General features: G+C 42.9%; 43 protein-coding genes. 29 read left to right on the top strand and 14 right to left on the bottom strand.

Annotated elements, in window-relative coordinates:
• Positions 1-175: 175 nt before the first annotated feature.
• Together ravA and viaA are read left to right on the top strand one after the other, a co-directional pair.
• Positions 176-1,666: an ATPase RavA gene (ravA, locus tag Xedl_RS13410; protein WP_074024342.1), complete on the top strand. Its 1,491-nt coding sequence runs from the start codon at positions 176-178 to the stop codon at positions 1,664-1,666.
• Between the two features lie 4 nt (positions 1,667-1,670).
• Entirely contained in the window at positions 1,671-3,128 is a 1,458-nt protein-coding gene (gene viaA, locus Xedl_RS13405; protein ID WP_074024341.1) for an ATPase RavA stimulator ViaA, read from the top strand.
• Positions 3,129-3,131: 3 nt separating this feature from the next.
• Here viaA and asnA read toward each other — a convergent pair whose 3' ends face one another.
• Complete coding sequence (gene asnA / locus Xedl_RS13400) at positions 3,132-4,124, bottom strand: aspartate--ammonia ligase (RefSeq protein ID WP_074024340.1); 993 nt, start codon at positions 4,122-4,124, stop codon at positions 3,132-3,134.
• Between the two features lie 165 nt (positions 4,125-4,289).
• On the opposite strand from asnA, the gene asnC reads away from it, so the two are divergent.
• From asnC to asd, 22 genes are all read left to right on the top strand, one after another.
• Positions 4,290-4,751, top strand: coding sequence for a transcriptional regulator AsnC (gene asnC, locus Xedl_RS13395; RefSeq protein ID WP_074024345.1), 462 nt, complete (start codon positions 4,290-4,292; stop codon positions 4,749-4,751).
• A gap of 91 nt (positions 4,752-4,842) precedes the next feature.
• Complete coding sequence (gene mioC, locus Xedl_RS13390) at positions 4,843-5,283, top strand: FMN-binding protein MioC (protein ID WP_074024339.1); 441 nt, start codon at positions 4,843-4,845, stop codon at positions 5,281-5,283.
• Between the two features lie 375 nt (positions 5,284-5,658).
• Complete coding sequence (gene mnmG / locus Xedl_RS13385) at positions 5,659-7,548, top strand: tRNA uridine-5-carboxymethylaminomethyl(34) synthesis enzyme MnmG (RefSeq protein WP_074024338.1); 1,890 nt, start codon at positions 5,659-5,661, stop codon at positions 7,546-7,548.
• Between the two features lie 11 nt (positions 7,549-7,559).
• A complete protein-coding gene (gene rsmG, locus Xedl_RS13380) occupies positions 7,560-8,180 on the top strand; it encodes a 16S rRNA (guanine(527)-N(7))-methyltransferase RsmG (protein WP_074024337.1) in 621 nt (206 codons plus the stop codon).
• A gap of 611 nt (positions 8,181-8,791) precedes the next feature.
• The gene (atpI, locus tag Xedl_RS13375) at positions 8,792-9,169 is read left to right on the top strand and encodes a F0F1 ATP synthase subunit I (RefSeq protein ID WP_074024336.1); all 378 of its coding nucleotides are present in this window, start codon (positions 8,792-8,794) and stop codon (positions 9,167-9,169) included.
• A gap of 31 nt (positions 9,170-9,200) precedes the next feature.
• Entirely contained in the window at positions 9,201-10,025 is an 825-nt protein-coding gene (gene atpB / locus Xedl_RS13370; protein WP_074024335.1) for a F0F1 ATP synthase subunit A, read from the top strand.
• A gap of 51 nt (positions 10,026-10,076) precedes the next feature.
• Entirely contained in the window at positions 10,077-10,316 is a 240-nt protein-coding gene (atpE, locus tag Xedl_RS13365) for a F0F1 ATP synthase subunit C (protein WP_045967711.1), read from the top strand.
• A 58-nt stretch (positions 10,317-10,374) separates the two neighbouring features.
• Entirely contained in the window at positions 10,375-10,845 is a 471-nt protein-coding gene (gene atpF, locus Xedl_RS13360; protein WP_047770880.1) for a F0F1 ATP synthase subunit B, read from the top strand.
• 12 nt (positions 10,846-10,857) lie between these two features.
• Entirely contained in the window at positions 10,858-11,391 is a 534-nt protein-coding gene (atpH, locus tag Xedl_RS13355; RefSeq protein WP_074024334.1) for a F0F1 ATP synthase subunit delta, read from the top strand.
• Between the two features lie 14 nt (positions 11,392-11,405).
• Positions 11,406-12,947: a F0F1 ATP synthase subunit alpha gene (gene atpA, locus Xedl_RS13350; RefSeq protein WP_074018969.1), complete on the top strand. Its 1,542-nt coding sequence runs from the start codon at positions 11,406-11,408 to the stop codon at positions 12,945-12,947.
• A 72-nt stretch (positions 12,948-13,019) separates the two neighbouring features.
• Positions 13,020-13,883 (top strand): F0F1 ATP synthase subunit gamma, encoded by an 864-nt coding sequence (gene atpG, locus Xedl_RS13345; RefSeq protein WP_074019112.1) that lies wholly within the window; start codon positions 13,020-13,022, stop codon positions 13,881-13,883.
• Positions 13,884-13,917: 34 nt separating this feature from the next.
• A complete protein-coding gene (atpD, locus tag Xedl_RS13340) occupies positions 13,918-15,300 on the top strand; it encodes a F0F1 ATP synthase subunit beta (RefSeq protein WP_074024333.1) in 1,383 nt (460 codons plus the stop codon).
• 21 nt (positions 15,301-15,321) lie between these two features.
• Complete coding sequence (locus Xedl_RS13335) at positions 15,322-15,744, top strand: F0F1 ATP synthase subunit epsilon (protein WP_045967700.1); 423 nt, start codon at positions 15,322-15,324, stop codon at positions 15,742-15,744.
• Positions 15,745-15,884: 140 nt separating this feature from the next.
• Positions 15,885-17,285, top strand: a complete 1,401-nt coding sequence (gene glmU, locus Xedl_RS13330) for a bifunctional UDP-N-acetylglucosamine diphosphorylase/glucosamine-1-phosphate N-acetyltransferase GlmU (protein ID WP_074024344.1) — start codon at positions 15,885-15,887, stop codon at positions 17,283-17,285.
• A gap of 140 nt (positions 17,286-17,425) precedes the next feature.
• A complete protein-coding gene (gene glmS, locus Xedl_RS13325; protein WP_074024332.1) occupies positions 17,426-19,255 on the top strand; it encodes a glutamine--fructose-6-phosphate transaminase (isomerizing) in 1,830 nt (609 codons plus the stop codon).
• 327 nt (positions 19,256-19,582) lie between these two features.
• Positions 19,583-21,964, top strand: a complete 2,382-nt coding sequence (locus Xedl_RS13320) for a type I restriction-modification system subunit M (RefSeq protein ID WP_074018973.1) — start codon at positions 19,583-19,585, stop codon at positions 21,962-21,964.
• 10 nt (positions 21,965-21,974) lie between these two features.
• Positions 21,975-23,246: a restriction endonuclease subunit S gene (locus Xedl_RS13315; protein ID WP_208605056.1), complete on the top strand. Its 1,272-nt coding sequence runs from the start codon at positions 21,975-21,977 to the stop codon at positions 23,244-23,246.
• A 227-nt stretch (positions 23,247-23,473) separates the two neighbouring features.
• Positions 23,474-26,518 (top strand): type I restriction endonuclease subunit R, encoded by a 3,045-nt coding sequence (locus Xedl_RS13310; RefSeq protein WP_074024331.1) that lies wholly within the window; start codon positions 23,474-23,476, stop codon positions 26,516-26,518.
• 269 nt (positions 26,519-26,787) lie between these two features.
• Positions 26,788-27,093 carry a type II toxin-antitoxin system TacA family antitoxin gene (locus Xedl_RS13305; RefSeq protein ID WP_074024330.1) on the top strand — a complete coding sequence of 102 codons (306 nt, stop codon included), beginning with the start codon at positions 26,788-26,790 and terminating at the stop codon, positions 27,091-27,093.
• Positions 27,074-27,616: a GNAT family N-acetyltransferase gene (locus Xedl_RS13300; RefSeq protein WP_074024329.1), complete on the top strand. Its 543-nt coding sequence runs from the start codon at positions 27,074-27,076 to the stop codon at positions 27,614-27,616. Before Xedl_RS13305 ends, Xedl_RS13300 begins: the two co-directional genes overlap by 20 nt.
• A 150-nt stretch (positions 27,617-27,766) precedes the next feature.
• On the top strand, positions 27,767-29,215 hold the full coding sequence (locus Xedl_RS13295; RefSeq protein WP_074024328.1) for a flavin-containing monooxygenase: 1,449 nt from the start codon (positions 27,767-27,769) through the stop codon (positions 29,213-29,215).
• A 188-nt stretch (positions 29,216-29,403) separates the two neighbouring features.
• Positions 29,404-30,525, top strand: a complete 1,122-nt coding sequence (gene asd, locus Xedl_RS13290) for an aspartate-semialdehyde dehydrogenase (protein WP_074024327.1) — start codon at positions 29,404-29,406, stop codon at positions 30,523-30,525.
• 76 nt (positions 30,526-30,601) lie between these two features.
• Here asd and gyrB read toward each other — a convergent pair whose 3' ends face one another.
• From gyrB to dnaA, 4 genes are read right to left on the bottom strand one after another with little or no spacing between them, the layout of a single operon-like run.
• Positions 30,602-33,016, bottom strand: a complete 2,415-nt coding sequence (gene gyrB, locus Xedl_RS13285) for a DNA topoisomerase (ATP-hydrolyzing) subunit B (protein WP_074024326.1) — start codon at positions 33,014-33,016, stop codon at positions 30,602-30,604.
• A gap of 18 nt (positions 33,017-33,034) precedes the next feature.
• Positions 33,035-34,126, bottom strand: coding sequence for a DNA replication/repair protein RecF (recF, locus tag Xedl_RS13280; protein ID WP_074024325.1), 1,092 nt, complete (start codon positions 34,124-34,126; stop codon positions 33,035-33,037).
• 17 nt (positions 34,127-34,143) lie between these two features.
• Positions 34,144-35,244, bottom strand: coding sequence for a DNA polymerase III subunit beta (gene dnaN / locus Xedl_RS13275; RefSeq protein ID WP_074024324.1), 1,101 nt, complete (start codon positions 35,242-35,244; stop codon positions 34,144-34,146).
• 4 nt (positions 35,245-35,248) lie between these two features.
• Positions 35,249-36,637: a chromosomal replication initiator protein DnaA gene (dnaA, locus tag Xedl_RS13270; RefSeq protein WP_074024323.1), complete on the bottom strand. Its 1,389-nt coding sequence runs from the start codon at positions 36,635-36,637 to the stop codon at positions 35,249-35,251.
• A 732-nt stretch (positions 36,638-37,369) separates the two neighbouring features.
• Here dnaA and rpmH point away from each other — a divergent pair.
• The 5 genes from rpmH (at position 37,370) to mnmE (ending at position 41,190) form a co-directional block, all read left to right on the top strand.
• Positions 37,370-37,510: a 50S ribosomal protein L34 gene (gene rpmH, locus Xedl_RS13265; protein WP_000831330.1), complete on the top strand. Its 141-nt coding sequence runs from the start codon at positions 37,370-37,372 to the stop codon at positions 37,508-37,510.
• 17 nt (positions 37,511-37,527) lie between these two features.
• Entirely contained in the window at positions 37,528-37,887 is a 360-nt protein-coding gene (gene rnpA, locus Xedl_RS13260; RefSeq protein WP_074024322.1) for a ribonuclease P protein component, read from the top strand.
• Positions 37,851-38,111: a membrane protein insertion efficiency factor YidD gene (yidD, locus tag Xedl_RS13255; RefSeq protein ID WP_047771132.1), complete on the top strand. Its 261-nt coding sequence runs from the start codon at positions 37,851-37,853 to the stop codon at positions 38,109-38,111. Before rnpA ends, yidD begins: the two co-directional genes overlap by 37 nt.
• Before the next feature lie 2 nt (positions 38,112-38,113).
• Entirely contained in the window at positions 38,114-39,730 is a 1,617-nt protein-coding gene (yidC, locus tag Xedl_RS13250; protein WP_074024321.1) for a membrane protein insertase YidC, read from the top strand.
• Positions 39,731-39,825: 95 nt separating this feature from the next.
• Complete coding sequence (mnmE, locus tag Xedl_RS13245) at positions 39,826-41,190, top strand: tRNA uridine-5-carboxymethylaminomethyl(34) synthesis GTPase MnmE (protein WP_074024320.1); 1,365 nt, start codon at positions 39,826-39,828, stop codon at positions 41,188-41,190.
• A gap of 104 nt (positions 41,191-41,294) precedes the next feature.
• On the opposite strand, the gene Xedl_RS13240 is transcribed toward mnmE, so the two are convergent.
• The 9 genes from Xedl_RS13240 to Xedl_RS13200 form a co-directional block, all read right to left on the bottom strand.
• Positions 41,295-42,383: a saccharopine dehydrogenase family protein gene (locus tag Xedl_RS13240; RefSeq protein ID WP_074024319.1), complete on the bottom strand. Its 1,089-nt coding sequence runs from the start codon at positions 42,381-42,383 to the stop codon at positions 41,295-41,297.
• 189 nt (positions 42,384-42,572) lie between these two features.
• Complete coding sequence (locus tag Xedl_RS13235) at positions 42,573-43,139, bottom strand: NAD(P)H-dependent oxidoreductase (protein ID WP_074024318.1); 567 nt, start codon at positions 43,137-43,139, stop codon at positions 42,573-42,575.
• Positions 43,140-43,243: 104 nt separating this feature from the next.
• Positions 43,244-43,987 (bottom strand): SDR family NAD(P)-dependent oxidoreductase, encoded by a 744-nt coding sequence (locus tag Xedl_RS13230; RefSeq protein ID WP_074024317.1) that lies wholly within the window; start codon positions 43,985-43,987, stop codon positions 43,244-43,246.
• 13 nt (positions 43,988-44,000) lie between these two features.
• The gene (locus Xedl_RS13225) at positions 44,001-44,765 is read right to left on the bottom strand and encodes an SDR family NAD(P)-dependent oxidoreductase (protein WP_074024316.1); all 765 of its coding nucleotides are present in this window, start codon (positions 44,763-44,765) and stop codon (positions 44,001-44,003) included.
• Positions 44,762-47,605: an aminotransferase class III-fold pyridoxal phosphate-dependent enzyme gene (locus Xedl_RS13220; protein ID WP_074024315.1), complete on the bottom strand. Its 2,844-nt coding sequence runs from the start codon at positions 47,603-47,605 to the stop codon at positions 44,762-44,764. Before Xedl_RS13220 ends, Xedl_RS13225 begins: the two co-directional genes overlap by 4 nt.
• Positions 47,606-47,619: 14 nt before the next feature.
• Positions 47,620-48,384, bottom strand: a complete 765-nt coding sequence (locus Xedl_RS13215) for a hypothetical protein (protein ID WP_074024314.1) — start codon at positions 48,382-48,384, stop codon at positions 47,620-47,622.
• Positions 48,374-49,672, bottom strand: coding sequence for a beta-ketoacyl-[acyl-carrier-protein] synthase family protein (locus Xedl_RS13210; RefSeq protein ID WP_074024313.1), 1,299 nt, complete (start codon positions 49,670-49,672; stop codon positions 48,374-48,376). The genes Xedl_RS13215 and Xedl_RS13210 overlap by 11 nt, the downstream gene beginning before the upstream one ends.
• Complete coding sequence (locus Xedl_RS13205) at positions 49,672-50,754, bottom strand: hypothetical protein (RefSeq protein ID WP_074024312.1); 1,083 nt, start codon at positions 50,752-50,754, stop codon at positions 49,672-49,674. Before Xedl_RS13205 ends, Xedl_RS13210 begins: the two co-directional genes overlap by 1 nt.
• 3 nt (positions 50,755-50,757) lie before the next feature.
• A complete protein-coding gene (locus Xedl_RS13200; RefSeq protein ID WP_074024311.1) occupies positions 50,758-51,894 on the bottom strand; it encodes a beta-ketoacyl synthase N-terminal-like domain-containing protein in 1,137 nt (378 codons plus the stop codon).
• Positions 51,895-52,007: the final 113 nt, after the last annotated feature.

Below are 52,007 nucleotides of genomic sequence, written 5' to 3'. Positions count from 1 at the left end.
TAGCTTATTCCATTGGAGATCTGTTAACATAGTTCGCGGCATGATGGTGAGGTCTGGTTGTTTTTTGGCGAAAGTAATTATACCAAATCATCATGCTGTTTAATAATCCCTCACAAAACATCAACACGCCCTATAAATAAAGGGAGGTAACTATTCGAACCTTGGTGTAAATAATATGCAATTGGTCGAGAAAATATCCCGATTAGGTCAGTATTTAGAAAGCGGTCTATATGAAAGACAGCAAGTTATTCGCCTGTGCCTGCTGGCCGCCTTATGTGGAGAGAGCATTTTTCTTCTTGGACCGCCAGGAATAGCCAAAAGCCTTATCGCGCGTCGGCTCAAGTTTGCATTTCAAAACGCACGCGCTTTTGAATATCTGATGACCCGTTTTTCCACCCCAGAAGAGATCTTCGGCCCCCTTTCCATCCAGGCACTCAAAGATGAAGGGCGTTATCAGCGCCTTACCGAAGGTTATTTACCCGCAGCAGAAATCGTTTTCTTGGATGAAATTTGGAAAGCAGGCCCTGCTATTTTGAATACGTTACTTACCGCGATCAATGAAAAGAAATTCAGAAATGGCAGCCAAGAGGAACAGCTACCAATGCGTTTACTGGTTACAGCATCCAACGAACTCCCAGACAATGATAGCAGTCTGGAAGCGCTCTACGATCGCATGTTAATCCGACTCTGGCTAGACAAGATTCAGGAAAAGAAAAATTTTCGTGCCTTACTGACTGACCGAAACAACGAAAATAGCAATCCTGTGCCTGCCCATATTCAAATCACCGATGACGAATTTCATCAATGGCAAGACAAGATTAACCATGTATTCCTGCCAGATCATATCTTCGAACTGATTTATCAATTACGCCAACAAATAAATGCCACAGAGAGTACGGCTGATGTCTCAGATCGCCGTTGGAAAAAATCTATTCGTTTACTACAAGCCAGCGCCTTTTTCAGTGGCAGAAGTGAGATATCTCCGTTAGATGTGGTGCTATTAAAAGATTGCCTATGGCATAACTTGAACACCTTAAAACTGTTATCTCAATTCTTACATGCTTTATTAACAGAGCAGGCTTATCTGCAACGTTTCCTTATGCAAAAAATGGAGAAGTTATACCAGCAATGGGTACAGTCCAACCAAGACGAAAATGACCATCATCCCCTGCAATTAGTCTCCAAATCCTCTCTGTTTGGCCGCAAGCCCCTTTATTCATTGCCCGAAGATATTGCAGATGAAAAACTGACTCTGTTTTTACATCCTTCATTACATATGCATGATATTGAAGTCAATTTCATCGAAATAGATAAAAAATCCCTGGAAAATACCCTAAAAAATAATACTGGAGAACTCCCTGCCTGCTTAAATGGCATAGGTTTCCCGCAGACCATCACAGCAGAAATCAACGAAAAAAATCAGCTTACCATACTGGATATTAGCCGTAATAGCGCTGTTCTCTGCCTATCTTCCCCCTCAAAAAGCACGAATACAGAGTGGCGTGAAAAGCTGGCATCTATCAGCGATGAAATTCAACAACAACGCTATCTGTTTAAGCAGCATCAACCCTGTTTATTTACCGAAGCACATTGGCTTGCCAGCATTGAACAGAGTTTCCTGCAATTAACCGAAAAACAGAAACAATTGAAATCAAAAATGGGATAGCAACATGTTAACACTAGCCACACTCGATCTCTTACTTTCTATCAACGAAAGCGAGCTGATCGAAGAGATCATTTTGGCACTGTTAGGTACTCCTCAGTTAGTTGTTTTCTTTGGGAAGTTTCCAAGGCTTAAAAACGCATTACTAAAAGATCTCCCTTCATGGCAACAAATATTACAGCAGAAAATAAAACAGACGCTTATTCCTGCTTCATTGGCCGAAGAGTTTCAGTTATACCAACACATACAATCAATTGACACGGCCGATTTCTATCAACAGTTACCTAATATCGTAGAGAAACTTCAACAACTCGAATCTCCCTTTGCCAAAGAAGCCGATACACTACTCAAAGTATTCTCTGAATCCACCTCTTCAGAACAAATATTGTTTATCCAACGCTGGCGGCGCAGCTTGATCCTGCAAACGACGGCATTTAATAAGACACTATTAGAACAAGAAAAAGAGCAACTACTTGCAGAGATCCAAAAACGATTGACCCTAAGTGGTAACCTTGATCCCATATTTGATCACAATGATCACGCGGCAGGTAGATTATGGGATATGAGTAAAGGACAACTTCACCTGACTACGCAAAATATACGACTATTGACTCTCTATGCTGACTTTCTCAAACAGCAACCTGAGCTGGAAAAACTGGCACAATTACTTGGCCGCAGTCGGGCAGCGCAATCAATTCCTAAAGAAAATCCAATCCTGAAACCATTCACCCGATTCGAAAGAATACCAGATACTATACCTGAGCAAATTAGTGGGATTAGACAAAGTGATGACATCTTAAGGTTATTACCCACTGAGCTAGCTATGCTGGGTATTGAAGAGTTGCAATACGAATTTTATCGGCGGCTGGTGGAGAAAAAATTACTGTCCTATCACTTACAAGGAGACGACTGGCAAACAAAAACCACACTCAAACCCATCACACATCACCACAATAAAAAACAGCCTCAGGGGCCATTTATTATTTGTGTTGATACTTCAGGATCAATGGGGGGGTTTAATGAGCAGTGTGCCAAAGCATTCTGTCTGGCTTTGATGCGTATCGCACTAGCGGATAATCGTCACTGTCATATCATGTTGTTTTCGACCCAACTCGTTCATTATGACTTAACATCGCCGGATGGGCTAACTCAAGCAATGCATTTTCTGGGGCAAACATTTAGGGGAGGAACCGATCTGGCATCTTGTTTAGATGCAACCGTTAAAAAAATGAAAGAAAACACTTGGGAAGATGCTGATGCTGTTGTTATTTCAGATTTCATTGCCCAACGCTTGCCAGGCTCCCTAATCCATCAGATAAAAAATCTGCAACAGCATCAACAACACCGCTTCCATGCGATCTCCCTTTCCCACTATGGAAAACCCGGTATTATGCAAATATTCAACCATATCTGGCATTTTGATACCGGGCTTACAAGCCGTTTACGAAGAAGGTGGCGAAATTAAAACTTAGAGTACACCTTCAACTGATTCAATAATTTCAGGTGACCAAACACCGCACTGAACCTGACCGATATGTGCCATTTGTAGCAACAACATCACCAAACGGGATTGACCGATACCACCACCGATAGATTGTGGCATATCACCTTTGATCAACGCCTGGTGCCAATCATATTGCAGGCGATCTTCGTCACCAGTTAGTGCAAGCTGACGTTTCAGAGCCTCTGCATCAACACGGATACCCATTGACGAAATTTCAAAAGCATCCTGTAAAACTGGGTTCCAGACAATAATGTCACCGTTCAGGCCAGAGAAACCATCACAGTTTTGTGTAGTCCAATCGTCATAATCCGGCGCGCGTACATCATGAGCCTGATCATCAGACAGCTTACCACCAATGCCCATCAGGAAAATTGCACCAAACTCTTTAGCAGCCTCACGCTCACGACCTTTAGCATCCAGATCAGGGTAACGTTTCAGCAGCTCTTCACTGTGGATAAAGTGAATTTGATCTGGCAGGAACGGTGCCAGACCAAATTCCTTACTTACCGCTTGTTGTGTTTCTTTTATTGCTTCGTAGATTTTACCTACTGTCTGTTTTAAATAGTCGAGTGAACGCTGACCTTCACCCATCACTTTCTCCCAATCCCACTGATCAACAAAGACAGAGTGGATAGGTGTCAAGCGATCTTCATCAGGACGCAGAGCTTTCATGTGAGTATACAACCCTTGTTCAGCCTGAAAACCAAAGCGACCTAATGTTTTACGTTTCCATTTCGCCAGAGAATGAACCACTTCAAAGGTGGCGTCCGGTAAAGTTTTCACTTTCACCTGAACCGCTTTTTCATGGCCAGATAAATTGTCCTGAGTACCATCACCAAGACGACTTAAGATCGGTCCTTGAACTTCGATCAAACCAAGTTGTTTCTCTAACAGACGGGAAAAGTATGATTTCACAAAACTAATCTGCTGTTGTTTCTCAATAAAGGATGTTTTCATGATGCAGCTCTCAAAATTTTTAGTGGCCCTGTGTCCTGTTGGTATAGATTAAGCAACAAAATGAGGTACAAATTCAATATCTGATAATAAAAATATTGCATAATGTTTATAAATGATAATTTATACACTATAAAAATGAATATTATTCAAAAACAGGGGTTAAAAATGGCAGAAATTTATCAGATCGATAATTTAGACCGTGACATACTTCACGCTTTAATGGAGAACGCACGTACACCTTACGCTGAATTAGCCAAAAAATTTGCAGTCAGCCCAGGGACGATTCATGTCCGCGTGGAAAAAATGAAGCAATCAGGGATCATTACGGGGACTCGGGTGGATATCAGTGCCAAGCAACTGGGGTTCGATGTATGCTGCTTTATCGGCATCATCTTGAAAAGCGCCAAAGACTATCCGGCAGCATTGAAGAAACTCGATATGCTTGATGAAGTCGTTGAAGTTTATTACACCACTGGGCACTACAGCATTTTCATTAAAGTCATGTGCCGATCCATAGAAACCCTTCAGGACGTACTTATCAACAAGATCCAGACTATCGACGAAATCCAGTCAACAGAAACGTTGATCTCCCTGCAAAACCCGATAATGAGGACAATAAAACCTTAAAACAAAAAACCCGTTAACCACATTATCCACAGGTAGATCCCAATAGATTCACTGCGTACAATAGTTGTTCTTTAATTTAGCAAGGATCATGATGAGCACAATAACCTTAATCAGTGGCAGCACAATGGGTAGCGCCGAATATGTCGCAGAACATATAGCTGAGATCTTAGAAAATAACGGCTTTTCAACAGAGATGCTTCATGGCCCCTCATTGGAAGATCTTCCACTTGAAGGATTATGGCTTGTGGTTACTTCAACGCATGGCGCTGGGGACTTACCTGATAATCTCCAATCTCTGGCAGATGAGATCACACAACAGCAACCGGATCTCAGCAATATCACATTTGGTGCAGTCGGTATCGGCAGCTCCGAATATGACACATTCTGTGGCGCGATAAGATCACTGGAACGCTTATTAGAAGATCACGGAGCAAAACGGATCGGCGATCGATTGGAAATTGACATTCTGCAACATGAAATTCCTGAAGATCCAGCCGAAGAATGGGTTAAAGAGTGGGCAAAGTTACTCTGATCCGATTAAAAATATAACGATCAACTGTGGATAACTTATCTGAAAAGCAGGGGTTAACCCGTAGTTATCCATTTAACAACTCAGTTCAAATTGAATGGCTGTGAATAACTAGGCTTTTAGATCCCAGCTTATACTGAGTTGGATCACGGATCATTCACAGCAAATGATCCTTTACAGCATCATGATCTTTATATGGAAAATCCACTTATCCACAGATGATCGCGATCCTAATAAAAGATCCAATAAAGAGATCTTTAAATAAAAAGATCTTATTTTAAAGAATGATGATCTCTTGCCTCTTGGTCTGAGGTCCAAACTTGAGTAGAATTCTCTCCCCAATGCATATGAAGCATTCTCACTATTGAAGGTTCGCACATGTTTTATCCAGAGCACTTTGACGTCATCATTATCGGTGGGGGTCATGCCGGTACTGAAGCGGCGATGGCCTCCGCACGTATGGGGCGTCAAACCTTACTACTGACTCACAATATTGATACTTTGGGCCAGATGTCATGTAATCCAGCCATTGGTGGGATCGGTAAAGGGCATCTGGTAAAAGAGATCGATGCACTTGGCGGCCTAATGGCGAAAGCTACGGATCAAGCCGGTATTCAGTTTAGAACACTCAATGCCAGCAAAGGTCCGGCTGTTCGGGCAACACGAGCACAAGCGGATCGAGTACTTTACCGACAAGCTGTAAGAACAGCGCTGGAAAATCAACCTAACTTAATGATCTTCCAGCAACCCGTTGAAGATCTCATTGTTGAAAACGACACGGTTACCGGTGTTGTTACTCGTATGGGTTTGAAATTCAAGGCTAAATCTGTAGTTCTGACCGTAGGAACTTTCCTTGATGGAAAAATTCACATCGGATTGGAAAATTACAGTGGAGGACGAGCGGGGGATCCGCCTGCGATCTCATTGTCTCACCGTTTGCGTGAACTGCCTTTGCGCGTAGCTCGCCTGAAAACAGGGACACCACCTCGCATTGATGCACGAACCATTGATTTTAGCCAGCTTGAACAACAACTTGGCGATAATCCGACACCTGTATTTTCATTCATGGGTAATGTCGATCAACATCCACGGCAGATCCCGTGCTATATCACACATACCAATGAAAAAACCCATGAAGTGATCCGCAATAACTTGGATCGCAGTCCAATGTACGCAGGGATCATCGAAGGGATCGGTCCTCGTTACTGTCCTTCCATCGAAGACAAAGTCATGCGTTTTGCGGATCGTAACGCTCACCAGATCTTCCTGGAACCAGAAGGGCTGACCAGTAACGAAATCTATCCAAACGGCATTTCGACCAGTCTGCCATTTGACGTTCAGATGCAAATTGTTCATTCCATGAAAGGTATGGAGAATGCCCGCATCATTCGCCCTGGTTACGCGATCGAATATGACTTCTTTGATCCACGTGATTTAAAACAAACACTGGAAAGTAAATTTATTCACGGTTTATTCTTTGCTGGTCAGATCAACGGCACCACAGGATATGAAGAAGCGGCTGCACAAGGATTACTGGCTGGTCTCAATGCTGCACGCTATGCCAATGGTGAAGAAGGTTGGTTCCCACGCCGTGATCAGGCTTATATTGGCGTATTGGTCGATGATCTGTGCACACTCGGCACGAAAGAGCCTTACCGCATGTTCACCTCCCGCGCTGAATATCGTTTGATGCTGCGTGAAGACAATGCGGATCTTCGACTGACTGAACAAGGCCGCAAACTTGGCTTGGTTGATGATCTCCGTTGGGAACATTACTGCCGCAAATTTGAAATGATCGAACAGGAACGCCAGCGCTTGCGCAATATCTGGGTTCATCCTCACTCTGATAACTTAGAGGATATCAACCAGATGTTGAAAACACCGCTATCAAAAGAAGCCAATGGTGAAGATTTGCTGCGCCGCCCTGAGATGAATTATGAATTGCTAACGTCATTACCCCGTTTCTCTCCTGGACTGACTGAGCCTCAAGCGGCGGATCAGGTTGAAATTCAAGTGAAATATGAAGGCTACATCGCCCGTCAGCAAGAAGAGATCGAAAAACAGTTACGTCATGAAAATACCGCACTGCCTGTTGATTTGGATTATCAACAAGTGAGTGGGCTTTCCAATGAAGTTATTGCAAAACTAAATGACCATAAACCCAGTTCAATTGGCCAGGCTTCACGGATTTCAGGCATCACTCCGGCAGCAATTTCTATTTTGCTGGTATGGCTGAAAAAACAAGGTCTATTGCGTCGTAGCGCCTAAGGGGACGAATTTTGCTTAACAAATTGGAATCACTACTGGCGAAAACTGAACTTCAGTTAACACTGGAACAAAAACAACAGCTTATTGCCTATGTTGACATGCTGAATAAATGGAACAAGGCTTACAACCTGACATCTGTCCGTGATCCGGAACAGATGCTGGTTCGGCATATTATGGATAGCATCGTTGTTAATCCATTCCTGCATGGAACGCGTTTTATTGATGTGGGAACAGGGCCTGGCTTGCCAGGCATCCCACTGGCAATTGTACGCCCAGATTCTCATTTCACTTTATTGGATAGTTTGGGAAAACGGGTTTGCTTTTTGCGTCAGGTTCAACATGAACTAGGCTTGAACAATATTGAACCGGTACAAAGTCGGGTTGAAGAATTTATTCCTGAGCCTCCCTTTGATGGCGTGATTAGCCGTGCGTTTGCTTCGTTGCAAGACATGTTGTCATGGTGCAGTCATCTTCCTAAACCACTTGAAGGGCGTTTTTATGCCTTGAAAGGCGTATTGCCAGCAGAAGAATTATCTCAATTGCCAACAGGGGTGGTGCTCGACACCGTCATTCCTCTCCAGGTTGCAGAGTTAGACGAACAGCGTCATCTGGTAATACTTAAGTCAAACTAACTTTGCTATTTGTCAAAAAAAATCTAAATAATGAGTAACGTCAACTACATTTAAAATGTAACGGGCGTTACTCATTATTCTCTGCTATGGATTCAACTTTATTTACTGATTATTTACAGAAAACCAACAATATTTTTATATTGATAGCGTTTCTCTTTTTAAAGATTGCCATCGATTTTCTTTATAAATAAATTTTAGAGAAAGTGAGTAAAATAATCATTTAACCTTTTTTATCGATATACCAGATAAAACTTCATAGGTGTAATATTAATAGATTGATTTCTGTTGAAAAAAATAAAAGATTTTTATCACATAATTAATGATAAATATAATTAATGGGTTTTGTTTAATGTGATGTATATCACGTTTAATTTAAAGGCAATACCATTAGTCATTGCAGAATATTAAATGGTATTTGTGAGCGATCTAGCACCAAAGTTAGAAATTTAAATAATTATTCACTTTTTCGCTACTTATGGATTGAATTCATTTTAGCTGCCCGTATAATTTGCACGTTTTTGTCACTTGACACTCTTAAGCAAAGCCAGTTTTATACAACATTCAGCAGAGCCTGATATGTGATGGTGTACTACAGGGAGAAAACAAAAGTCATGTCTGTATCCCTTTACAGCGGTAGAATGGCACTGAAACTGTTATTTTTGCAGTTAATGACTTTTGTTATTCTCAGTGTAGCTTTTTGTACCAAAAGTATAGAGTGGGGCGCTTCTGCTTTTGCTGGTGGGCTAGCATGTTGGTTACCAAATACCATTTTTATGTTGCTTAGCCGCTTCCAAAAGGTAAAAGAAGAAGGGGTTCCAGTACGGATTGCATGGTTTTTCGCGATTAGCGAAGGGGTGAAGGTTATCATTACGATAACCGTGCTGATAGTCGCTTTAGGAGTGTTCAAGGCGGCATTTGCACCACTTGGTGTGGCCTATTTAGCGGTGCTGATTGTGCAGATCATCGCACCTGCCGTAATGAACGGTTAGCGTTTTTAACAACAAAAGGGTAAAAAGCATCATGTCTGCATCAGGAGAAGTTTCAACTTCGGAGTACATAAGTCATCACCTGAAGCATCTTCAGTTGGACTTACGTACCTTTGAGTTGGTCAATCCCCACGCTAGTGGTTATGAGGCGACGTTCTGGACATTGAATATCGACTCGCTTTTTTTCTCCATCGTATTAGGGATGTTGTTTCTATTTGTATTCAGAAGAGTCGCGGTTCGCGCTACTGAGGGTGTTCCGAGCAAATTTCAGACTGCAATAGAAATGGTAATCGGCTTCGTTGATAACACTGTGCGTGATATGTATCACGGCAAGAGCAAAGTGATAGCTCCTCTGGCTTTGACTGTGTTCGTCTGGGTGTTACTCATGAACGCATTGGACTTGCTGCCAATCGATTTGATTCCTTTAATCGGTGAACACTTCTTCGGCTTGCCTGCGCTGCGTATTGTTCCAACCGCAGATGTCAGTGTCACTTTGTCGATGGCTCTCGGTGTCTTTGTTCTCATTCTGTTCTACAGCATTAAGATAAAAGGAATTCGTGGTTTTGCGAAGGAGCTGACATTGCAGCCTTTCAATCATCCACTCTTTATTCCAATTAACTTAATCTTGGAAGGGGTCAGTTTGCTGTCTAAACCTATATCACTCGGTCTGCGACTGTTTGGTAATATGTATGCGGGCGAATTGATCTTTATTCTTATTGCGGCTCTTCTACCGTGGGGAGCACAGTGGTTACTCAGCTTGCCTTGGGCGATTTTCCACATACTGATTATTACGTTACAAGCCTTTATTTTCATGGTTCTGACGATTGTTTATCTGTCGATGGCATCTGAAGAGCATTAATTTTTATCAATCAATAATTGTGTTTTAACTTGAAACAAACTGGAGACTGTCATGGATATAAACATGGATCTGCTGTACATAGCTGCCGCTATTCTGATGGGTTTGGCGGCTATTGGTGCTGCGATCGGTATCGGCATCCTCGGGGGTAAATTCCTGGAAGGCGCTGCTCGCCAACCTGATCTGATTCCTCTGCTGCGTACGCAGTTCTTTATCGTCATGGGTCTGGTTGACGCCATCCCGATGATTGCTGTGGGCTTGGGCTTGTTTATGATGTTCGCTGTTGGCGGTTAATAAAATAGCAGAACTTAAAATTACGCCAATTCATTAATTGAAATAGAGGTATTGTGTCGTGAATATTAACGCAACAATCCTCGGCCAGGCCTTAGCGTTTGTCCTGTTTGTTTTGTTCTGCATGAAGTACGTATGGCCACCAATTATGGCGGCCATTGAAAAACGTCAGAAAGAGATTGCTGACGGTTTGGCTTCAGCAGAGCGTGCCAAAAAGAACCTGGACTTAGCGCAAGCCAATGCGACCGACCAACTGAAAAAAGCGAAAGCTGATGCACAAGTTATCATTGAGCAGGCTAATAAACAAAAAGCCCAAATTATTGATGATGCTAAAGCAGAAGCAGAGCTGGAACGTAACAGAATTGTAGCGCAAGCTCATGCTGAAATTGAAGCTGAACGCAAGCGCGCTCGTGAAGAGTTACGTAAACAGGTTGCGATGCTGGCGATCGCAGGTGCCGAGAAAATCATCGAACGTTCCGTGGATGAAGCTGCTAACAGCGACATCGTTGATAAACTGGTCGCTGAACTGTAAGGAGGGAGGGGCATGTCTGAATTCGCTACGGTAGCTCGCCCCTACGCCAAAGCAGCTTTTGACTTTGCTGTAGAACACCAGTCGCTTGAACACTGGCAGAATATGCTGGCGTTCATTGCTGAGGTTACTCGCAATGAGCAGGTTGATGAGCTGCTTTCCGGTTCATTAGCACCGGAAACGTTAGCCAAAACCTTTATCACCCTTTGTGGTGAGCAGGTTGATGAGCATGCTCAGAACTTTATTCGTGTAATGGCAGAAAATGGTCGCTTACTGGTACTGCCAGAAGTCTTCCAGCAATTTATCCAATTGCGTGCGTCACTTGAATCGACTATCAATGTTGAAGTGGCTTCTGCGTCCGAACTGAATGAGCAGCAGCAGGCTAAAATTTCTGCGGCGATGGAAAAACGTCTGTCACGCAAAGTGAAGCTGAATTGCAAAATTGACAAGTCTGTTATTGCCGGTGTCATTATCCGTGCAGGTGACATGGTAATAGATGGCAGTATTCGTGGCCGTCTGGATCGTTTAACAGACGTCTTGCAGTCTTAAGGGGACTGGAGCATATGCAACTGAATTCCACCGAAATCAGCGAACTGATCAAACAGCGTATTGCTCAGTTCAATGTCGTGAGCGAAGCTCACAATGAAGGTACGATTGTTTCCGTTAACGACGGGATTATTCGTATCCACGGTTTAGCCGATGTCATGCAGGGTGAAATGCTTTCTCTGCCTGGCAACCGTTACGCAATTGCACTGAACCTGGAGCGCGACTCTGTAGGTGCGGTTGTGATGGGGCCGTATGCTGACTTGGCCGAAGGCATGAAAGTCAAATGTACTGGCCGTATTTTGGAAGTGCCTGTTGGTCGTGGCCTGCTGGGTCGTGTTGTTAACACACTGGGTGAGCCAATTGATGGCAAAGGCGCTATTGAGAATGATGGTTTCTCACCGGTAGAAGTTATCGCACCAGGTGTTATCGATCGTCAATCCGTTGACCAGCCTGTCCAGACAGGTTACAAATCCGTTGATGCCATGATCCCAATTGGCCGTGGTCAGCGTGAGCTGGTCATCGGTGACCGTCAGACCGGTAAAACTGCTCTGGCTATTGATGCGATCATCAACCAGCGTAATTCTGGTATTAAATGTGTCTATGTTGCGATTGGTCAGAAAGCGTCTACCATTGCTAACGTAGTTCGTAAGCTGGAAGAACACGACGCACTGGAAAACACTATCGTTGTTGTGGCATCCGCTTCTGAATCTGCGGCTCTGCAATATCTGGCACCCTACTCTGGTTGTGCGATGGGTGAATACTTCCGTGATCGTGGTGAAGATGCACTGATTGTTTACGATGACTTGTCTAAACAGGCTGTCGCATACCGTCAGATTTCCCTGTTGCTGCGTCGTCCACCTGGACGTGAAGCATACCCTGGTGACGTTTTCTACCTGCACTCCCGTTTGCTGGAGCGTGCAGCGCGTGTTAACGCTGAATACGTTGAAAAATTCACTAATGGTGAAGTGAAAGGTAAAACAGGTTCTCTGACTGCACTGCCAATCATTGAAACTCAGGCGGGTGACGTTTCTGCGTTCGTACCAACAAACGTTATCTCCATCACTGATGGTCAGATCTTCCTTGAATCGTCTCTGTTCAACTCAGGTATCCGTCCAGCGGTTAACCCAGGGATTTCCGTATCCCGTGTCGGTGGTGCTGCTCAGACTAAGATCATCAAGAAACTGTCTGGTGGTATTCGTACCGCTCTGGCTCAGTACCGCGAACTGGCTGCATTCTCCCAGTTTGCTTCTGATCTGGATGATGCAACGCGTAAGCAGTTGGATCATGGTCAGAAAGTCACTGAGTTGCTGAAACAGAAACAGTATCAGCCGATGTCTATTGCACAGCAGGCTCTGTCTCTGTTTGCTGCTGAGCGTGGTTATTTGGAAGATATCGAAATCGCAAAAGTGGTCAGTTTCGAAGCTGCACTGTTGGCGTATGCTAACCGTGAACATGCTGATCTTCTGAAAGAGATTGACCAGTCTGGTGATTACAATGGAGAGATCGAAGCGAAGCTGAAAGCTCTGTTGGAATCCTTCAAGGCGACTCAGTCCTGGTAACACTATTCGGCCCTGTTTGATTCTATTTAATGAAAAAACATGGGCCGTCTGGTTGAATTCGGAGAAGCAGAAATGGCCGGCGCAAAAGAGATACGTACCAAAATCGCCAGTGTGCAGAACACGCAAAAAATCACTAAAGCGATGGAGATGGTCGCCGCGTCCAAAATGCGTAAAACGCAGGATCGCATGGCGGCCAGCCGTCCTTATGCAGAAACCATTCGCAATGTGATTGGACACCTTGCGTTAGGTAATCTGGAATACAAACATCCATACCTTGAAGAGCGCGAAGTCAAGCGTGTTGGGTACGTGGTTGTTTCGACTGATCGTGGTTTATGTGGCGGTTTGAACATTAACGTGTTCAAAAAATTGCTGATAGAAATGAAAGACTGGTCTGATAAAAACGTCCAAGTTGATTTGGCGCTTATTGGATCAAAAGCGGTTTCCTTCTTTTCTTCTGTTGGTGGCAACATCGTTGCTCAAGTAACAGGGATGGGAGATAACCCGTCATTATCCGAACTGATCGGGCCAGTCCACGTCATGATGCAAGCATATGACGAAGGACGTCTGGATAAACTGTATATAGTGACAAACAAGTTCATGAATACAATGTCTCAGGTTCCGACGATCACTCAGTTATTGCCTCTGCCAGCCGGAGACGATGAAACACTGAAGAAGAAGTCTTGGGACTATTTGTATGAACCTGATCCTAAGGCGCTGTTGGATACCCTGCTGCGCCGCTATATAGAAGCGCAAGTTTATCAAGGCGTCGTTGAAAACCTGGCTAGTGAACAGGCCGCACGAATGGTAGCGATGAAAGCCGCGACCGATAACGGTGGCAACCTGATCAAAGAGTTGCAGTTGGTTTACAACAAGGCTCGTCAGGCCAGCATCACTCAGGAACTCACCGAAATCGTTTCGGGTGCTTCTGCGGTTTAACAGCTAGGTTTACGAATTACGTAGAGGATTCAAGATGGCTACTGGAAAGATTATCCAGGTAATCGGCGCCGTGGTGGACGTCGAATTCCCTCAGGACAGCGTACCAAAAGTATACGATGCCCTTGAGGTTAAAAACGGTGAAGAAAAACTGGTGCTGGAAGTTCAGCAACAGTTAGGTGGTGGTATCGTTCGTTGTATCGCAATGGGTACTTCCGATGGCCTGCGCCGTAATTTGGACGTGACTGATTTAGGACACCCAATCGAAGTACCAGTGGGTAAAGCAACACTGGGCCGTATCATGAACGTATTGGGCGATCCAATTGACATGAAAGGTGAGATCGGCGAAGAAGAGCGCTGGTCAATTCACCGTACAGCACCAAGCTATGAAGAGTTATCTAACTCTCAGGAACTGCTGGAAACCGGTATCAAGGTGATGGACTTGATCTGCCCATTCGCTAAGGGTGGTAAAGTTGGTCTGTTTGGTGGTGCGGGTGTAGGTAAAACCGTTAACATGATGGAGCTGATTCGTAACATTGCGATCGAGCACTCAGGTTACTCTGTATTTGCCGGTGTTGGTGAGCGTACCCGTGAAGGTAACGACTTCTATCATGAAATGACCGATTCAAACGTACTAGACAAAGTTTCTCTGGTATACGGTCAGATGAATGAGCCACCAGGAAACCGTCTGCGTGTTGCATTGACCGGTTTGACAATGGCGGAAAAATTCCGTGATGAAGGCCGTGACGTTCTGTTGTTCGTTGATAACATTTACCGTTATACCCTGGCAGGGACAGAAGTATCTGCACTGTTGGGTCGTATGCCATCTGCGGTAGGTTATCAGCCAACGTTGGCGGAAGAGATGGGTGCCCTGCAAGAGCGTATCACCTCAACCAGAACAGGTTCCATCACTTCCGTACAGGCGGTTTACGTTCCTGCGGATGACTTGACTGACCCATCACCTGCGACAACTTTTGCTCACTTGGATGCAACCGTCGTATTGAGCCGCCAGATTGCATCTCTGGGTATTTACCCAGCGGTTGACCCTCTGGATTCAACCAGCCGTCAGCTTGACCCACTGGTTGTTGGTCAGGAGCATTATGACGTGGCTCGTGGTGTTCAGTCTATCCTGCAACGTTATCAGGAACTGAAAGACATCATTGCCATTCTGGGTATGGACGAACTGTCTGAAGACGACAAGCTGGTTGTGGCACGTGCCCGTAAGATCCAGCGCTTCCTGTCTCAGCCATTCTTCGTTGCAGAAGTCTTCACCGGCTCACCAGGTAAATTCGTTTCTCTGAAAGACACTATCCGTGGCTTCAAAGGCATCCTGAACGGTGATTATGACCACCTGCCAGAGCAGGCGTTCTACATGGTTGGTACCATCGAAGAAGCTGTGGAAAAAGCGAAAACGCTTTAATACGGCTGACGGGAGGTTGATATGGCTGCAATGACGTTCTCCCTGAACGTAGTCAGTGCTGAAAAACAGATGTTTGAAGGGCTGGTACAGAAAATTCAGGTGACAGGTAGTGAAGGTGAGCTGGGGATCTATCCTCAACACACACCACTGCTTACTGCCATAAAACCGGGCATGATACGTATTGTTAAGCAGTTTGGTGAAGAAGAATTTATCTACCTGTCAGGTGGTATTCTTGAAGTTCAGCCAAACGGCGTTATCGTACTGGCCGATACAGCGATCCGTGGTAAGGATTTGGACGAAGCTAAAGTGCTTGAAGCCAAGCGCAAGGCAGAAGAACACATCCGTAATTCTCACGGCGATGTTGATTATGCTCAGGCATCTGCTGAATTGTCGAAAGCGATCGCGAAACTTCGCGTTATCGAGCTGACAAAAAAAATGATGTAATGTACCAAAGGGTATAGGCAGTTAGATAAAAAGCCAGTTGGTGAAAACTAACTGGCTTTTTTGCATTGCGAAATATGTGGCAATTTATTTCGCAAACAGGTTTACTTTCATACTTAAAAATTGGGATTGTCAGGTTTCTTATGTCTGTGATTGCAAATAATGACAACGTAAATAGTGTCGGTACAAAAAGTGTCGTGATCCTTGCCGCTGGCAAGGGAACTCGCATGTATTCCGCGCTTCCTAAAGTTCTGCACTTGCTAGCCGGTAAGCCGATGGTTCAGCATGTTATTGATACCGCAATGGAGTTAGGTGCCCAAAATATTCACTTGGTTTATGGGCATGGTGGTGATTTGATGAAACAAGCACTTCCCAACCAGGATCTCAATTGGGTACTGCAAGCTGAACAGCTTGGCACGGGTCATGCCATGCAGCAAGCGGCTCCGCATTTTTCGGATAATGAAGATATTCTGATCCTTTACGGTGATGTGCCCTTGATTGGCAAAGATACTTTGGCGCGTTTGATTGAAGCCAAGCCAGAGGGTGGAATTGGTTTATTAACAGCAATTCTGGATAATCCAACAGGTTATGGTCGTATCATTCGTGAAGATGGTGAAGTGACGGGCATTATCGAACAGAAAGATGCAACGGAAGCACAGCGCAAAATTAACGAGATTAATACCGGTATTTTGGTCGCAAATGGCGGTGATTTGAAACGTTGGTTATCCCGGTTGGAAAACAATAACGCACAGGGAGAATATTACCTGACGGATGTTATTGCGCTTGCACACAAAGAAGGCCGTCAAATCAAGGCCGTACACCCAAGCCGTTTAAGTGAGATGGAAGGGGTCAACAATCGCCTGCAACTTTCTGCCTTAGAGCGTATTTACCAATCTGAACAAGCAGAAAAATTACTGCTGGCGGGCGTCATGTTGTTAGATCCTGCTCGTTTTGATCTGCGCGGAACATTAGAACATGGTCGAGATGTGGTGATTGATACCAATGTGATTATTAAAGGTCATGTCACACTGGGAAATAATGTTCAGATTGGCTCTGGTTGTATCCTGAAAAATTGTGTTATTGGTGATGGGGCAGTCATTGACCCCTACACTATCATTGAAGATTCTGAAATTGCGGCTGAATGCACTATTGGGCCTTTTGCCCGTTTACGCCCTGGCTCCAAATTGGCGGAAAAAGCTCACGTTGGCAATTTCGTTGAAATGAAAAAATCCTCGCTTGGCAAAGGTTCCAAGGCTGGTCACCTGACTTATCTTGGTGATTCTGAAATTGGCAATAATGTAAATATTGGTGCGGGAACCATTACTTGTAACTATGATGGCGCCAATAAATTTAAGACCATCATTGGTGATGATGTTTTTGTTGGTTCTGACACCCAACTTGTTGCGCCAGTTATGGTAGCGAAAGGCGCGACGATTGGTGCCGGAACCACAGTAACAAAAGACATTGCTGAGAACGAATTGGTTATCAGTCGCGTAAAGCAAACTCATATTAAAAACTGGCAGCGTCCAGTGAAGAAAAAATAATTAAGATATATCCATAATAAAAATCCCCATCTCTACAAAGCTCGGGGACGGCAAAGTCGAAACGCGATTTGCCGTAGGACAATCAGGTTGTGCGACATAAAAAGGGCGTTGTTTAGCCCTGTTTTTGGGAATAAAACAAAATGTGTGGAATTGTTGGTGCAGTAGCACAACGGGATATTGCAGAAATACTGATCGAAGGTCTTCGTCGCCTGGAATATCGTGGTTATGACTCTGCGGGTATAGCTGTCGTTGACAGTGAAAACCGTATGACCCGCCTGCGTGAAGTGGGTAAAGTGCAGATGCTGGCTGATGAAGCAGACAAACAGCCGGTTATTGGCGGCACGGGGATCGCTCATACTCGTTGGGCGACTCACGGTGAACCAAGTGAACGTAATGCTCATCCTCATGTTTCTGAACACATTGCGGTTGTGCATAACGGCATTATTGAAAACCACGAAGAACTGCGCGAAGAATTGAAAGCGCGTGGTTATATCTTCTCTTCTGATACAGATACAGAAACGATCGCTCATCTTGTTCACTGGGAACAGAAACAAAGTGGTTCACTGTTGGAAGTGGTGCAGCGTGTGATTCCAAAATTGCGTGGCGCTTATGGCACTGTAATTATGGATAGCCGTCATCCTGATGTGCTGATCGCTGCGCGTTCTGGCAGCCCATTAGTAATTGGCCTTGGTGTAGGGGAAAATTTCCTTGCATCTGACCAATTAGCGTTACTACCGGTGACTCGTCGCTTTATCTATCTGGAAGAGGGAGATATCGCAGAAATCACTCGCCGTACCGTTCGCATCTTTGATATACAGGGCGAAGCAGTTGAACGTGAACAAATTGAATCCAACGTTCAGTACGATGCAGGTGATAAAGGTGTATACCGTCACTACATGCAGAAAGAGATTTACGAACAGCCAATGGCGATCAAAAGCACATTGGAAGGCCGTTTGAGCAATGGTCAGGTAAATCTGTCAGAACTGAGCGTTAATGCTGCGCAATTGCTGTCTCAAGTTGAGCATATTCAAATCGTTGCTTGCGGTACTTCCTACAATGCAGGAATGGTTTCGCGCTACTGGTTCGAATCACTGGCAGGTATTCCATGTGATGTTGAAATCGCGTCTGAATTTCGTTACCGCAAGCCGGCGCGCCGTAAAGGAAGCCTGCTAATCACGCTGTCCCAATCTGGCGAAACGGCTGATACCTTGGCAGCCCTGCGTTTATCCAAAGAACTGGGTTATCTGACTTCGTTGACCATCTGTAACGTCGCCGGTTCCTCTTTGGTACGTGAATCTGAATTTGCCCTGATGACCAAAGCAGGGGCTGAAATCGGCGTGGCATCCACTAAAGCCTTTACCACCCAGCTAACTGTATTGCTGATGCTGGTGGCTTACATGGGACGCCTGAAAGGCGCGGATACTGCATTGGAACAAGATATTGTCCATGCCCTACATGCCCTGCCAAGCCGCATTGAAAGCATGTTATCCAAAGACAAGCTGATTGAAGCATTGGCAGAAGATTTCTCTGAAAAACATCATGCCTTGTTCCTTGGCCGTGGTGATCAATACCCGATCGCGGTTGAAGGTGCACTGAAACTGAAAGAGATCTCCTATATTCACGCAGAAGCCTACGCTGCTGGTGAATTGAAACATGGTCCATTGGCATTGATCGACGCGGATATGCCAGTGATCATCGTTGCACCGAACAATGAACTGCTGGAAAAATTAAAATCCAATATCGAAGAAGTTCGTGCCCGTGGCGGTTTGTTGTATGTCTTCGCCGATCAGGATGCGGGTTTCACCAACAGCGAAAACATGAAGATCATCTCCCTGCCACACGTAGAAGAGCTGATCGCACCGATCTTTTATACCGTGCCACTGCAATTACTGTCTTACCACGTTGCATTGATCAAAGGCACAGACGTGGATCAGCCGAGGAACTTGGCGAAGTCGGTGACGGTGGAGTGATGGTGTTGTAGTTAACTATCAGAGATCTGTCTTATAAAGGCAGATCTCACCACATTTGGATAATTTGCAAGTAATGAATTTATCATTTTTTTCTGCAAACAGATCATAGTTATTTTCAAGTATGATGTCTGAACTAAACTCAATATATCCTCAAAAAACTCACAGTTTCGATTGTTGCTATGTGACTTGACAATCAAAGTTTCTACTGCATAACTAAGCAAGATTTTATTTCTTTATGTGATTTTTTCATTCATTAATCACATGATTTGTTATTAATTTTAAAAGAATAATGTGACCACTGAGGTTGTCACACTAAACGGAAAAGATATGAACCACAGCGTACACAATAAACTAGTTTCTTTTATTTGGAACATTGCTGATGATTGCCTGCGTGACGTGTATGTACGCGGTAAGTATCGTGATGTGATCCTGCCTATGGTGGTGTTGCGCCGTTTGGATACCTTGCTGGAGCCGACCAAAGAAGCGGTACTTGAAGAAGTTAGGTTCCAGAAAGAAGAGATGAATTCCATTGAGCTGGATGATGATCCGTTAATAAAAGCTAGCGGCTATGTGTTTTACAACACCTCCAAATGGACACTAAAAACATTGCTCAATACCGCAACTAACAACCAGCAAATCTTGCTTGAAAACTTTAATGAGTACTTGTTGGGGTTTAGTAACAACGTTAAAGAGATTATTGAGTGTTTTAATCTGAAGTCGCAAATCCGCCATATGGCTTCTAAGCAAGTACTCCTAGACGTAGTTGAAAAGTTTGTATCAGATTATATAAACCTAACCCCAAAAGAGACCACCGATCCAGATGGCAATAAACTACCAGCTCTTACCAACTTGGGAATGGGGTATGTCTTTGAGGAACTTATCCGTAAATTCAATGAAGAAAACAATGAAGAGGCTGGTGAGCATTTCACACCGCGCGAAGTGATTGAATTGATGGTTCACTTACTTTTTGATCCAGTAGAAGGCTCGTTACCACTCACCATGACCGTGTATGATCCCGCTTGTGGTAGTGGCGGTATGCTTACGGAATCGCAAAACTTTATTAAAGAAAAGTATCCAAAAGATAACCGCGACATTTACCTGTATGGTAAGGAAATTAACGACGAAACGTATGCCATCTGTAAATCCGATATGATCATTAAGAATAATAATCCGGAAAATATCAGGGTTGGCTCGACTTTATCTACTGACGAATTTTACTCAAATTGTTTCGATTTTATGCTGTCTAATCCTCCTTATGGCAAAAGCTGGGCGTCCGAACAGAAGCACATTAAAAATGGCACTGAAGTGATTGATCCACGCTTCAAGGTCAAATTAAAGGATTTTTGGGGAGTTGAATCTGACTATGATGCGACGCCTCGCTCAAGTGATGGTCAGTTACTGTTTCTGATGGAAATGGTCAGCAAAACGAAGTCACCAAAAATTAGCCCGTGGGGAAGTCGTATAGCTTCTGTTCACAATGGTTCTAGCTTATTTACCGGTGATGCGGGTGGTGGCGAGAGCAATATCCGTCGCTACATCATAGAAAACGATATGCTGGAGGCGATTGTTCAGCTACCAAATAACTTTTTTTATAACACGGGTATTACTACTTATATTTGGATACTGAGCAATAATAAATCAAAAAATCGTCGTGGCAAGGTTCAACTGATCGATGCCAGCCTTTTATATCGTAAATTGCGTAAGAACCTTGGCAATAAGAATTGTGAGTTTGCTCCTGAACATATTGAAGAAATAACCAGTACTTATCTATCCTGTGCCACTGTTGAGCGTCAATTGGATGCTAACGGTGATCCAGTTGGCATTGCTAGCCAAGTATTTCGTAACGATGATTTTGGTTACTACAAAGTCATCATTGAGCGCCCTGATCGCCGTAAAGCAAAATTCACTCATGATGCTATCAATCCACTTCGTTTTGACAAACAGTTAAGTGATGTTATGTCACACTTATATGCTGAGCATGGTGACAAGGTGTATGAGAAAGGTTTCCTGAAATCGATTGAAAAAGAGATTATATCTTGGTGTGAAGAAAATGACATCAGTTTGAATACTAAAGCGAAAGTCAAGCTTTTGGATATTAATCACTGGTTGTCACTCAAATCTGTGTATGAAACAGCTAAGCAATTAATGGCAGCAATTGGGACAAGTGAATTTGATGATTTCAACGTTTTTAAATCACAAGTGGAACAGGAGTTGAAAACACACCAAATTAAGCTCTCGGCTACCGAGAAAAACGCGATCCTGAACGCGGTGAGCTGGTATGATGAAACAGCGGCTAAGGTCATCAAAAAGGTAGTCAAATTAACGGGTGATAAACTTGATGAGCTTTTGGAATGCTACGAATGTGAAGTTTCAGATCTGCCTGATTTTGGTTTTTATCCTACAGACAAAAAAGGTGAATATGTCACCTATGAGACGAGTTCTGATTTGCGTGATAGCGAGTCCATACCGCTGAACCAAAGCATCTACGAATATTTTCAGAAAGAAGTGAAACCTTATGTCGATGAGGCATGGATCAACTTGGATTCAGTAAAAATCGGATATGAGATTAGCTTTAATAAATACTTCTATCGTCATAAACCACTTCGCACGCTTGAAGAGGTGGCATCAGATATCATTAGTCTGGAGCAGAAGGCTGAGGGCTTGATTGCGCAAATTCTGGGCTTGTCAGTTGAAAAGGCTCAAGGGTAAGGGGACATTCATGGTAAGGATTGCAGAAATGTCGAAATATGAGTCTTATAAAGACTCGGGTGAAGGTTGGATAGGAAACGTACCTTCGCACTGGGATGTAAAAAAATTAAAGCATCTGTTTTTTGAAAAAAAACATACAAAAAATATGAGCCTCAATTGTGGTTCTATTAGTTTTGGTGAAGTAGTAACCAAAAATGATGAGAAAGTACTTGAGAGTACTAAAGCGTCATATCAGGAAGTTTTGTCTGGTGAATTTTTGATTAATCCACTTAATCTCAATTATGACTTAATCAGTTTAAGAATAGCGTTATCGCAGATTAATGTTGTTGTAAGCGCTGGTTACCTTGTAATCAAGGAAAAAAGTGTACTTGATAAAGGGTACTTCAAATATCTTCTGCATAGGTACGACGTAGCTTATATTAAACTACTGGGCTCTGGTGTGCGGCAAACTATTAGTTTTAACCATATCGCAAATAGCATGTTGTTGTATCCACCTATTCAAGAACAATCAATCATAGCTAAATACCTCGGCCAAAAAACCGCCCAAATCGACGAAGCTATCTCAATCAAAGAGCAGCAAATAGCTTTGTTAAAAGAACGTAAGCAAATCACCATCCAGAAGGCTGTGACACAAGGACTTAATCCTAATGTACCGATGAAAGATTCAGGTGTGGATTGGATTGGGCAGATACCGGAACATTGGGAAGTTAGGAAATTAAAGTATTGTCTTACCCTGACTAAAGATAAAGTAGAAAGTAAGTATTCAGATTTTCAGTATCTTGGTATGGAGTCTGTTCAGGCAGGTACGGGGTTACTTAGCGGGGTAGATAGTGAAGCCGATGGACTCGCTAATATTTTTAAAAAAGGACAAATCTTATTCGGAAAATTAAGACCTTATCTTGCTAAAGTTTACTTAGCTGAATTTGGTGGGGTTTGTTCTACCGAATTTCTGGTATTTGATATTAATTCATCATTCAATAGAGAGTTTATATCAAAGTTATTATTATCTGACGGATTTATAAAAACAGTTGATGCATCTACTTATGGCTCAAAAATGCCAAGAGCAAATCCCGACTTCATTTTAAACATGCTATTACCTGTTCCTCCTAGCAATGAGCAAGCAAATATATCCAAATATATTAGTATAATATTAGATTTTTCTGAATCTGCTGAAAAAAATTTGATTCAGCAAATCAAAAAACTCAAAGAATACAAAACCTCACTCATCAATAGTGCTGTAACCGGCAAAATCAAAATAACACCTGAAATGACTGAAGCATAAGTAAACAGGCGTTATGTTTACAGTTACATCAAACTGATCTTGAAATGGATGTGGTGGGTAATAAAAACCTTCCCGCATCCAATTTTCTGTAACTTCTGCGATTCAGTCACAATCTATCGCTAGGCATCTCGCTTACATAAGTAAATTAGAATAACCTTTACAAGGTTCGTTGCAAAAAGTGACAGAGGCACTAGCGCAAAAGAATTTTGGATAAGGATAATTTGATTATGGTTAGTAAAACTAACGAACAAGCATTAGAGTCAACAATTGAGAAGTGCTTAGCGGGGATTAGTTCCGAAGAATTGAAAGAAGGTTTATCTCTTCAAGATACAGGGTTTGTATATTCTGTTGGATCATCTCCAGACTCCGCTGGGTATTCTATTGGAGTTCCTTTAGATTTCGACAATCAATATGCGTTAGATAAGCGGTTTTTCTGGCAGTTTTTGGAAAAAACACAAAAAGAAGAGCTTGCCAAACTCAAGAAAAATTCCCCCTCTGATTGGAAAAGAAAACTGCTTGAACGTTATGACCGTCTGATTAAAAAACATGGTGTCTTACATCTTCTTAAAAAAGGGTTAAGTGTCGATGATGCACACTTTGATCTGATGTATTCAGTACCACTAGCCAGTAGCAGCGATAAGGTAAAACAAAATTTTACTGACAATATTTTCAGTTGTACCCGACAAGTGCGCTATTCACTTGCTAATCCGCGACAAGAAATTGACATGGTTTTGTTTATCAATGGCATTCCGATTATTACTCTGGAGCTTAAGAATGCCTGGACAGGCCAAACAGCAAGATACCATGGGAAAAAACAGTATCGTGAAGATAGAGATACTAACCAGCCATTATTAACTTTTGGGCGCTGTTTGGTACATATGGCGGTGGATACCGATGAAGTCTATATGACAACTAAGCTGGCAGGTAAAAATACCTTCTTCCTGCCGTTCAACAAGGGGTACAACCTTGGTCAGGGCAATCCACCCAATCGCAACGGACACAAAACAGCTTATCTATGGGAAGAAATTTTCACTAAAGAAAGCATTGCTAATATCATTCAGCACTTTGTTCGTCTGGATGGAACCAGTAAAGATCTGCTCTCAAAGAGAACACTTTTCTTTCCTCGTTATCATCAGTTGGATGTCGTGCGTAAGTTAGTGGCTCACGCATCGATCTACGGTATTGGTCAAACTTATTTAATTCAACATTCAGCCGGTTCAGGGAAGTCTAATTCCATTACATGGGCTGCTTATCAACTTATTGAAACCTATCCCGCTTCGGAAGCTATCTCAGATGGACGAGGTCTTGAGCAACCCTTATTTGACTCTGTCATTGTTGTGACAGATAGACGACTATTGGATGAGCAGCTTAGGAAGAATATTAAGGGTTTCTCTGAAGTTAAGAACATCATTGCATCGGTACATAAATCATCTGAGCTTAAACAAGCGTTAGAAAATGGTAAAAAGATCATTATCACAACGATCCAGAAATTTCCGTTTATCATTGATGGTATCGCTGACCTCAGTGACAAACGATTTGCAGTAATTATTGATGAGGCGCACAGTTCTCAGTCCGGGTCAGCGCATGACAATATGAACCAAGCCATGGGTAAACCGGATGTTGAAGAGGATGCGCAGGATAAGATCTTGCAAGCGATGAAATCACGCAAGATGCGTGGTAATGCATCTTATCTGGCGTTCACAGCAACCCCTAAGAACAGCACGCTGGAGAAGTTTGGTCAGTGTCAGGAGGATGGGTCATTTAAACCATTCCACCTGTACTCAATGAAGCAAGCCATTGAGGAAGGTTTTATTTTGGATGTGCTCGCTAACTACACTACTTATAGAAGTTACTACGAAATAGAAAAATCGATAGCTGAGAACCCTGAGTTTGATACTAAAAAAGCGCAGAAGAAGTTGCGTGCTTATGTTGAGCGTAGCCAGCAGACCATTGATACTAAAGCTGAGATCATGCTTGAACACTTTATCCCTCATATAGTGAATGCCAAAAAACTCAAAGGGAAAGGTAAAGGTATGGTCGTAACCCAGAACATTGAGACAGCGATTCGATACTACAAAGCAATTAGTCATATTTTAGAAGAGCAAGGCAACCCTTTTAAGGTGCTAATCGCCTTTTCAGGATCTAAAGAAGTCGATGGTATTGAATATACAGAGGCAGAGATCAATGGCTTTGCCGAAATGGGTACTAAGGATAAGTTTGATACAGATGAATATCGTTTGCTTGTGGTTGCTAACAAGTACCTTACCGGATTTGATCAACCAAAACTTTGTGCAATGTATGTGGATAAGAAGTTGGCCAGCGTTTTATGTGTACAAACACTCTCTCGCTTAAATCGTAGTGCACCTAAATTGGGTAAGAAGACAGAAGACTTGTTTATATTGGATTTCTTTAACTCAGTGGAGGATATTAAAACAGCATTTGATCCCTTTTATACCGCAACATCACTGTCTCAGGCTACGGATATTAATGTCCTCCATGAGCTAAAAGATGAAATGGATGATGTGGGGGTTTATGAATGGTATGAAGTTGAAGATTTCGTTATCCGTTATTTCAATAATGAAGATGCCCAAACATTGAGTCCAATTATCGATAAGGCGGTTGGGCGGTTTGACAGCGAGCTAGATCTTACACCTCAGGCCAAAGTAGATTTCAAAATTAAAGCCAAGCAATTTGTGAAAATTTACAGCCAGATGGCATCCATCATGCCTTATGAATTTGTGTCATGGGAAAAACTGTTCTGGTTTCTTAAGTTTCTGATCCCTAAATTGAACGTGGAAGATCCAGACGAAGAGGTTTTCGACAAATTACTGGAGTCAGTAGATTTGAGTTCTTATGGTCTACAACGAGTTCAGCTAAATCATAGTATTAAATTGGATGACTCTGAGTCAGAACTAGAGCCTCAGAATCCTAATCCAAGAGGTGCCTATGGAATGGGGAAAGAAACCGAAGAATTAGATGAAATTATTCGTACTTTTAATGATAAATGGTTCCAGGGCTGGAGTGCAACCCCTGAGGAACAAAGGGTCAAGTTTGTGAATATAGCGGACAGTATCCGCAATCATCCTGATTTTGAAGCAAAGTATAAAAACAATCTAGATCCACATAACCGAGAGTTAGCTTTCGAAAAAATGTTGAAGGAAATTATGCTCCAGCGTCGAAAAGAGGAGCTGGAACTTTACAAACTGTTCGCAAACGATCCTGCCTTCAAAGTTTCTTGGACTCAAAGTATGCAACGAATAATTGGGGAGTAGGTAATTGCCTTAATTTATAATTTTTTATTTTAAATACATTCAGTTAAAAAATTTGAAGCAATTCTAAACCAACAATTAGACAGCGTTGGAACCAGCAAATAGATGTCACTCAATTATTAAACTTTCATCTTATATGTACGGCTTACAGCCGTACATAATTGCATCTATCTCCACTAAATGCTATCTTCCATCAGTACAATATATACACGAAAGCTATTACTACAAACGAGTAAGAAATGGTAATTATCAAACAACAGGAGTGACCTAGAATGGCAACGATATCAGTGGAAAAAACACTCAAAGCGGCTAAAAATGCGCGCATAGAGTTAAAAACCAGCACCGAGCTAAAAGAAATCTTACGTCAGGCTGCGCAGGTTGCTGGTGTCGATTTAAGTGCTTTTATCTTGAACACAGCTTTCGAACGAGCAGAAGAAGTTCTGGAAAACCAAAAACGCCGTGAGTTAGATGAAGAAAACTGGCGTACCTTGAATGTATTGATTGCTGAACCCGCATCTCCAACACTTGCTTTATGTGCTTTGATGAGAAAGAACAGAGATGGAAAAGCTATTAAATGAAATCATGGTTGAATACATTTGTGTGAACTATCAGAGCGATATGACATATCCAGGGCAAAAAGCTTTTGATTGTGGCAATCATGTTATTAATCGTTACGTTCGCAGTAGTCTTAGGAGTAACGTCGCCAATGGAAATTGTGTTGCCAAGGTTCTAATTGACACCAAAACGGGGGAATTACTTGGAGTTTGTAGTTTTACTGGCTATTCATTGGCAAAATCTCGGCTCAGTGGTGTATTGAGCGGCTCTATGCCAAGTGACCTTTCTGTCGTTCGTTTGGTGATGCTAGGAGTATCAGTTAAGCATCAAAATAAAGGATATGGTCATATTTTAATGAGGGAATTTTTACAGCATGTCATTAAAGTTCATAATGTGATGCCCATTAAGGGAATATTTCTGGATGCTGATCCTGATGCCATTGCATTTTATACACTCCTAGGATTTGTTGAATTGGGAATTTCTTCACCCAATAGAACAACTCCCATGTTTTTAAAAATTCAGGATTTATTGGCAGCTATAAAGTAACAGCTATTCATTTTTTGAATAACTAACCATTAACATCCTGATACTCCCCCTACATAAATGCAAATGGTTGCTTCTGCAAATAAAAAATAACATGACATATTGAACAAGCCATTTATCTGGTTAAGAGAATCTTTTTGCAGGAGAAGTAGTATGAGTAACCATTATGATGTTTTGATCATAGGTGCCGGAGTTTCTGGTATTGGCATGGCGTGTCATCTGGCAAGGGAATGTCCTAATAAAAAAGTCGGGATCTTGGAGCGTCGTCATACGATAGGGGGAACTTGGGATTTATTTCGCTATCCAGGTATTCGTACAGATTCGGATATGATGAGCTATGGCTATAAATTCCGTCCTTGGACAGATACCAGTATTTTTGCTGATGGGCCTTCAATTAGAAATTATCTCCATTCTGTGGCAACAGAGTATGAAGTCGATAAGAAAATACAGTTCGGGTTAAAGATTATTCAAACTGACTGGTCAAATGAAATTTGCCAATGGACTGTTACTGCAATTGATGAATCCAGTGGAGAAACTCGGCAATTTACCTGTCATTTTCTTATCATGGCGACAGGTTACTACAACTATGATGAACCTCATTTACCCAAATTTCCTGGTCTTGAAGATTTCAAAGGTCCAATCATTCATCCTCAATACTGGCTCGAAGAATTGGATTACAAAGGAAGGCGAGTTGTTGTGATTGGAAGTGGTGCAACCGCAGTCACTTTACTGCCTGCAATGGCTAATGATACTGAACATATCACCATGCTACAGCGTTCCTCCAGTTATATTTTATCAATACCAGGAAGGGATAAGATTGCAGAACTGTTAAAAGGCATTATTCCTCAACGTTGGATTTATACGTTAAGTAAAAATCGCAATATCTTATTTTTTAGTTCTCTATATAAGATAAGTCGATATTTTCCTAACCTGCTCAGATCGTTTTTATTGGGATTGGCTCGCAGAAAGGTTGGCTTTGGTTTTGACATGAAACACTTGACGCCAAAGTACATGCCATGGGATGAACGGTTGTGCTTTGTTCCCGACAGTAACCTGTTCAACGTACTGAAAGAAGGTAAAGCTTCTATCGTTACCGACCAGATTGAGCGTATTACTGCAAATGGCATTTTGTTGCAATCTGGTAAGGAATTACCCGCAGATATCATAGTGACAGCGACGGGGCTGCAATTACATCTTATGGGGGGAATAGAACTTTTTATTGATGGACAAAAACCACAAAGTCATAGCCAATTGTTATATAAGGGAACATTGGTACAGGGTGTTCCTAATTTTGCTTATCTGGTTGGCTATATCAATAATGCCTGGACATTAAAAATTGATCTCTCAGCCGAATATATTTGTCGTTTGTTAAATGAGATGGATCGCCGCCATGCCAAGGTGGTCACACCGCATGCGCAACCGGATGAAGTAGTAATTAATGAGCATATTTTTGGTTCTTTGCGTTCAGGTTATGTGAGGCGTGGTGAATCTGGTCTTCCTCGTCAAGGGCGTAGCCAAAATTGGCATGTTTCACATGATTATAAAAAGGATAAAGAGATATTTGGGCAAACTATTGATGATACGGCATTACGGTGGAAGTAAATTTTAACTCACGATTTGTGATGAGCCGTAACAAACCGAAGGCAAATCTCATGGTTTCAAAATGGCAGACATATCGCTTAAAAGTTCCAGTGCTATAGCTCATAAATATACTTGCACCTTTCGCTATATTTTGTCAGTTTTAATGATATCAGTGGTATCTGATAAACATCTTTCAAGGCAGGGTAAACATGAGTAAGAGTGTAGGTTTTATCGGCTGGCGTGGTATGGTCGGCTCAGTATTGATGCAACGAATGATAGAAGAACGGGATTTTGACGAAATAAATCCGGTTTTCTTTACTACTTCCCAACACGGGCTTCCTGCCCCGCAGTTTGCAATAAATAGCGCAGGAAAATCGGGAGTGCTACAGAATGCTTTTGATATTGAGGCGCTGAGTGCACTAGATATTATCATTAGCTGTCAGGGCGGGGATTATACCAATGAAATCTACCCTAAACTGAGAGCAACCGGCTGGCAGGGATATTGGATCGATGCCGCTTCTGCGCTGCGTATGAATGATGATGCTGTCATTATTCTTGATCCTGTTAACCATCAACATATTCAAAATAGCCTGAATAAAGGCATCAAGACTTTTGTTGGCGGTAACTGTACCGTTAGCTTGATGCTGATGTCATTGGGAGGGCTGTTTGCCAATGATTTGATTGAGTGGGCATCGGTATCAAGCTATCAGGCGGCCTCTGGTGGTGGTGCTCGCCACATGCGTGAGCTGCTGGTGCAAATGGGGATGCTGCATAATCAGGTTGCTGAGGAGCTACAAAACCCCGCTTCCGCGATTTTGGATATTGAAAAACGTGTAACGGATTTTACCCGCAGCGGTGCATTGCCAACTGACCAGTTCGGGGTTCCTTTGGCGGGAAGCTTGATTCCGTGGATTGACAAGCAACTGGAAAATGGACAGAGCCGCGAAGAGTGGAAAGGTCAGGCGGAAGCCAACAAGATTTTGAACACGGGCAGTCATGTGATCCCGATTGATGGTCTGTGTGTACGTATCGGGGCATTGCGTTGCCATAGTCAGGCATTTACCCTGAAATTGAAAAAAGATATCCCGATCCATGAAATTGAAGCTCTGTTAGCTTCCCATAATGATTGGGTTCGCGTTATTCCCAATGATCGTGAACTAACGATGCGTGAGCTAACGCCGGCTGCGGTTACGGGCACGTTGAATACGCCTGTGGGTCGTCTGCGTAAGCTCAATATGGGACCGGAATATTTATCTGCCTTTACGGTGGGCGATCAGTTGTTATGGGGAGCAGCAGAGCCTTTGCGTCGTATGTTACGTATTTTGCTGTAAGAATAAATATAGAGGGATAATATTTTATCCCAGATAGCACAGGGTTATCTGGGATAATTGGATTTAAGCCGTAATATTAGATATCAATATTTGCCGCTTTCAGGGCATTCTCTTCAATAAATGCCCGTCGAGGTTCAACAGCATCCCCCATCAGGGTCGTGAACAGTTGGTCAGTGGCAATCGCATCTTTCACTGTTACACGCATCATACGACGTGTTTCTGGGTTCATGGTTGTTTCCCACAACTGATCCGGGTTCATTTCTCCCAGACCTTTATAGCGTTGGACGGAAAGACCACGGCGTGACTCTTTAGTCAGCCATTCCAGAGCCTGTTCAAAGCTGCTTACGACCTGACGACGTTCACCACGTTCGATGTATGCATCTTCCTCAATCAAATTCCCGATCAATTCACCCAGTTTGGTAATACGGCGATACTCGCCACCGTGGATGAAATCAAAATCCAGATTGTAGTTGGTATCAACGCCATGTGTACGAATGCATAGAACAGGCTCGAAAATCTGGCGTTCGCGGTTCTCATGGATTTGATAGCTGTAAGTACTGCCATGTTGCTCGTTGTCATTTAGACGAATAGCCAGTGCACCTACCCACTCTTCCACTTTTGCCTGATCGTTCAGAGCTTCTTCGGTCAGTTTCGGATGGTAAATCAGGTTGTTCAGCAAAGCTTGCGGATACAGACGTTCCATACGACGGATAATTTTCTGGGCGGTATTGAATTCAGTCACCAATTTTTCCAGCGCTTCACCTTTCAGGGCGGGTGCATGTGGGTTGGTGTACAGAGCCGCGCCATCCAATGCGATGGACATCTGGTAGGTTTCCATTGCATCGTCATCTTTGATGTATTGCTCTTGTTTGCCTTTCTTCACTTTATACAGTGGTGGCTGGGCAATGTAGACATAGCCGCGCTCAATGATTTCCGGCATCTGACGATAGAAGAATGTCAGCAGCAAAGTCCGGATGTGAGAACCGTCAACGTCGGCGTCGGTCATAATGATAATGCTGTGATAACGCAGCTTGTCTGGGTTGTATTCGTCACGGCCAATGCCGCAACCCAACGCAGTGATCAACGTGGCGACTTCCTGTGAGGAGAGCATTTTGTCAAAGCGTGCTTTCTCAACGTTCAGGATCTTACCTTTCAATGGCAGAATAGCCTGGTTCTTACGGTTGCGTCCTTGTTTTGCCGAACCACCCGCAGAATCACCCTCCACCAGGTAGAGTTCGGACAGCGCCGGATCACGCTCCTGACAGTCAGCCAGTTTGCCCGGCAATCCGGCCAGATCCAGCGCACCTTTGCGGCGGGTCATCTCACGGGCTTTGCGTGCCGCTTCACGGGCACGGGCTGCATCAATGATTTTGCCGACGACGATTTTAGCATCGTTCGGGTTTTCCAGCAGGTATTCCACCAGCTTCTCATTCATCAGGGTTTCGACCACCGTTTTCACTTCGGAAGAAACCAGTTTGTCTTTGGTCTGGGAAGAGAATTTAGGATCAGGGACTTTAACGGAGATCACCGCAATCAGGCCTTCACGGGCATCATCACCGGTAGCGCTGACTTTGGTTTTTTTGTTGTAACCCTCTTTGTCCATATAGCTATTGAGGGTACGCGTCATTGCGGTACGGAAACCAACCAAGTGGGTTCCCCCATCGCGCTGAGGAATGTTGTTGGTGAAACAGTAAATATTTTCCTGAAAACCGTCATTCCACTGCATGGAAATTTCAACACCGATACCATCTTTTTCGGTATAGAAATAGAAGACATTTGGGTGAATTGGATTTTTATTGCGGCTCAGGAATTCAACAAACGCTTTGATCCCCCCTTCATAGTGGAAGGTATCTTCGGTATTTGTCCGTTTGTCGACTAAACGAATGGCAACACCGGAGTTGAGGAATGATAATTCACGCAGGCGTTTTGCCAGAATATCGTATTCGAACTCAGTGTTAAGCTTAAACGTATCCATACTTGGCCAGAAACGGACAGTCGTTCCTGTCTGCTCAGTATCACCGACGACTTTCAGTGGTGACTGTGGCACGCCCAGACAATAGGTTTGTTCGTGAACCTTACCTTCACGGCGGATAGTCAGTTCCAGTTTTTCCGATAAGGCGTTAACAACAGAAACCCCCACACCATGCAGACCACCGGAAACTTTATAGGAATTATCATCGAATTTACCCCCCGCATGCAGCACGGTCATGATGACTTCTGCTGCTGAAACACCTTCTTCTTCGTGTATGTCGGTAGGAATACCGCGGCCATCATCCTGCACAGAAACTGAATTATCTGCATGGATAGTGACAGTTATTTTGTCACAATGACCTGCGAGGGCTTCGTCGATAGCGTTATCAACAACCTCGAAGACCATGTGGTGCAGGCCGGTACCATCATCGGTATCACCGATATACATGCCTGGACGTTTACGGACGGCATCCAGCCCTTTTAATACCTTGATACTTGAGGAGTCATATGTATTCGACATCAACGTTTCTCGCTCATCTTAATCCTGTAGTTGAACCTCTATTTTGCCATGTTCTACGCGAAACATCCTGCTATTTACATCAATCATGTCTGTAACTTGCCCAGGCGTGATTGCACTGACAAACACTTGGGCTTGCGTAGATTTTAGACGCTCGGCTAATAGCTGACGACGGCCGGCATCCAGTTCTGAGGCAAAATCATCAAGCAGATACAGGCACTTTTGCCCGCTCTGTCGGGTGAAATATTCACCCTGTGCTAACCTCAACGCACACATCAGTAGCTTCAACTGACCACGGGACAGCATATCTTCTACCGGTGTGCCGTTCACCCTGATCCGCAGATCGGCTTTATGCGGGCCAGAGGCGGTATAGGCTAGCGATCTGTCGCGCTCAAACTGCCGCGCGAGCAGTTGTGCATATTCACTCTCTTTGTCCCAACCTTGTTGGAAGCTGATACTGAGTGTGAATTCAGGTAAAAATTGTTTGCAGGTTTTTTCTATATCCTCAGAAATTTCTGCAATATATTCAGCCCGCCATTGACTAATTTCGGTTGCCAATGGGGCGAGTTCTCGATCCCAATGCTGGATTTGGCTGTAGCGAGTGACTTGTCGCAGTGCCGCATTCCGTTGCTTAAGCAGCCTTTTCAGGTTAGCCCAGGCAGCAAAAAAGCGTGGTTCATTGTGAAAACATCCCCAATCAATAAAGGCTCGACGATATTTCGGGCCACCATTTAGCAACGTAAAACCTTCTGGCGTAATGAGTTGCATCGGCAGTATTTTCGCTAATTCAGCAATTTTATGTCCATCACTGCCATCTATCCTGACTTTGCTGTCGCCTTGGCGGTTTTTGCTTAATCCCACTGACAAAATACGTTCACAGGATTGTTGAGTAAGTCGCCCGTGAAGAATGAACTCTTCGCAATCATGGCGAATTACCCTTCCTGCCTGAATACTGCGAAAAGCACGGCCATGACCCAATGTATAAATGGCTTCCAATATACTTGTTTTGCCGCTACCGTTTGGCCCAACCAGAAAATTAAAACCGGTTGCCAGTGGCAGGTCAGCATCCGCGATATTACGGAAATCGCGGATCAGCAAACGCGAGAGAATCATATAATGGGTTAATTTTGTTACAGGCGCATTGGCATCACGACATAAGTCGCAGCCTGGCTAGCTGAATTCTCAATTTTTACGCTAGATGTGGCATCAGTTAGCAGGAGGCTCACTTGCTCGCATTTCAATGCGTTTAGAACATCCAACATGTAGCTGACATTGAAGCCAATTTCCATTTCAGTACCCTGGTAACTGACATCAACAATCTCTTCTGCTTCTTCCTGCTCTGGATTATTGGCGGTAATTCTAAGCTGGTTTTCACTTAAGTAGATGCGAACGCCCCGGAATTTTTCATTGGACAAAATCGCTGCCCGCGAAAATGCCTGCTTAAGTATGTCGCAACTGGCTTCCAATGTCTTATCGGGATTTTTGGGCAATACGCGACGATAATCAGGAAAACGACCATCAACCAACTTCGATGTGAAGATAAAATCACCAACATGAGCACGAATATTATTGCTGCCAATCTGCAATTGCAGCGGATTGTCACCACCATCCAGCAGACGCATTAATTCAATAACGCCCTTGCGCGGGACGATCACGGAATGGGACGGCAGATTTTGCCCGATGTTCATGGAACACACTGCCAAACGGTGTCCGTCTGTGGCAATGGTACGCAGCTCTTCGCCTTCAGTTTCAAACAACATACCATTCAAATAATAGCGAACATCCTGATGCGCCATGGAAAATTGAGTGGATTCGATCAGGCGTTTCAGTGTCGCCTGAGGTAAGGAAAATTCGACTTCGCTTTGCCAATCATCCAGATTAGGAAAATCGGAAGCGGGTAGCGTAGAGAGTGAAAAACGGCTGCGACCAGAACGAACAAGAATGCGATCGCCATCCAGTTCTACACTGATTTCTGCTCCGTCAGGCAGCCCGCGCCAGATATCGAAAAATTTACGCGCGGGGACAGTCGTTGCACCTTGTTCATGTGGCTGGGTAAGTGTAACCCGCGCCTTCATTTCCATTTCCAAATCGGTACCTGTCAGCAGCAGGGAGCCTTCTGTTACCTGCAATAATAAATTGCCTAAAATAGGCAGGGTAGGGCGACCGCCTAAGGGGCTGCTAACCTGTTGCAAAGGTTTTAATAATTGCTCACGTTCAATGATAAATTTCATAGCGCTAGGAAGACAATGTTCTGATTAAGTTAGAAAAATCTTCTTTGATATCGTGACTCTCTTCACGCAATTGTTCGATTTTTCGACAAGCGTGAAGTACGGTGGTATGGTCACGTCCACCAAAGGCATCCCCGATTTCAGGCAAGCTGTGATTGGTCAGCTCTTTTGCCAACGCCATTGCCATTTGTCTCGGACGGGCAACGGAGCGCGAACGGCGTTTGGAAAGCAGATCCGCGACTTTGATTTTGTAATATTCAGCCACTGTTTTCTGAATATTATCGATGGTTACCAGCTTTTCCTGTAGAGCCAATAAGTCACGTAATGCTTCGCGTACAAAATCAATAGTAATCGCACGGCCGGTAAAATTGGCATTGGCGATGACTCGATTCAAAGCGCCTTCGAGTTCACGAACGTTAGATCGCAGGCGTTTAGCAATAAAGAAAGCTACTTCCCCTGGCAACTGAATTTGATTCTCATCAGCTTTCTTCATCAGAATGGCAACACGAGTCTCCAGCTCCGGTGGTTCAATGGCCACGGTCAATCCCCAGCCAAAGCGGGATTTTAACCGATCTTCGACGCCATTTATCTCTTTTGGATAGCGATCGGAGGTCAGAATAATCTGTTGATTACCTTCTAACAGAGCATTGAACGTGTGAAAGAATTCTTCTTGGGATCGCTCTTTATTGGCAAAAAACTGAATATCATCGATCAATAGGGCATCCACTGAGCGATAATATCGTTTGAATTCCTCTATCGCATTGTTTTGCAATGCTTTTACCATATCCTGAACGAAACGCTCAGAGTGCATATAAACGACTTTTGCATTGGCCTTGCGTGCCATAATGCTATTGCCGACAGCATGCAAAAGGTGAGTTTTACCCAATCCGGTTCCGCCATAAAGGAACAGAGGATTGTATGCCCCTCCAGGGTTATCAGCCACTTGTCTGGCGGCCGCTCTGGCGAGTTGGTTGGATTTACCTTCAACAAAGTTATCGAATGTATGCTTGGGATTAACATTGGAACGATAGGATAACTCTGGTTGAGCTTTTGCATTGTCCCAGCTTGGGCGTACCGATGAACTGGATGGCGCAGTGACCACCGGCATATCGGCAATGATTTTCTGAGATTTAGACTGGTTTGGCGAAACGGGCTTATTCCCTACTTCAAAACGCAGTAACGGTACTTCAGGACCACAGAAATCATTTAATAACAAATTGATATTATTAATATACTTCTCTCTTACCCAATCCAACACAAAACGGTTGGGGGCATAGAGAGCCAAAGTGTTATCACTCAGTTCTGCCTGAAGGGGTCGTATCCACATACTGAATTCTGTGGCAGGTAACTCATCCTGCAATCGGGCAAGACATTGCTGCCAAAGCGAAAGTGACACGGCGAACTCCCCTAAAACAAGACCAATAAAAGAAACCGGAATAAAAGATACGTTATATTGGGCACAAGGCGTTACTCCTCGTGGCGAGGAAGATAGCATGTACCTTGTGGCGATTTTTAACATCATCGCTCCCCAGAAATCCACATAATCTGTATATAGAGAGACTGGGATCGGGATCAACGATCATAACGCAAAAGACGATACAAATCCTCATTCTTTTACACAGCTTTGACGCTTTTTATCCACAGGGAGATCACCATGCTTTGGCACTTGCAGAATATAAAGGCCCATAAGAGATACTGTAGTGGAATCATGGTATATAGCAAACTTCATTTAATTATCGTTTGAAATTCAATAGGCAAATAATGTTATGTTCACACATTAAGAAGGTAATGATCTGTGTATGATCCTTGCGCTTTATTACACAGTCCGTATAATCTTGCACCCTGCGTGTTATGCCAACGATTTTTTCCGGTTAGGTCTGGTGAGGATTTGGGGTTAGCACTTCGGGTAGCAAAAAGTCTGACCTTCTGTGATTGAAGTAAAAAATCTGACAGGGGGCGATTAGGCTCGCGTCATCTTGGATTGACTAGAGGTAGTACATTTTATTACAATCCTGCGTCTTTCTATATATTGATGTTGCGACTGAGGCATCGGTGTCTACTTTATTCTCACTGGTCGCCAACGCATTTGCTGAATCAGTAACAAATTTTAAGCTAGGTAGAAATCGCTATGAAACGCACTTTTCAACCATCCGTACTGAAGCGTAACCGTTCTCACGGCTTCCGCGCTCGTATGGCCACTAAAAATGGTCGTCAGGTTCTGGCTCGCCGTCGTGCGAAAGGCCGTGCTCGTCTGACTGTTTCTAAGTAATAAAGCTAACCAACCAAGTGGTTAAGCTCGCTTTTCCGAGGGAGTTACGTTTGTTAACTCCCGAGCATTTCACTTATGTTTTCCAGCAGCCGCAACGGGCAAGCTCCGCAGAGATAACTATTCTTGGGCGCTTGAATGAGCTGGGGCATCCCCGCATCGGTCTAACCATCGCCAAAAAAAATGTTAAACGCGCCCATGAGCGTAATCGCATTAAGCGACTGGCTCGTGAAAGTTTTCGTTTAAACCAGCATAAATTGCCTCCAATGGATTTTGTGGTTTTGGTGAGGAAAGGGGTCGCTGAGCTCGATAACCGTGAGCTAACGGAAGCTTTGGGCAAATTATGGCGTCGTCACTGTCGCTTGGCTCGCGCCTCCTGATTGCTTTGATCAGGGGTTACCAGTTAGTGATTAGTCCACTACTGGGGCCTCGTTGTCGTTTCAATCCTACCTGTTCCCACTATGGCATAGAGGCATTGCGCAGGTTTGGGATGATAAAAGGCAGTTGGTTAACAGTGAAACGCGTATTAAAATGCCACCCTTTACACGAAGGTGGTGATGATCCTGTCCCACCTAAAAAAAACGACGATAACAGAGAACATTAACGATGGATTCGCAACGCAATCTTCTTCTCATCGCTCTGCTGTTTGTTTCGTTCTTGGTCTGGCAGGCGTGGGAAAATGATAAAAACCCACAACCAACGGCCCAGATCACGCAGCAAGCAAATACTACGCTGAGTAGCGAAGCAAGCAGTGGGCAAGGTAAACTGATCACCGTGAAAACGGATGTGCTTTCATTGCACATTAATACCCGTGGCGGTGATATCGAGGAGGCTGATCTGCTGGCCTATCCTGATACTCTCGGTTCCAAAACTCCGTTCAAATTGCTGGAAACAACCCCTGAATTCACTTATCAGGCTCAAAGTGGTTTAACGGGTATCAATGGTCCAGATAATCAAGCTGAACGCCCGCTTTATCATGCCACTCAGAATAGCTTTGTTTTGGCTGATGGTCAGAATGAATTGCGTATTCCAATGACTTATACCGCGCCGGACGGCGTTGTTTATGTCAAAACCTTCGTTTTAAAACGGGGCGACTATGCCGTTTCTGTTGATTACAACGTCAATAACGTCAGCGATAAACCATTACAGATGGCGTTTTTTGGTCAGTTGAAGCAGAGCGTTGAGCTGCCAAAACATCGTGATACTGGCAGCAGCAACTTTGCCCTGCATACTTATCGTGGTGCTGCTTACTCTTCTGATGAAGCAAAATACGAAAAATACAAATTTGATGATATTGAAAGTAAAGCGCTTTCTGTGACCACAAAAGGCGGCTGGGTAGCGATGCTCCAGCAATACTTCGCCACTGCGTGGGTGCCGGGGGAAAGCAAAACCAGTACTTTCTATACCATTGACCTGAAAAACCAAAAAATGGCGATCATCGGGTACAAGGGTGAAAACATCAATATTGCGCCAAACAGCCAGCAGAATATCTCTTCTACCCTGTGGGTTGGCCCTGAAATTCAGGACAAAATGGCAGCGGTTGCACCACATCTGGATCTGACCGTGGATTACGGTTGGTTATGGTTTATTTCCCAGCCATTATTCAAGTTGCTGAAATTCCTGCATGAATTTATCGGTAACTGGGGCTTCTCCATTATTGCGATTACCTTTATCGTGCGCGGTATCATGTATCCGCTGACTAAGGCGCAATATACCTCAATGGCGAAAATGCGTCTGTTGCAGCCAAAAATCACGGCGATGCGTGAGCGTTTTGGTGATGACCGCCAGCGCATGAGCCAGGAAATGATGGCACTGTATAAGACAGAGAAAGTGAACCCGTTGGGTGGCTGCTTGCCTCTGGTGATTCAAATGCCAATCTTCCTGGCGTTGTATTACATGTTGATGGGTTCTGTTGAGTTGCGCCATGCTCCATTCATGGGTTGGATTAAGGACTTGTCTGCTCAAGATCCCTACTACATCCTGCCATTGCTGATGGGTGTGACTATGTTTGTTATCCAGAAACTGTCACCGACAACCGTGACTGACCCAATGCAGCAGAAGATCATGACCTACATGCCTGTCGTGTTCACGGTCTTCTTCCTGTGGTTCCCATCGGGTCTGGTGCTGTACTACATCGTCAGTAACCTGGTTACCATTATCCAGCAGCAAGTTATTTTCCGCAGTCTGGAAAAGCGTGGCTTACACACCCGCGAGAAAAAGTAGCTGGTTAAAACAAATATAAGTGGAAGGCGGTCATTGGCCGCCTTTATTATTTTAGTTTTGAAAGATAACGAATATAGGTCAAAAGAGAGAATTTCATGAATACCACCGATACGATAGTCGCTCAGGCCACTCCTCCGGGACGGGGCGGTGTAGGCATTCTGCGTATTTCTGGCTCTAAAGCTGCGGAAGTTGCTGAGGTGGTATTGGGCAAACTCCCAAAACCTCGTTATGCCGATTACCTGCCCTTCCGTGATGCAGATGGCTCTGTACTGGATCAAGGCATTGCACTTTATTTCCCTGGCCCTAACTCATTTACGGGGGAAGATGTTCTGGAGTTTCAAGGGCACGGTGGTCCAGTTATTCTGGATTTGCTGTTAAAGCGTATTCTGACTATTTCCGGTGTACGCATTGCCAACCCTGGCGAATTCTCTGAGCGGGCTTTCCTCAATGATAAACTTGATTTGGCACAGGCAGAAGCCATAGCGGATTTGATTGACGCCAGTTCTGAACAGGCCGCACGTTCCGCGATGAATTCTTTGCAAGGCACGTTCTCCAACCAAGTTCATCAAATGGTAGAAGCGTTGACTAACTTGCGGATTTACGTTGAAGCCGCGATTGATTTTCCTGATGAAGAGATTGATTTCCTTTCCGATGGCAAAATAGAAGCCAAGTTGGATGAAGTGATCGCAGAACTGGAACATGTTCGTTCACAGGCGCGTCAAGGCAGTTTGTTGCGTGAAGGCATGAAAGTCGTGATTGCAGGGCGCCCGAATGCAGGTAAATCCAGCTTGCTCAATGCACTGGCAGGCCGTGAAGCCGCGATTGTGACTGATATTGCAGGGACAACGCGCGATGTTTTGCGTGAACATATCCATATTGATGGAATGCCGCTGCATGTGATTGATACGGCAGGCTTGCGCGAAGCCAGTGATGAAGTAGAGCGTATTGGTATTGAGCGGGCATGGCAGGAAATTGAGCAAGCGGATCGGGTGCTGTTTATGGTAGACAGTACGACAACCGATGCCATTGAGCCTGCCCAAATCTGGCCGGAATTTATGGTTAAGCTGCCAGAATCACTGCCTGTTACCGTCATTCGTAATAAGACAGATATGACGGGGGAAGAAACGGGCGTTACGGAAATCAGTGGTTATACATTAATTCGTCTCTCTGCCCGTGATGGGGAAGGTATCGATTTTCTGCGTGATCACCTAAAAGAAACCATGGGTTTTAACAGCAATACAGAAGGCGGTTTCCTTGCCCGTCGTCGTCATTTGCAGGCATTAAACACAGCAGCGGAACATTTACAGGAAGGTCATCAACAGCTCGTTTTTGCCCGTTCAGGAGAACTTCTGGCAGAAGAACTGCGTTTGGCACAGCAAGCATTGAGTGAAATCACCGGTGAATTCACTTCCGATGATTTGTTAGGCCGGATTTTTTCGAGTTTTTGTATTGGGAAGTAAAAGAGCGATTCTTTGACCTAACAATCGTGGTGCTGTTGTGAGTTCTCGGCTTTTTATCCAGTTAAATTTGTTATTCAGGGTAAACCACAACAGCAGATGTTTTTTTACTCTGCGTCACTATTAACACTGAACTGAATATGTTCTGTCGATAACAGCATTTTCAACTTTTCAATATCTAAGAATATTTCGCCAGTACTGAAGATCGCCGGAGCATTATTCTTTATCTGTTCCGTTAACTGTATCACTAAAGCCGCCGCCCCTGTTGCTGTTAAATGCGTCTGCCCTTCTGGATCCATCAGTTGAAAACAGACACACTTACGATATCCTTTTCTATCAATACCTTGTATATCCGTGCGAATTTGATGTTTATATCCTTGGCCTGGATTATATAAGATTTTTCTACGAAGGCCGGTCGCTATTCTCGTTGATAATAGTTTCCAAATCCCTTTTTTAACCAAGAAAGATAATAGCTGATTACTCTTAGGATTATCAAAACCGATTCTGGTTGCGACAGTTTGTGCATTTGTAATTAAAGGTAATATAAATTGTTCGGGCATATCAACACGAAAAACTTTATGGTAGTTACCATCACCAAATAAAATCATGCGTTCATCAGAGAAAGGAAAAATCTTTTGATATTTACCCTTGTTTTTTACTATAAAAGGGGTTGTCAGCCTATCCAGATAATAAATTGAGTTTGGTCCAGCTTTGTCATGCAAAGAATATAATACACTTATATCGATACTCTCAATACTTGTGAATGACTGACTGATATCATTGATGAATGCTGCTACAATTCCAGCCATCCATGATGATGCAAAAATCATATGATTCGGTTTTTGGCTTTGCATAACGGCTGCTTTACTGAGTGCAATTTGTAAAGGTTCCGTCCAACGTGTTATATCCACATACGCGATATTATTCTGATGTGCAAAATGTAATAATTTGTCTTCCGTATCATTAACCAAGGTTAATATGATATCAATTTTTAATTTATTGGGTACAGAAGGGTTTTCAATATCAAATAACAAATATGTTGAATTAATCAGTGTATTAGACAGTTTTTTGGCTTTGTCAATATCCCTTCCGGCAATAATTAACGCTAAATCAGGATGATATTTATTAAGGATTTGTGCAACTTGACGACCTACAACACCATAACCACCAACGAGTAATATAGAAATGTTATTCATTTTATAGTCCTAACATATTTCATTAAAAAATAGTCCAGCACATTAATTTTAGTGACGATGAGAGGTTTGACAAAAAATTAAAATGAGATTACGCCAGAGTATTAGAGTCTGGCGTTGATAATAATGTGGCTACCAATATAGAGTAAACCAGTGAAAAAATGTCAGTAAATTCTAAATGACCATCTATTCCTAAATAACTATCGATTCCAGCATGCTTTTTCTTTCTTCGTCACTGACCTTAGGAATAGCATAAAAAGGGATAACGTCAACGGGAGAAATACCCACTAGACCTAACGTTCCAAAGGTCATGCTGCGCATGAAGTGATCTATTTCCATACCATTTTGGATTAAAATATTTTTTTCAGTCCCTAAAGTGATAAATACCGTTGCGGTTTTTCCTGTTAAATAAGGAATAAAAGTATTTTCATCTTCATAATAAGCAAAACCATTAGAAAAAACTCGGTCAATCCAACCCTTAAGTATGGCTGGCTGACCAAACCACCAGACGGGATAAATAAAAATAAGATGATCAGATTCTTTAACCATAGTTTGACTTTTCGCAATGTCCGGCAATACCTTACCTCTGTGTAGGGCTTCAAAATCTGGGCTATCAAGTATAGGATTAAATTGCTCATCATAAAGAGAAATAAGGCTGTATTCTTCACCTTTCTTAACTATTTCACTAATTATCTTTTCTTTAATGGCATGATTAAAACTTTTAGGATTAGGATGAGCGTAAATAATCAAGTGCTTCATTTTTTGATTTACTCCTTTAAGCAATAAAAAACAAACGTCTGGAGGGGATGAGTGAATATTTACAAACACACCCAGAACAACAATGATGTAGCAATAACTCTATTTTACATTCCTCCTCTTTCACCCCCATCAATGGTTAACCCCTGAGCTGTAATCATAGCAGCCTCAGGAGAAATGAAAAACATGACTGTACCGGCAACATCCTGTGGACTAACTAAACGTCGTAATGGAATTCTTTTAGCTGCCCTTTTTAATAAGACGGATGTTGAACATCCTAATAATTGCGCCTGGGGTTCCAGGCCTCTGACAAACATTGGTGTATTTACCCAAGCAGGCAACACGGCATTGACCGTAATATGTCGCTTCGCAAGATCCAGCGCTAATGATTTGGTTAAACCAAGTAAAGCATGTTTTGATGCACAATAAGCTGTATTACGGGTTGTCCCTATCTTGCCAAGGATAGATGAAATAATGACAATTCGTCCACCAGAAACGATATCAGGTACAACCTGTGATAATAGACGCTGAGTCGAATGTAGGTTGGTTGTCAGTACCAAATCCCAGATATCATTTTGGTCAATATCATTATCATCCGCTTTACCATGGCTAACAACGATCCCTTTTATTTCACGCTCTTTAACCAGAGGCATTAATTCGCTGGTTAATGCTTCCTCTTCAACTAAATCGATTTGGAGGGGATGAATATAGTCTGGTGATTGTTCGACTAACTCATTTAATCCATCCTGGTTAATATCAATGGCAATAACGTGATATCCAGCCGCAACAAGTTTTTGGCAAACAGCAAATCCAATACCGCTTGCTGCACCAGTCACAATAAATGTTAGCATTAATTTTCCTTATTTAACTGAGTGCTATGCCACCATTAACATTAATAACTTCACCCGTTATATAATTATTTTCTATAAGAAAATGTATTGCACTGGTAATATCATTAACATGCCCAACTCGTTTGAGTATTACTTTATTATTGACTAATTCCTTATATGTACTTAATAAATTATCTGTCATCTCTGTTTGAATAATTCCCGGTGCGACAGCATTAACCCGAATATTTTTAGGCGCTACCTCAACGGCAAGCGCCCGTGTCAATGATTCTATTCCACCTTTAGTTGCCGCATAAATGGACTGGCCTTTATTTGGCTTACTGGCTGAAATGGAAGAGATATTGATAATATGACCATTCCGCTGTGGTATCATCGCTTTCAGCACTTCACGGCTACACAAAATATAGCTCAACAAATTGTTATTGATCAGTAATTCAATATTTTTAGTTTCCATCGTCGCCAGCAACCCATCGCGGGTTATCCCGACATTATTGACCAGAAGATCAATACGACCAAATACGTTAATCACCTTATTAATAAATGTATTAACTTCTTCAGCTTTAGCCAAATCAGCCTTAATAGGTAAGATATCTGGGTAAATTAGCTTCATTTCGGCAATAAAATCGGTTAATTGAGGCGTTTCATTTCGATAACAAAAAGCGATACGATATCCCCTCGCCAACAAACTTAAAACGATAGCTTTACCAATACCTTTACTGCCTCCCGTCACAATGGCATTTTTTGTGATGGTGTCTGATCTTAACTCTCCGTGATGGTTCATAAACTTGAATTCTCTTTGATATCAGATAAAGTGAAATTATGTTTTCTGGCGATTGCCATAATATCAATCACCTGATCAGCAGAAATATTCCCGTATGAAAAATTCCCTTGGTACTCTTCTAACCCCAATAAAATCGTTTCTGCCATGCAAGCATAAATCTGCCCTTCCTTCAAATAGGCACGGACACGATTATCTAAACTATCATTGTGAGGTGTCTGAACAATTCCTCCCCGCAATATTTTGATATCTGGCCGACTAAGAACATCTTCGTCAGAAAGGTTATGTGGTACTGAAATATCACAGACGATTGCTTTTTGTTTGATTTTTTCAACCGATAAAAAAGCCTCTGAGGCATTCGACGCACACACAATCACATCACAGTTTTCAATATCAGAAATATTTTGAGAGGTGTAGATAAATGTCTGAGTGGGGTAATACTGATTCAAATAGTGCTCTATCTCCATTCCAATATTTGTCTTACCAATGAGATAATCAGCAGGCATAGTGGAAAGGCCATCAACTATTCTTTTTGCTAACCCTTCAGTAACTGGCATCTTATTAATAATAAACTGGTTATAGATATTTTCATAAATATGGTATTTCACTCTATCCAGTTTTTTCAGCGAACCGTGATTACTGCTACCTATCAAGATCACTTCTTGAAATTGAGGGCCTAATATCTTTGCATAAACACTTCCGATATTCCCTGCTCCTCCCACAATCGCTATCCGCATGTTAGCGCTATTTCGATCGGTAATACTTTTCTGCAAGGCTTCAATGCCAATGCCTATAGTCAAAGCATTACCTGTTGTCACGTTGATTGACGTATTTTTTAAGGATTTGCCATTATTGGTGATGATAGACGTAAACATGCCCAACCCAACGACCATATTCCCTTCAGAGGCTGCTTGAGTAACCCGAACTTCAATTTCATGCCGTAAGCGCCCTAACTCATTTTTTTCTAGTGCTTTTTTGATCATTTTTGACGTCACTGTCAGTGGATAGAGCGTGAATTCCACCAATTTACCCTTATCCGAACGGATACGTGCCGCTTTGAAAGATTTGGTTGCGAGATTAAAGGTGGAATTTTCGACAAACAGTTCTAATTCTTCATCACTAAATATGCTGAATGAGGGATCAACCTCCCTAAGCCCGCTTGCGGAAATCAGATGGTTAATAAAAGCCACTTTATAGTCAGCCTCTCTGTCATCATTCTGCGAGGCTTCTATCCGCCGATAATCTGTAGCCACAGTGTGCTCCTTTTTCCCAAGCATGGGAGCAACGATAAACCCTGCGTCAGCATGACGGATCGCCAGACAAACTTTGGAAAGGGCGCCAACAAACCGAATAATTTGTTCAACTTCCAGAAATACTGAGGGTTCTACACGAATAACGTTTGCTGCACTTCCAGAAGGGGCGACACGAATGTGGCTACCACACAATAAATGCCCACTAATCACATAGCCTAAGCTACCTTGTACGGCAATATTTTGTAAGATATAGGAGTCAGAATTAATGACATCATGAAACTCTATTCCCCAGATCAATCCCTTGCCACGAACATCTCGAATGACATCAGGATACTGTTCTTTCAGCGCATTCAGCCGTGTTCTGAATTCCTCCCCTAATTGAGTCACTTGTTTTAGTAAGTGGCGCTGGTCAGCATGCAGAAGATTGACGAAATCATGTGCTACCCGACAAGAAAAATCATCTTCACCAAAGGTGGAGCTTTGAATGACATCAAATCCCGGTGTAAAACTTTCCTGACGGATAGCTACTACCCCAACTTTGACATATCCCGCACCCAAGGCCTTGGAAAGAACGTAATAGTCTGCATCAAGATCGACATCACTGGATGCGACTAAAAATCCACATCTTCCTGATCCTGATTGAACTTCATCAGCAATAACAGGGCAACCCAATATCTGTTTTAGCCGGTTAATTCCGCCAATTTGTTCTGCATTAAGCGGGTAAACGCCGCCCTCTCCCTGTATAGGTTCTACGAGAAATGCGGTAACAACTCTGAATGGTTTCTTCGTTAAAATAATTTGGTTATTCTCTTCTTGCGGTAACCACAACCAACTATTAAAAATATCATTGGCTTTTTCACCCATGCTCGCAAATTCATTCAATTTTTCAGAAGAAAGGAAATGCGTGTCTATTTTCATTCTTCTTAGATAATGACGATACATGGCACCATGCGTACAGTTGGCCGTCATGATCATTTTTCCATGAAAAGCATGTTCAAGAACTAAGAATGTTGGTTTTGTATTCAATCGATCCTGAACAAATGCCATCAAGGCTAATTTTATCTCTTCGACAGTGGCATTTTCCCCCAATTGCAAACGCTGGCGCTGTTCCTCTGTCAGTACAATTTCTTTATCAGCGCTGATTTTGGTAATCGCTGTTACAACTTCCTGCGCTAATTCTTCAAGTTGAGCATTACGTGTAAATTCTGCACTTTTCAGTGCAACTTCCATCGACTCCGCCCCTGTACTCGCAAAACAGAAGATAAAATCACGATGAGTTCCAGTTTCTTCTTTTAGTAATTCATTAAGACGTTCAGCTAATAATGCGGCAGGTTTTCTGATGGAAAATTGGTTATGAACAGGAATTTCTTCATCAAGATAGGACTTTATTTTTTCTCTTATAAAAGGAGAGTTATGACCTAATAATGTCGCACCATATCCTCCCAAGAGATCCAAGACAGGAATTTCTTTATCATTTTCATCTTTGTAATAGAGAAAATTACCTGCTGCCCGGTGATAAGTTCTGTTTAAACCAAGTGAAATTAATGCCTGAGTTAGCTGAGGTTTACAAAAAGTAGCGTAATTTTCCATTGTAAATCCTATTGTTAATTAACTGTTTCAACCTGCCTATGGGGCTTTATACGATCTGCTATATCCTTGATAAAAAAGAGAGTTTCAGCAGCATAATTTCTCTCACTATAATTCTGATAGAGATATGGAATATCAATGAGATGTGAGTTACCTTGCGGTGTCTGGTTTTCAACTCTTGTGAGAATGAAAGTGGCGCCAAACTCAATACTTCCACCCGAAAATTCAGATTGAATATCTTGAGTTATACTCCCTATCCCGGAAGCAACCACTAAGGCGTAGTCAATCAAGTGATTATTCAGACACAACTCAGCTTCGCTAAATGCCGACAGTAAGCCTAAATTTCCACGCAAAAAAGCAGCACAGTCACATTGCAAATTGAGTTCTTGGGAAAGGATGCCCAACAGGTTATTACTGAGTGATAGAGTGATTAAGAAAGGATTGACTCGTTCACATTCCCAGATAGTTTGATAAATATGCTTTGAATGGTGAGCCTTAGCTTGTTCATATTCTGGTAATAATTCTGAAGGTAATGGATGAAGATAGCCATATTGCGTGGTATACAGGCCAAATTTTATTTTTGGATCACTGATATTCAAGCCGGAGGCAATTAAAGCCCTTCTGGTTGAAATAATGCCTTTCTTCGTTCCCGTAGAATAAAAACGTCTGAGCTTTGCATTTTTAATTAGCTCATTGCCATCTTTTTCATCATTTAGACTATTAAATAGATGACAAGGGGTGGTTATATTATAATTAACCAGTTTTATTATCTTATTTTCCATCGTAATCCCCTATAACTAAGCAGGAATTGATTCCACCAAAACCAAATGAATTGGTTATCGCATTCTTCACCGGGAAAGGCCGCCCATAATTTGGAACATAGTCCAAATCACAAAGTGGATCGGCAATTTCAAGATTAATCGTAGGTGGAATGAATTTATGCTTTACAGTCAAAATAGTCGCCACGGCTTCAATGGCGCCTGCTGCCGCTATCCAATGGCCTAACATCGATTTGGTTGATGAAATTAAGGGAGGCTGAGAACCAAAAATACGCTTTATGACAGCGGATTCCTGAGCATCGTTCAAGGGTGTTGATGTACCGTGAGCATTGATATAGTCGATCTGATGCAGATGCAAACCACTATCCTTGATAGCTCGCCTAATGGCACTTTCTGCGCCAATCCCAGTAGGATGTGGCGCTGTCAATTTATAGGCATCTAAGGAAGCCCCATAGCCTTTAATCTCAGCATAAATTTTGGCTCCTCTGCGTAGCGCACTTTCTTCACTTTCAAGAACCAGAAATGCACCACCCTCACCCGCAACCAATCCACTACGATCTTTATCAAAGGGGCGACAAAGTCTATTACCCCACTTTTCTGTTGTGGCAGCCGCTCCCAATAATTTCAGCCCTATCAAGGTATGAAGATTGATAACTGAGTCAGCCCCACCCGCCAGCATGATGGACGTTTCGCCTCTTTTTATGGATTGACAAGCCAGCCCGATAGCATGGGTCGCTCCAGCACAAGCAGCATTCACGTTTACCGCAGGCCCCGATAAAGAAAATCGGCGTGCAATTTCTTTTACCATGCCATCGTTGCTGCATCTTATGCCGGAACAGAAACTCAAGTTATGACGTTGTTCGAACAAGGCTGCAATAGCTTGTTGTTCAGTGTCCTCGTCATGACGACTTTTGCGCCATAGATGTCTGTCATCCTCTGAGAGTTCGGTCACGCCACTACATCCATAAATGCCGATAGGCTGTTTATTCTTCTCCCAGCTCGGCATGAATAACCCCGCATCTTCCAGCGCTCTGGACGTTGAGATAATGCCCATAATGCCACGCTTATCCGTGATACCTGATGTCGGTAGAGAGGCTGAGTTTTCAGTGAGTAAAGTATTAAAATCAATCTGAGCGCCATATTTCACAGGCAGTACACCATTATCCTCAAATACGAGTGGCTTAACTGCTGATTCTCCATCACAGAGCTTTTTCCAAACAGTATCAAGACGGGTGCCGAAAGCACTCACGACCCCCATTCCTGTAACAACAACACGATGGTCAGATAGCATCACAATTCTCTCTTAGCCATTTTCATTCGAAGCAAAACAGCAATGCACTGTTTTTCCAGACCATGAACCAATATCAGTACCAAAGAGGAGGGTTGTTGAGAGATAAAATTCGAATGGACATTATCGACACTTAAGGTCTTTTGGTGCATTTCAATGGCCAGGTTGATAGCAATAAAAGAGGCGGCAGGCCCCGTATATCCGATAGCTTTATCAAGATTAAACTGTATGGCATCAGGAAAAATACCATGCGTCAATGAGATAGATTCATTATCAACTTTTCCAACGTGGATTATTTGCTGTGGTGATACATCTGATGTGTTGACTTGCGACAAGAAACGGGAATATTGCTTGCTGTTGTGAATTATCATGCGATTAACATAAGTTACCTCACCATCAGCATTTTGGCTATCTTCATGTAAGGTGATAAACGAGGCAGCTTCCGCTGGCAGCCACGGTGTATCACCGATTAAATGCTCATAAGCAAGGTAATACCATGTTGAGATTTTCTGGGCATTACCCCCACAAAGTGCAAACTGACAGCGTTTTTCTTTGAGACTGTAATAACCTTCCAGAAGAGCATGACCGCCTGCATCAACATGAGGAGAAAAGAAAGCATTATCGCCTATGATATCAAGATGTTGTGACAAATGGCTGGCTGTGGAAGTATTCAACAGTGTCAATCCCATCAATGGAGGCGTCTCCACTAATGCTCTGGAAACATAATCCTTATCATCTTTCGTATCAGATGCAATAAGATACGAATTATTATCAGCATCACTTGTGCCTAGCCCAATAAACAACCCGCGTTGTTCAGGAGGAAAGTATTCACCAATACTGTTTTCCCACGTTTTAATGCCGGTATAGAGCACCCACTGACTTTGCTCATGCGCTGTTCGTCGAATCATCTTATCCATAGAAGACATGACAAAATCACCTTCTTTGATGAATCTCTCTCCTATAATATGTGGGAAACGCAGCGTATTGTCTGATAAGTCGGCTTCTTTTATATTTCCATGAATAATATCAGCCATATTTAGGCCATCAGGAAGCAAACTACTTCCTCTGGTTATATAAATTGCCATAACCTATCCCTCAGCTCGTTTTAAAATCAAACTACTATTCTCTCCACCAAAGCCAAAGGAATTACTGAGGATATGCTTGACCCGCAGAGCTTTTGCCGCCTTGTTTACATGAATTAAGCCATCAATTTTTCCCAATTCAGAAAAGTTAAGGCTGGGAAGAAGTTGATTATTATTCAGCGTTTCAATTGAAAGTATCGTTTCCAGTAGCCCACTCACCGCTAATGAATGCCCCATCGCTGATTTAGTAGAAATAACGGGTGGTTGATGAGGGAAAAGTGCATTAATCGCTTTACTTTCCGCAAGATCATTATTGACCGTTGAAGTGCCATGAGAACTGATGTGATCGATATCTTCAGGCAATAATTCAGCATCTTTCAGCGCTGAAGACATGCTGTTGAGGTAATATTTACCCGATAAATCCGTTGATGTCATTTTATAACCTTCAGATTGTCGGGACATACCTGCAATTTCAGCCAATATTTTGGCCTTTCTGCCAATAGCGTGAGCATAATTTTCAACCACCAGAAACGCAGAAGCATCCGCCAAAACGCAGCCTGCTCTGTCTTTATCAAATGCCCGTGAAGATTGATTTAATTCTGTAAATTTACCATCATAAAGCGCCCTGACTTTTTTGAACAAGATTTGCATAATAGGGTGAGTAGCTTCTTCAGAAGCACCCACCAGGGCTATATTGCGCCGACCACTTTTAATGGTGAGATATGCAGAATAGAGAGCGACCATACCTGCCGTACAAGCATCACTATAGACTCTTGGTTGCCCCGATAGATGAAAACACTTAATCAATTCTTCAGCAATTTCATACGGGCGCATCAGCGCCCCAACATGTTCAATGTCAATATATTCTGAGGAGGATGTATTCCCATTGAAGTAATGAGTTAGCGTATCACCATCAATAAACATCTTATTGTTGGCAAAAAATAACTCACATTTATATTGTTTCAGTTTCTGATGGGTTAATCCTGCCATTTGCAAACTATTTTCTCCTGCACAATAAGCCATCAATAAAACACGATTATTGGAGGGTTGCTCCGTAACGTTGAATTGATTACGTAACTTATCTATATCTGTGGAAGTTAATTTAGCGCTTGGAATATTATTTATTCCATATTTTTTTAACAACGCGTCTTCACAGATAAGTTGATCAGATAAACTATCTGCATTGGTGTTATAATCGGTAATCAGATGACTTATTGCCTGTTCTTATGAAATCGAATATCACACTGTCTGAACCA

The organism is Xenorhabdus eapokensis (assembly GCF_001908105.1).
This window is presented reverse-complemented; position numbering and strand designations above follow the sequence as displayed.

Excerpts from the sequence above, each read along its gene's own strand:
- ravA (WP_074024342.1), top strand. The coding sequence starts at position 176 with ATGCAATTGGTCGAGAAAATATCCCGATTAGGTCAGTATTTAGAAAGC.
- viaA (WP_074024341.1), top strand. The coding sequence starts at position 1,671 with ATGTTAACACTAGCCACACTCGATCTCTTACTTTCTATCAACGAAAGC.
- asnA (WP_074024340.1), bottom strand. The coding sequence starts at position 4,124 with ATGAAAACATCCTTTATTGAGAAACAACAGCAGATTAGTTTTGTGAAA.
- asnC (WP_074024345.1), top strand. The coding sequence starts at position 4,290 with ATGGCAGAAATTTATCAGATCGATAATTTAGACCGTGACATACTTCAC.
- mioC (WP_074024339.1), top strand. The coding sequence starts at position 4,843 with ATGAGCACAATAACCTTAATCAGTGGCAGCACAATGGGTAGCGCCGAA.
- mnmG (WP_074024338.1), top strand. The coding sequence starts at position 5,659 with ATGTTTTATCCAGAGCACTTTGACGTCATCATTATCGGTGGGGGTCAT.
- atpI (WP_074024336.1), top strand. The coding sequence starts at position 8,792 with ATGTCTGTATCCCTTTACAGCGGTAGAATGGCACTGAAACTGTTATTT.
- atpB (WP_074024335.1), top strand. The coding sequence starts at position 9,201 with ATGTCTGCATCAGGAGAAGTTTCAACTTCGGAGTACATAAGTCATCAC.
- atpE (WP_045967711.1), top strand. The coding sequence starts at position 10,077 with ATGGATATAAACATGGATCTGCTGTACATAGCTGCCGCTATTCTGATG.
- atpH (WP_074024334.1), top strand. The coding sequence starts at position 10,858 with ATGTCTGAATTCGCTACGGTAGCTCGCCCCTACGCCAAAGCAGCTTTT.
- atpA (WP_074018969.1), top strand. The coding sequence starts at position 11,406 with ATGCAACTGAATTCCACCGAAATCAGCGAACTGATCAAACAGCGTATT.
- atpG (WP_074019112.1), top strand. The coding sequence starts at position 13,020 with ATGGCCGGCGCAAAAGAGATACGTACCAAAATCGCCAGTGTGCAGAAC.
- atpD (WP_074024333.1), top strand. The coding sequence starts at position 13,918 with ATGGCTACTGGAAAGATTATCCAGGTAATCGGCGCCGTGGTGGACGTC.
- Xedl_RS13335 (WP_045967700.1), top strand. The coding sequence starts at position 15,322 with ATGGCTGCAATGACGTTCTCCCTGAACGTAGTCAGTGCTGAAAAACAG.
- glmU (WP_074024344.1), top strand. The coding sequence starts at position 15,885 with ATGTCTGTGATTGCAAATAATGACAACGTAAATAGTGTCGGTACAAAA.
- glmS (WP_074024332.1), top strand. The coding sequence starts at position 17,426 with ATGTGTGGAATTGTTGGTGCAGTAGCACAACGGGATATTGCAGAAATA.
- Xedl_RS13320 (WP_074018973.1), top strand. The coding sequence starts at position 19,583 with ATGAACCACAGCGTACACAATAAACTAGTTTCTTTTATTTGGAACATT.
- Xedl_RS13315 (WP_208605056.1), top strand. The coding sequence starts at position 21,975 with ATGGTAAGGATTGCAGAAATGTCGAAATATGAGTCTTATAAAGACTCG.
- Xedl_RS13310 (WP_074024331.1), top strand. The coding sequence starts at position 23,474 with ATGGTTAGTAAAACTAACGAACAAGCATTAGAGTCAACAATTGAGAAG.
- Xedl_RS13305 (WP_074024330.1), top strand. The coding sequence starts at position 26,788 with ATGGCAACGATATCAGTGGAAAAAACACTCAAAGCGGCTAAAAATGCG.
- Xedl_RS13300 (WP_074024329.1), top strand. The coding sequence starts at position 27,074 with ATGGAAAAGCTATTAAATGAAATCATGGTTGAATACATTTGTGTGAAC.
- Xedl_RS13295 (WP_074024328.1), top strand. The coding sequence starts at position 27,767 with ATGAGTAACCATTATGATGTTTTGATCATAGGTGCCGGAGTTTCTGGT.
- asd (WP_074024327.1), top strand. The coding sequence starts at position 29,404 with ATGAGTAAGAGTGTAGGTTTTATCGGCTGGCGTGGTATGGTCGGCTCA.
- gyrB (WP_074024326.1), bottom strand. The coding sequence starts at position 33,016 with ATGTCGAATACATATGACTCCTCAAGTATCAAGGTATTAAAAGGGCTG.
- recF (WP_074024325.1), bottom strand. The coding sequence starts at position 34,126 with ATGATTCTCTCGCGTTTGCTGATCCGCGATTTCCGTAATATCGCGGAT.
- dnaN (WP_074024324.1), bottom strand. The coding sequence starts at position 35,244 with ATGAAATTTATCATTGAACGTGAGCAATTATTAAAACCTTTGCAACAG.
- rpmH (WP_000831330.1), top strand. The coding sequence starts at position 37,370 with ATGAAACGCACTTTTCAACCATCCGTACTGAAGCGTAACCGTTCTCAC.
- yidD (WP_047771132.1), top strand. The coding sequence starts at position 37,851 with ATGGCGTCGTCACTGTCGCTTGGCTCGCGCCTCCTGATTGCTTTGATC.
- yidC (WP_074024321.1), top strand. The coding sequence starts at position 38,114 with ATGGATTCGCAACGCAATCTTCTTCTCATCGCTCTGCTGTTTGTTTCG.
- mnmE (WP_074024320.1), top strand. The coding sequence starts at position 39,826 with ATGAATACCACCGATACGATAGTCGCTCAGGCCACTCCTCCGGGACGG.
- Xedl_RS13240 (WP_074024319.1), bottom strand. The coding sequence starts at position 42,383 with ATGAATAACATTTCTATATTACTCGTTGGTGGTTATGGTGTTGTAGGT.
- Xedl_RS13235 (WP_074024318.1), bottom strand. The coding sequence starts at position 43,139 with ATGAAGCACTTGATTATTTACGCTCATCCTAATCCTAAAAGTTTTAAT.
- Xedl_RS13230 (WP_074024317.1), bottom strand. The coding sequence starts at position 43,987 with ATGCTAACATTTATTGTGACTGGTGCAGCAAGCGGTATTGGATTTGCT.
- Xedl_RS13225 (WP_074024316.1), bottom strand. The coding sequence starts at position 44,765 with ATGAACCATCACGGAGAGTTAAGATCAGACACCATCACAAAAAATGCC.
- Xedl_RS13220 (WP_074024315.1), bottom strand. The coding sequence starts at position 47,605 with ATGGAAAATTACGCTACTTTTTGTAAACCTCAGCTAACTCAGGCATTA.
- Xedl_RS13215 (WP_074024314.1), bottom strand. The coding sequence starts at position 48,384 with ATGGAAAATAAGATAATAAAACTGGTTAATTATAATATAACCACCCCT.
- Xedl_RS13210 (WP_074024313.1), bottom strand. The coding sequence starts at position 49,672 with ATGCTATCTGACCATCGTGTTGTTGTTACAGGAATGGGGGTCGTGAGT.
- Xedl_RS13205 (WP_074024312.1), bottom strand. The coding sequence starts at position 50,754 with ATGGCAATTTATATAACCAGAGGAAGTAGTTTGCTTCCTGATGGCCTA.